This window comes from Eudoraea sp. (assembly GCF_049669105.1).
Taxonomy (GTDB): Bacteria; Bacteroidota; Bacteroidia; order Flavobacteriales; family Flavobacteriaceae; genus Eudoraea.
This window is the reverse complement of sequence record NZ_JBATKE010000053.1, coordinates 1-47,273: the sequence shown is the minus strand read 5'-3', so window position 1 is coordinate 47,273 and position 47,273 is coordinate 1. Positions and strand designations below refer to the sequence as shown.

At 39.5% G+C, this 47,273-nt stretch carries 38 protein-coding genes and 1 tRNA gene; 22 read left to right on the top strand and 17 right to left on the bottom strand.

Annotated elements, in window-relative coordinates; genetic code table 11:
- Window positions 1–568 precede the first annotated feature (568 nt).
- Together WBM60_RS04600 and WBM60_RS04595 are read right to left on the bottom strand one after the other, a co-directional pair.
- Entirely contained in the window at window positions 569–1,018 is a 450-nt protein-coding gene (locus WBM60_RS04600) for a JAB domain-containing protein (RefSeq protein WP_424282801.1), read from the bottom strand.
- An 85-nt stretch (window positions 1,019–1,103) separates the two neighbouring features.
- A complete protein-coding gene (locus WBM60_RS04595) occupies window positions 1,104–1,457 on the bottom strand; it encodes a single-stranded DNA-binding protein (RefSeq protein ID WP_424263294.1) in 354 nt (117 codons plus the stop codon).
- A gap of 230 nt (window positions 1,458–1,687) precedes the next feature.
- Between WBM60_RS04595 and WBM60_RS04590 the strand changes: the two genes are divergently transcribed.
- On the top strand, window positions 1,688–1,873 hold the full coding sequence (locus tag WBM60_RS04590; RefSeq protein WP_424276823.1) for a hypothetical protein: 186 nt from the start codon (window positions 1,688–1,690) through the stop codon (window positions 1,871–1,873).
- A 485-nt stretch (window positions 1,874–2,358) separates the two neighbouring features.
- On the opposite strand, the gene WBM60_RS04585 is transcribed toward WBM60_RS04590, so the two are convergent.
- The 9 genes from WBM60_RS04585 to mce all read right to left on the bottom strand — a co-directional run bounded on the left by WBM60_RS04585 (window position 2,359) and on the right by mce (window position 11,592).
- Window positions 2,359–2,432 (bottom strand) — tRNA-Ile (locus WBM60_RS04585).
- 289 nt (window positions 2,433–2,721) lie between these two features.
- On the bottom strand, window positions 2,722–3,846 hold the full coding sequence (locus WBM60_RS04580; RefSeq protein ID WP_424260898.1) for a Fic family protein: 1,125 nt from the start codon (window positions 3,844–3,846) through the stop codon (window positions 2,722–2,724).
- A gap of 279 nt (window positions 3,847–4,125) precedes the next feature.
- Window positions 4,126–4,887, bottom strand: coding sequence for a hypothetical protein (locus tag WBM60_RS04575; RefSeq protein WP_424260896.1), 762 nt, complete (start codon window positions 4,885–4,887; stop codon window positions 4,126–4,128).
- A gap of 129 nt (window positions 4,888–5,016) precedes the next feature.
- Window positions 5,017–5,778: a LytR/AlgR family response regulator transcription factor gene (locus WBM60_RS04570; protein ID WP_424260894.1), complete on the bottom strand. Its 762-nt coding sequence runs from the start codon at window positions 5,776–5,778 to the stop codon at window positions 5,017–5,019.
- Complete coding sequence (locus tag WBM60_RS04565; protein ID WP_424274962.1) at window positions 5,775–6,812, bottom strand: sensor histidine kinase; 1,038 nt, start codon at window positions 6,810–6,812, stop codon at window positions 5,775–5,777. Before WBM60_RS04565 ends, WBM60_RS04570 begins: the two co-directional genes overlap by 4 nt.
- A gap of 147 nt (window positions 6,813–6,959) precedes the next feature.
- Window positions 6,960–7,565, bottom strand: coding sequence for a hypothetical protein (locus tag WBM60_RS04560; RefSeq protein ID WP_424276824.1), 606 nt, complete (start codon window positions 7,563–7,565; stop codon window positions 6,960–6,962).
- A 691-nt stretch (window positions 7,566–8,256) separates the two neighbouring features.
- The gene (locus WBM60_RS04555; protein ID WP_424259201.1) at window positions 8,257–8,898 is read right to left on the bottom strand and encodes a hypothetical protein; all 642 of its coding nucleotides are present in this window, start codon (window positions 8,896–8,898) and stop codon (window positions 8,257–8,259) included.
- 391 nt (window positions 8,899–9,289) lie between these two features.
- A complete protein-coding gene (locus tag WBM60_RS04550; protein ID WP_424259202.1) occupies window positions 9,290–11,131 on the bottom strand; it encodes a pyruvate kinase in 1,842 nt (613 codons plus the stop codon).
- A 50-nt stretch (window positions 11,132–11,181) separates the two neighbouring features.
- Window positions 11,182–11,592, bottom strand: a complete 411-nt coding sequence (gene mce, locus WBM60_RS04545; RefSeq protein WP_424259203.1) for a methylmalonyl-CoA epimerase — start codon at window positions 11,590–11,592, stop codon at window positions 11,182–11,184.
- A gap of 60 nt (window positions 11,593–11,652) precedes the next feature.
- Here mce and rbfA point away from each other — a divergent pair, with 60 nt between their 5' ends.
- Entirely contained in the window at window positions 11,653–12,045 is a 393-nt protein-coding gene (gene rbfA, locus WBM60_RS04540) for a 30S ribosome-binding factor RbfA (RefSeq protein ID WP_424259204.1), read from the top strand.
- Between the two features lie 164 nt (window positions 12,046–12,209).
- Complete coding sequence (locus WBM60_RS04535) at window positions 12,210–13,415, top strand: ABC transporter permease (RefSeq protein ID WP_424276562.1); 1,206 nt, start codon at window positions 12,210–12,212, stop codon at window positions 13,413–13,415.
- Here the strand turns inward: WBM60_RS04535 and dusB are convergent, their stop codons facing one another.
- The 3 genes from dusB to WBM60_RS04520 all read right to left on the bottom strand — a co-directional run bounded on the left by dusB (window position 13,416) and on the right by WBM60_RS04520 (window position 18,282).
- Window positions 13,416–14,408: a tRNA dihydrouridine synthase DusB gene (dusB, locus tag WBM60_RS04530; protein ID WP_424259206.1), complete on the bottom strand. Its 993-nt coding sequence runs from the start codon at window positions 14,406–14,408 to the stop codon at window positions 13,416–13,418. It lies immediately after the preceding gene.
- A gap of 52 nt (window positions 14,409–14,460) precedes the next feature.
- On the bottom strand, window positions 14,461–16,872 hold the full coding sequence (locus tag WBM60_RS04525) for an outer membrane beta-barrel protein (RefSeq protein ID WP_424276560.1): 2,412 nt from the start codon (window positions 16,870–16,872) through the stop codon (window positions 14,461–14,463).
- A 186-nt stretch (window positions 16,873–17,058) separates the two neighbouring features.
- On the bottom strand, window positions 17,059–18,282 hold the full coding sequence (locus WBM60_RS04520; RefSeq protein WP_424259208.1) for a M28 family peptidase: 1,224 nt from the start codon (window positions 18,280–18,282) through the stop codon (window positions 17,059–17,061).
- A gap of 38 nt (window positions 18,283–18,320) precedes the next feature.
- Between WBM60_RS04520 and WBM60_RS04515 the strand changes: the two genes are divergently transcribed.
- From WBM60_RS04515 to WBM60_RS04500, 4 genes are all read left to right on the top strand, one after another.
- Window positions 18,321–19,427 (top strand): TolB family protein, encoded by a 1,107-nt coding sequence (locus tag WBM60_RS04515; RefSeq protein ID WP_424259209.1) that lies wholly within the window; start codon window positions 18,321–18,323, stop codon window positions 19,425–19,427.
- Between the two features lie 52 nt (window positions 19,428–19,479).
- Window positions 19,480–21,276 carry a translation elongation factor 4 gene (lepA, locus tag WBM60_RS04510; protein ID WP_424259210.1) on the top strand — a complete coding sequence of 599 codons (1,797 nt, stop codon included), beginning with the start codon at window positions 19,480–19,482 and terminating at the stop codon, window positions 21,274–21,276.
- Window positions 21,277–21,365: 89 nt separating this feature from the next.
- Entirely contained in the window at window positions 21,366–21,599 is a 234-nt protein-coding gene (locus tag WBM60_RS04505) for a GTP-binding protein LepA (protein ID WP_424259211.1), read from the top strand.
- A 104-nt stretch (window positions 21,600–21,703) separates the two neighbouring features.
- Window positions 21,704–23,347, top strand: coding sequence for a DUF4038 domain-containing protein (locus WBM60_RS04500; protein WP_424276559.1), 1,644 nt, complete (start codon window positions 21,704–21,706; stop codon window positions 23,345–23,347).
- Between the two features lie 26 nt (window positions 23,348–23,373).
- On the opposite strand, the gene WBM60_RS04495 is transcribed toward WBM60_RS04500, so the two are convergent.
- Window positions 23,374–25,209, bottom strand: a complete 1,836-nt coding sequence (locus tag WBM60_RS04495; protein ID WP_424259213.1) for a cation:proton antiporter — start codon at window positions 25,207–25,209, stop codon at window positions 23,374–23,376.
- 187 nt (window positions 25,210–25,396) lie between these two features.
- Here WBM60_RS04495 and WBM60_RS04490 point away from each other — a divergent pair, with 187 nt between their 5' ends.
- The 6 genes from WBM60_RS04490 (at window position 25,397) to WBM60_RS04465 (ending at window position 33,816) form a co-directional block, all read left to right on the top strand.
- The gene (locus WBM60_RS04490) at window positions 25,397–26,254 is read left to right on the top strand and encodes a universal stress protein (RefSeq protein WP_424259214.1); all 858 of its coding nucleotides are present in this window, start codon (window positions 25,397–25,399) and stop codon (window positions 26,252–26,254) included.
- 2 nt (window positions 26,255–26,256) lie between these two features.
- On the top strand, window positions 26,257–28,482 hold the full coding sequence (locus WBM60_RS04485; protein ID WP_424282800.1) for a SulP family inorganic anion transporter: 2,226 nt from the start codon (window positions 26,257–26,259) through the stop codon (window positions 28,480–28,482).
- 73 nt (window positions 28,483–28,555) lie between these two features.
- Window positions 28,556–29,416, top strand: coding sequence for an MBL fold metallo-hydrolase (locus WBM60_RS04480; RefSeq protein ID WP_424259216.1), 861 nt, complete (start codon window positions 28,556–28,558; stop codon window positions 29,414–29,416).
- Window positions 29,400–30,296 (top strand): SMP-30/gluconolactonase/LRE family protein, encoded by an 897-nt coding sequence (locus tag WBM60_RS04475; RefSeq protein WP_424259217.1) that lies wholly within the window; start codon window positions 29,400–29,402, stop codon window positions 30,294–30,296. Before WBM60_RS04480 ends, WBM60_RS04475 begins: the two co-directional genes overlap by 17 nt.
- A gap of 13 nt (window positions 30,297–30,309) precedes the next feature.
- On the top strand, window positions 30,310–31,938 hold the full coding sequence (locus WBM60_RS04470; RefSeq protein WP_424259218.1) for a S8 family peptidase: 1,629 nt from the start codon (window positions 30,310–30,312) through the stop codon (window positions 31,936–31,938).
- Window positions 31,939–31,950: 12 nt separating this feature from the next.
- Window positions 31,951–33,816, top strand: a complete 1,866-nt coding sequence (locus WBM60_RS04465; protein ID WP_424276558.1) for a M1 family metallopeptidase — start codon at window positions 31,951–31,953, stop codon at window positions 33,814–33,816.
- A gap of 40 nt (window positions 33,817–33,856) precedes the next feature.
- Here the strand turns inward: WBM60_RS04465 and WBM60_RS04460 are convergent, their stop codons facing one another.
- Window positions 33,857–35,062: a succinylglutamate desuccinylase/aspartoacylase family protein gene (locus WBM60_RS04460; RefSeq protein ID WP_424263367.1), complete on the bottom strand. Its 1,206-nt coding sequence runs from the start codon at window positions 35,060–35,062 to the stop codon at window positions 33,857–33,859.
- 3 nt (window positions 35,063–35,065) lie between these two features.
- Complete coding sequence (locus WBM60_RS04455) at window positions 35,066–37,003, bottom strand: CBS domain-containing protein (RefSeq protein WP_424279145.1); 1,938 nt, start codon at window positions 37,001–37,003, stop codon at window positions 35,066–35,068.
- A gap of 41 nt (window positions 37,004–37,044) precedes the next feature.
- Here WBM60_RS04455 and rnpA point away from each other — a divergent pair, with 41 nt between their 5' ends.
- The 9 genes from rnpA to WBM60_RS04410 all read left to right on the top strand — a co-directional run.
- Window positions 37,045–37,434 carry a ribonuclease P protein component gene (gene rnpA / locus WBM60_RS04450; protein ID WP_424263044.1) on the top strand — a complete coding sequence of 130 codons (390 nt, stop codon included), beginning with the start codon at window positions 37,045–37,047 and terminating at the stop codon, window positions 37,432–37,434.
- Window positions 37,415–39,043 (top strand): S41 family peptidase, encoded by a 1,629-nt coding sequence (locus WBM60_RS04445; RefSeq protein WP_424263042.1) that lies wholly within the window; start codon window positions 37,415–37,417, stop codon window positions 39,041–39,043. Before rnpA ends, WBM60_RS04445 begins: the two co-directional genes overlap by 20 nt.
- 241 nt (window positions 39,044–39,284) lie before the next feature.
- Entirely contained in the window at window positions 39,285–40,130 is an 846-nt protein-coding gene (locus tag WBM60_RS04440; RefSeq protein WP_424282799.1) for a fumarylacetoacetate hydrolase family protein, read from the top strand.
- Window positions 40,131–40,143: 13 nt separating this feature from the next.
- A complete protein-coding gene (locus WBM60_RS04435; protein ID WP_424263038.1) occupies window positions 40,144–41,025 on the top strand; it encodes an SMP-30/gluconolactonase/LRE family protein in 882 nt (293 codons plus the stop codon).
- Window positions 41,022–41,804: an SDR family NAD(P)-dependent oxidoreductase gene (locus WBM60_RS04430; RefSeq protein WP_424263036.1), complete on the top strand. Its 783-nt coding sequence runs from the start codon at window positions 41,022–41,024 to the stop codon at window positions 41,802–41,804. Before WBM60_RS04435 ends, WBM60_RS04430 begins: the two co-directional genes overlap by 4 nt.
- Window positions 41,805–41,892: 88 nt before the next feature.
- Window positions 41,893–43,536 carry an alpha-glucan family phosphorylase gene (gene glgP, locus WBM60_RS04425; RefSeq protein WP_424263034.1) on the top strand — a complete coding sequence of 548 codons (1,644 nt, stop codon included), beginning with the start codon at window positions 41,893–41,895 and terminating at the stop codon, window positions 43,534–43,536.
- 35 nt (window positions 43,537–43,571) lie between these two features.
- Entirely contained in the window at window positions 43,572–44,432 is an 861-nt protein-coding gene (locus WBM60_RS04420) for a fructosamine kinase family protein (protein WP_424263032.1), read from the top strand.
- A gap of 84 nt (window positions 44,433–44,516) precedes the next feature.
- Window positions 44,517–46,625: a PQQ-binding-like beta-propeller repeat protein gene (locus tag WBM60_RS04415; RefSeq protein ID WP_424282798.1), complete on the top strand. Its 2,109-nt coding sequence runs from the start codon at window positions 44,517–44,519 to the stop codon at window positions 46,623–46,625.
- A gap of 142 nt (window positions 46,626–46,767) precedes the next feature.
- On the top strand, window positions 46,768–47,273 hold a 506-nt coding region (locus tag WBM60_RS04410), incomplete at its 3' end, for a Gfo/Idh/MocA family protein (protein ID WP_424282797.1).

Genomic DNA, 47,273 nt, shown 5'->3' with positions numbered 1-47,273 from the left:
AAATCCCTTTAATCCGTTCATTTTCAATATTTTGAAAATGAAATCAAAAACTATAACATCGCTTTAGCGTGTTATCCTCTTGCTATTCCTTTTTTCCCCGCAGGGGCAAATTGAAATACCTTTCTCTCAAGGTAAAGGCGTTTCTTCCCAGTCCCTGAAATGTTATTGATTTTAGGATTTATTTCAATGGATTTTTAAGGATTGCGCAATGGATTTAGATAAATGCTATTGATATTCTGTTTAATAAATAATAAAAAAAGAGACTAAGGAAAATTTGCCAAAAGATAGGATGCGCCCTATTATTGTTTTTAATGACGTTTATCTTCCCGAATACTTTAAAAACAAAATAGGATCCATGCGCTGGTAAGTTATGGTAAGATTTGGGGAGGGAATTCCAATGTGGATTCACTATTTATTAATAGTAAAGCCCATTTTCTATAGCTTAGGCCTTGAGATCGTTTCCAAAATCCTGTTCGATTTCCTTTTTGGATTTGGACAATAAAAATTCTTGAGTCTGTTCGTTAGGGTTGTTATAATTCAGATGTACCATGATTTCGGATTTTAGTGATTATAGAATACCCTCATCCGCAAAACTGTAATACTCGCCATTGGGTGTAATGATCAAGTGATCCAATACTTTAATGTCCAAAAATTCTCCAGCTTTTTTTATTTTTTCGGTAATCTTCCTATCTGCTTCACTAGCTTTTAACGTTCCGCTAGGGTGGTTGTGGGTCAGGATAATTGCCACTGAAAGGGATTTTAGAACCACCGCGAAAAGTATGCGTAAATCGACGATTGTTCCTGTAATCCCACCTTTGGACAATTGGTAAATACCCTTTACTTTGTTACTGTTGTTCAATAGAACTACCTTAAAAGATTCTTGTACTTGGATAGTCCGCTTGTCCCAATGCTGAAAAAGAAGATCAGCTGCATCTTGGGAGGAATTTATTTTGCGCCAAAATGGGGCAGGTATGCGCTCTTTATAACTTATCGTGATTTCATTAACTTTGTCTTTCATTGCTTTTAATTTAATTGTTACTGGTAATGAAAAAGAGGGCAGAACTTTCGCCAGAGATGCCCTCTTTAATTTTCAAATATTCATTTTAGGCTGCCCTGTTTTCGTCCTTGGCTCCTAATAGTAAAACCTCGCTAACTATCACTTCTGTGATGTAGCGTTTTTCGCCTTCTGTGCTTTCATAGCTTCGGGTTGTCAATTTGCCCTCAATGGCAATTTTCTTGCCCTTGCTTGCATACTGTTCGATGATTTCAGCAGTCTTGCCCCAGGCAACCATATTGTGCCATTCCGTACTTTGTACTTTCTCGCCTTGGGCGTTTTTGTAGTTTTCATTGGTAGCCAATGAAAATCGGATTACTTTTTTACCGTTCTCCAAAACGGTCATTTCGGGATCGTTCCCTACGTTGCCAATTAATTGGACTTTGTTTCTTAGATTACTCATAATTAAAAAATTTAAAGGATTATTAAGCGCTGTCCGAACCTTTCGAGCAGCATTTGAAACTGATTTACTTATTATATCTTGAGTGTTTTCCCATTTTTTGATTTTTAACTTTTGTTCCGCTTTCTTTTTGTTGATTCTGTACGATTTCATAAGATTCGTTTTAGATTTACTTCCCATAGTGCCGTCGCGATTCCCTTTTTTTGATGCTGTTACACCTACAATATCCAGGCTTGGTAAGACGTATAAATAAGAGCGAGGCACGAGCCTGGTTTATGCCGTCGCCAAGAACGGATATTGTTATTTTGCTTACAAAAAAAAGGGATAGCGGCGATATGGGTGGTGGAACCAAAACCGATTTGGAAGAGTGCCGCCCCAACAGGGAGTGGAACAAAACGGAAAGTCGAATTACAGGTTAAGCGGACTTAACCCTAAAAATAATATGTCGCTCAATAAACTATTTATTAGATTGGAATAAATATTTCCTTATTGGTACAGAAGATCCATTTTTAGGGTTATGTACAAGAATCTTGAATGAAGCTTATTTTCCAAAATGGAGCTTGCGTAATGGAGTGGAAATAGGCTGGAATTCTGGATTAAGGGAATTCTTTCAAGTAGCCGGACCCTATTCCGCTTTTGTTCTAGGCTTATCTTCTCGAGCGCTACAAAAACAGAGCAGGAACCATGCATTGGTAATTTATGATAAGAGTTGGGGGAATGATACTAGGTATGCTATTGCACATATGTAATTGATATTAGTCCAATGAATACAAAAATGTAATTGATTTTGTATTGAATTAAACACAAATGAAACCAATAGAATTTTAACAGTTATTGCGTGCAAATTGCGTGCAAATAAAAAAGGCTTTCAAGAATGAATCCTTGAAAGCCTTGATTTTACTAGTGGTCCCACCTGGGCTCGAACCAGGGACCCCCTGATTATGAGTCAGGTGCTCTAACCAGCTGAGCTATAGGACCAATTTCGCAAATGCGCATTTCAAAAAACATTAACCAGCTGAGCCCCTCCTGCCGTGCCGTCAGGTGGACGCAGGTATAGGACCGGTTATGCCAAATTTTGGACTGCAATATTACTACTTATTTTCGGTTGCTGCAAATTCTTTAGACGAAGGAAAGTTACTTTAAATCCTTCCTGGTTAGCCAATGCCGGCGTATGTATCCTACTACTTTTAGGTGTTGCCGAAATAAAATGAAGGAGCTACCTGTCAGCCTGTGGCCGTCTACTTAGAGCAATTGTTGGCAAATGATTTTAGTTAAATATTTTTATATATTCAGGAAACCAATATTGCTTTCCGCGTTTTGCACCTGTTAATTCCTGAATTATTTCAAGTTGTTCCAACTCTGCGATTAGCTTGTAGACTGAAGGCATCGATAAATCAGTTATACTTTTAACTTTTTTAGCGTCAATTAAAGGGTGTTGATACATATGATTTATTACTGCTCTTCCGTTATTCATTCTGCTACCTAGTTTTTGTAATTTTTTATCTACATCTTTTTGTAGCTTTAATATTTTATCGAAAGTATCAATACTACTTTTGGCTGTTTCTGTAACGCCAACAAGAAAGAATTTAAACCATTGCTGAATATCATTTTTTTCTCTAACCCTTGTTAAATTATCGTAATACAAACTTCTATTTCTTTCGAAAAAATCTGATAAATAAAGTATAGGTTTTTTTAATATTTCTTTTTCAACCAGGTATAGTGTAATCATCAATCTGCCAATTCTACCATTACCATCTAAAAATGGATGTATCGTTTCAAATTGGTAATGAATTAGCGCTATTTTTAATAAATCCGGAAGTATTATTTCTTCATTGTGGGCAAATTTTTCCAGATCACTCATTAATTCTCCGATATCTGATTTATTTGGAGGAATAAAAACCGCATCTGATATGGACGCTCCACCTATCCAGTTTTGACTAGTCCTAAATTCTCCAGGGATTTTATGTTTCCCTCTTACTCCTTGCAATAGTATTTTATGAGTTTGTTTTATTAATCTGGATGAGAAAGGAATTTCGTTTAAGCTTTTTATTGCGGTGTTGAGTGCTTCAATATAATTTTGAACTTCTTCCCAATCATTTCTTTTCTCTTCTGATATATCAGATTTACTTTGTAATGCATCAGCGATATTGGTTTTAGTGCCTTCAATTTTACTTGATTGAGTCGCTTCTTTTAATACATGCATGCTAATAAACAAGTCGATATTAGGTATGTATTCAGAATACATGTCTAATCTTCCCAATTGTCTATCTGCTTTACTTAATAGATTAATGACTTCTATGTCATCCAATGACCATTGCCGATTAATTTTTTCAGGAGAAAAACTTTTAAATGTACCTTGACTTAAATATTCTCCTGAATTAAAATTCTTCATCTTTTTTTATCAAATCTACAGCTTATTTAAGAAAAGACCAAAAAACTTAATTAAGAAAATCTCTAATTTAAAATATTTATAAAAATATTAAATAAAGATGAGGTTATTTTAATGTTATCAACGGTTTGGTTATAAGTAGTAGCGTGTCCTCCGGAGTAAAACGAAGGGGTGAGTGGTACCACAAGATTACAAGTCCAGCTTATTTACTAAGCTGGACTTTTTCTTTTTAATCCAATGGTCATAGGGGTTTTGGAAGATTTAGTAAGGCTCCACGGCTGCTTAGTTATGAGTATACACATTTTTCATCACTTCTGTTTTACCTTCATCTTCAGCTACGGCAGAAGTTGTAAACATCATCACTCCGCTAGATTTGCCTGCCAGTCCACCCTTCAGAACAGTTTCAAATTCCTTATTGGAAATGATACCCGGGTTATTATATGCTTGGACTATAGGCCATACTTTTGGATAAGAATCCTTTCTGATATTTAGTCGATTGCTAAACCAGCGTATATTCTCTTTTACCCAAGCGGGCTCTCTTCCCATTCTCCTATGGTTTACCATAGGAGAAAATACATCGATGGTTTCTTTTAATAGATTATAGTCGAGTCCCAGTATGGAACGCCTTGCACTATTAAATTCCTGATCGTCCCATGGACAATGATAAAGTCCAAGGAGCGCCTCTGGTTTGATTTCCTTGATAATCCTTTTTATTTCATAGGTCCAATCATAAATCACCTCGCATCGCCAATTACGCCATGATTCATCATGGTTGTTCAGTATCCATAGTGCCTTCTTTGAGGTAATTCCGTCCGGTATTTCGATTCCTGAATCTTTTGAGAAATTATCAAGACAATGATCACAAAAACACGTTTCGGGCAAGATGGGCTCAGGTTCTTCAAACTGTGCATGCCAATGCACATAGTCCATCCAAACACCATCCAGATCATACTCCAAAAGTAAATCCCGTAGCTGGCCAAAACGATACTGACGGAAACCGGGTTCGGTAGGACAAACCCCCATAAACCACGATGCAGCTTGCACTTTTTCACCTTTTTCATTGATTGCCCAGGCTTCAGGGGTCAGGTTAGGGCCACAAACTTAAACAGCATATACCTGCACTAGAAGATGGTGCGGGTTTTTGCATTTCTGCATCCTAATCAACTAACTAGATTAAGAATTGATCCATTTTTTAAACGCTTTAGATTTAGCTTTGCTAACCACAATTTGTTCTTTAAAAACAGGCAATACATTTAGGATCAGCTTTCCGTTGAAATAATATTTGATATTTGCAATAGCATCTTTATGAACTATGAGTTGTCTGTTGACCCTGTAAAAGCATGATGGGTCTAGTTCATTTTCTATATCTTCTAATTTTTTATCAAGGGTATAACTTTTATTGTCTTTGGTAATCCCCTTAACGATACCGGAGTCTATATATAGATACGCAATACTTGAGGTTTTAATTGGGATCAATTGGTCTCTGTAACTCACCAAATACGTTGTTTTGTATGTTTTATTATTGGCTTTGATAAGATTTAACAGCCCTTCCATCTGAATATTAGAGGAGGCATCTGTCTGCGATTGAACTTCAAATTGAGTCAGCGCTTTTCCCAGTTCATCTTCATCAACGGGCTTTAATAAATAATCAATACTATTTACCTTAAAAGCCTTTAGTGCATACTGATCATAGGCTGTGGTGAAAATTACCGGTTTTGTTATTTTAACTTTATCGAATATTTCAAAAGAAAGCCCATCGGCCAAATGAATGTCCATAAACACTAATTCAGCATCGTTAGGTGCAGAAAAGTATTCAACTGAGGATCTTACAGAATCTAAAACGGCAAGGATCTCAATATTGGGATTCAGTTTCTTAAGTAAATAGGTCAGATTTTCACTTGCCGCTAGCTCGTCTTCAACAATAACTACTTTCATTCTCCTGATTTTAAAGGCAGCTTAACACTGAATGTATTATTGTCTTTCGCAATTACAATATTTTGCTTTTCAATTAAAAAATATCTTTTGTCCAGGTTTACCAGCCCATGTCCGGTGCCTTCAGACATTACGGTTCTGGGTTGTATCTTGTTTTCAACAAAGATAAACCCATCCTTGTAAAATATTTTCACAGTCAATGGATTGATTTCGGATATCTCATTATGCTTTACTGCATTCTCAACAAGTAATTGCAGTGCCAATGGCGGGATTTCTTTTTCAAGGTATTTTTCATCAATTTTAATATCAATAGTAAATCGATCTCTATATCGGGTTTTTGTTAAATAGCAATAACTATCCAAGAATTTAAGTTCTTCTTTTAAGGATACCATGTCCCTGTCTCCGCTCTGTAAAATATAACGGTACATGAACGACAGCTTTTTTACAAATTGGGTTGCTTTGTCATTATCCCTGATTAAACAGCTTAGTGAATTTAAGGAGTTGAAAAGGAAATGAGGGTCTATTTGATTTTTTAAGGCGGTTAATTCAGTTTGGAGATTTTGCTGTTTTAGCCGTTCATTTTCAATTAAACTTAGTTGTGATACCATCTGAAGTCTGAGTATTCTGGCTACGAAAAGCAGGATTATTACCAGCACAGTGAGCTCAACCAATAAGAAACCTTTTTCCACCTCAGGCAATGGGTGGCCAATAATAAAGGTAAAAATAAAATCAAGTATTGGCGTTCCTATCAAAAGGATGACGAGATTTAAAATAACCACGGCAATTACCCTTGTTGCTTTTTTATATTTTGTGAAAAAATACCCCCAGTTAGAATTTAGTTGTAAAATGAGCCATGAAAACAAAAAGAAAAAAACAAATTTTATAAAAAAATCAACCACCCAATCTATAGAAAAATCCATATCACCTTCGTGGAATTTGCTGTAGATATATATGGTCTTGGGTAGCGAAACCAATACGGCAAAAACTAAAGACACCTTTACTAATTGGGATCGTTTTACTTTTATTTGTCTTAACATGTTACTGCGTATTGATAAGGAATGGCACTTGTTTTACAAATTTACACGAATTTCTTTGGCCAATTGATTTTAGACTATCGCCCTAAAACCAAGCCCTATCTTGCAAAGACAGGGCTTAGGGAGCAACAACAAACTCAAGTCAATGTTTTATAAACTCAGGGCATTAAAATCCTGAGGAAGATACATGCTGGGGTCAAACCCTAGCTCAATCGCCTCTTCTTCTTCTTCTTCAATGTAAATGATCTCATCTAAATTGAGCTCTCCTACTGCATAGGGATTAAAATCTTCTGGCAGATATTGTTTTGTATCAAACCCCAAATCAATATCTTCATTCATTTCCAGATATTCAATGTCTGCTAATTTCAATCCTGCTTCGGCATAAGGATTAAAACCAAGTGGCAGGTAATCTTTAGTGTCGAATCCTAAGTCAATTTCTCCTTCTATTTCAACATAATCTATTTCACTGATATCAAAAGACATTCCTTTATAGGCATTGAACCCAAGAGGTAAATACAATGAGGTGTCAAAGCCCAAAACCATTTGCTCATTTTCTTCAATGTAAACGATGTCATCAAGCCAACAGAAATCAGTATTTGAAATTAAAGATGGATTATTAGAATAGGTATCAAAAGCGTTTGTAAACATTTTATTCTTATCGTTGGCTTCCAAGTCATTAGAGTAAAGACTTGTTCCATTAAAGGCCAGTAAGAGCGTCGTGCTTACTATTCCTACTATTAAAGTTGCTTTTCTCATGATCTATATTTTTAAGTTTTAATTGTTAATTCGTTATTGTTATTATACCACAAATGTAGGCAGGAGTTGGGTTGTAAATGAATTCAATTTTACTGAATCGTCATAATTAGGAGGTGAAATGACCTACGAGGCAAGTGAAATACTCTTTGATACTTTGAAATTGAAGATAATAGAACGAAAAAGCTTGTAAGGCAGTAAAGTTTTTTGGGATTAAAGTTGTCATTACTATGAAAAAGATGCGAAAAACGACAAGATTTTTTAGTTGTTATTAAAGCTTATATCAGGAAAACATTTTTGTCGAGGTTCTAAAAAAGTACAAAGGCTTAAAATTCGGATACCTATTAAGTTGGCAAGTTGACAAATAGTTATATAAGAGATAAATCCTGGCCCTATAATCAAAAATGTCTACCGGGCACTTGATTAATGCTCTGTCCGGTTCAAGAGCGGAGCGATCTAACCCAGGTGGGACCACGAAGTGGAACCAAAAACCTCAGTGTAAGCTGGGGTTTTTTTGTAAACAAACTTGGGCGGGAAGCCCAGCCTGCCCGCCGCAGGCGGGCGCGCCCGCCTCTGGTGGGCTTGTCCTCCGAAGTAAAACGAAGGGGTGGGTGGGACCACTTAAAGCGCAAAGCCCACATTCTCTTAGGAGTGTGGGCTTATTTTTTGTTTGACGTTTTACAAATTAATAATACTAGTAGGTAATCTCCCCCTGGAGTTCCCAGGTGGATAGTATATTACCATCAGGTCCAGGGCTAAAGACTGCGTCTTTAAAAAGCAATTCTCCCTCAGCTCCTTCGAACCTCCCTGTGCCTTCCAATATTTCTATTGGAATGATGTTGCCGTCAGTATCTCTGCTATTCTCAAAAGTGCCGACCTGGCCAAACGGGTCGGCCTCGAAATCAATGATTAAGGTTACATCTTCTACTGTGGTAATCATATCGCCATGAGCGCCAATATAATTGACGTAAAAAATAACCCGAACCGAATTTTCGCTGGTCAGAAAGCAGGTTCCTTCTTGTGGCCTTCCAAAACTTCCTGGCTGTATTTTTCCTAGATGGGTCATATTTCCAGAAATGATATTTGTGGTCAATAGGACTCCTGCCTCTTCTGGAATGCAAGCCACTATAGGTTGATTCTGGTCTGCCACGTTGCTAAACTTACCTCTCCAAGCCCTTGTTACCTTTTTACCCTTTTTAGACTTCGCATTAACCGCTTTTAGATTTTCTGGAGCATCCATATCCGCTTCCGGACTACAGGAAAAGGAAAATAAAAGGACAGCCACAATGGCTAACTGAAAAAAGGTTTTTGAAAATGATTGATCGATTGGTTTCATATAATAGTGGTTTAATGGATTACACATTATGAGCAAATACCCAAAAACACAAATAAACCGCTTAGATTATAAGAAGCGCAGTACCAGGAGGGAAGTTAGATTATGGGAGTTCTCTTAAAGATAAGAATTATTTTTGGTAATTAGTCCTTTATTTTATTCCAGGTTATGCAGGAGCCTAGGTGGAATTTAATTTTATCGTAAGTATTCTATTAACATCTGGTTATTAATGGAACTCAAGAATTACCAAATGACAAGTGCCAAATACCAAAGCATCTTTCATTTCGATTGGAATTTGGATTTTGAAATTTGGATTTTTTGATCCCTTGGAGCAAGAGCAAAGCTATCTAGCTTCGGCTGTTCTTCATTTCACACACAAGCACATTAAAACAACTCAATGGTTATCCGCCCTCTCCATGGCAGGCCAAAGGCGTGCGTTTTTTTCCTGGTAAAGCTCCATATCCTTAAAGATGGTGCTCAGCAATCTAATAGCCTGGAGAATATAGGGCCCTTTGTTAAGCATAACACAATCTGTGCGTTGCGCCATAGCGGCATCAGTCATTTCGGCCCGGGAAGGGATCCCCTCCTTTGAGAGGTTTTCCAGCACCTGTGTTGCCCAGATTTCAGGAATATGTGCCGCCCTGCACAGTGAAAGAATTTCCCTTTGAACCCTGCCAATATTATCCCAGCCGCACTCTATGGCCAGATCTCCCCTTGCAATCATTACCCCCACAGGGTAGGTCTTCATGGCCTCCAAAAGAATTTTAGACAGATTATTAAAACCGCTTTGTGTCTCAATCTTTAGAATGATCCCGAATCCTTTTGGAGGGTCTAATTTTTGCAACTCCGCAACGAGATCTTTTACATCCTGCTTTCGGTTTACAAAAGATACGTTTACGATATCCGCATTTTGAACCACAAATGCGAGATCTTTTTTGTCTTTGGCCGTTAAGCCTTTGAACTCCAATTTACTGCCGGGAAAATTTATTCCCTTGTCTGCTCTTAGTTTACTTCCTATTTTCCGGGTATTCACAATTTCTATCGTCATTTCGTCCGGGGCCAGCTGGCGAATAACGCCTTCAATCTTGCCATCATCAAAAAAGACAGGCTCCCCTTCCCTTAGCTGCTCAAATACTTCCACTGAGGTACAGGAAATGTGTGCCGGGCTTATTAAATTATTTTCCTCATCCTTTAGCGCAGGCTCGCCGGGAACAGCATCCTTGTGCAATCGTAAAAAATCTCCGGTGTGTAGCCTTATGTACCCTTCTACCCTGGGGATTTCCCCTACCACGATTGGAGGAGAAGAATACGCTGAATCGGTATATAATTGCATCCCCGTTTCCAGAAAAGTGGTTTTAGCACATTGGGCAATGCAGCCATTTTTTGTCGTTTTTGTAATTGTAAATTCCCTTTTCTTGTTTCGGGTATCCCTGAAGAACAAGATGTCTCCTGATTTGAGCTTTTCCAAACTCGCTAATGCCACAGGCAGATGCGACAGCTCCGCCTTGGGATATGGCACCGGGCCCATCCAGAGCTCACAATCCTTAATAAAATTGCCCCGCACATCCTTTGTGGGTCGGAATTTTTTGACTTTTGGTCCGGCTGTCAAAGTCCCTGTCCGCACTTTCGGGCCTCCTAAATCCATGGAGATCTTACATTTCTTTTTCAACTTTTCAGACGCTGTCCTAATGTGCCCAATCATCAGGCTCCATTCTTTTTCACTGTCATGCGCACAATTTATACGCGCACAATTCATTCCGCTGGCAATCATATCATGGGCCAACTGGTAGTCATAGGCAACTGCTGTAGGTAAGGTCACCATTATACGGGTTCGCCTTCCCTTAGAACGGTATCCCAACAAGGATTTTGCATTAGATTTACCCATCCGATTACTTTTTTTAAAAGTTAATTCGGCCTTGTGCCTTTTAATGGGTTCATTGTTCAGAAAGCCCTCCAGGATAGCCTTACTGGCCAACAAACTTGCCATAACATGGCTTTCTGGTTTGTCGAGTCGGGAAAGCCCCAGGTTCGCAAGTTTTTTCTGGATTGGCCTTATATCTTCTTTGCGAAGCGCACGGTAATGGATAAGGTTACGGGCACTTTTCAAAAATTTAGGATGTACCTCGGAAAGTTCGGCTGAAGCTTTGGCTTCGAAATGCTCCAAACGTGCTAAGATTGCAGAAATCTCACTAATAAGCCATTGTATATTTTTTTCTTTTTTGCCAATTTCTGCCATCGCATCTTCCTTTAACAGCCGGGAGCAGGTATAAAAATAAACAAGGAGTACTACTTCTGCCCCTTTATCTCCTGGCAGAGTTCTACCAAAACGCCATTGCTGCTTTTAGGATGGAGAAATGCCACCAGCTTGTTGTCTGCCCCCTTTTTGGGGGTTTCATTCAACACTACAAAGCCTTCGCCCTTCAGGCGTTCAATTTCTTTTACAATATCATCTACTTCAAAAGCAATGTGGTGTATCCCTTCCCCTTTTCGTTCAATATATTTGGCAATGGGGCTGTCTTCCCTGGTGGCTTCCAGTAACTCAATCTTATTGGGGCCCACCTTAAAAAAAGAAGTTTTTACCCCTTCTGAGGCCACTTCCTCTACTTTGTATTGCTCCGTACCAAATAGTTTTTCAAACACCAGCTTAGACCCCTCAAGATCCTTTACCGCAATGCCTATATGCTCTATTTTATTCATGGATGACCAACTTGTTCGGGATTGTTTTTTAGTAACCTCTAAAGTACGTATTTTTGCCCTATGGAAACACAACGACAGAAAAAAATTGCCGGGGTCATTCAAAAAGATCTTGCCGAAATCTTACAGCGCGCAGCAACCGATGGCGGTCTGCATGGCACCCTCATTTCTGTCTCTAAAGTGTATGTAACTACAGACCTCTCAATTGCCAAGGTGTATGTGAGCATCTTCCCTACAAAAAAAGCGGCTGAACTGCTCGAAGGGATCCAATCTAATCAACCCCTGATAAAACATCAGCTGGCACAACTAACCAAACACCAACTTAGGCGCATGCCCGAATTGTCTTTCTTTCTGGATGATTCTTTGGATTATATAGAGAATATTGATAAATCGCTGAAAGGGGATGAAAACCCCATTACCAATCCTGATCTGCTGCCAAGAAGAAAAAAATCCTAGTGATTGTTTGGAGTTTTGTTGTTGGAGTTTTTATAGATTACTTTTGATGGATTACCAGGCAAAATTTTTAAGGATAGCGGGGCTATGGTTTAAAATTTTAACAACGTAGTACGCAAAAGGAATCACAAAAAAGCAATGAATTAAATTTCAAATAATCACTTAACTTGAACTTCCCTTTCTATATCGCAAAAAGATACGTTCGCTCTAAAAGTAGCCAGAATGCGGTGAACATTATTAATTTTATAACCTTCCTGGTCATCGTTATAGGGTCTGCAGCCCTTTTTATGGTATTATCGGGTTTTTCCGGACTTAAAACGTTTAGTCTTTCCTTTAGTAACATCTTTGATCCTGACCTAAAGGCTACTGCCCAAAACGGGAAATTTTTTACCCTTGGCCCTGAAGAAGAACAAAAACTTTTAGAGATCGCTGGGGTGGTTTCCTATTCCAAAGAATTGGAAGAGCAGGTATATCTTACGCACAGGCAAAAAAGTTGCGTGGCTTATATAAAAGGCGTCGATACCGCCTATAGAGTTGCCACACAAGTAGATAGCGCTATTTACTGGGGCAATTGGGCCCTAAAGAACCAGCAGACCGTTGTGGGCCTGGGTATTGCGAGTTTGCTTGGCCTGACCATAAACGATTATCAGAACCCTTTACAGATACTGGCGCCGAAACCGGGAAAAGGATCGCTCAATCAACAGAACTTTGGCGCAAAACCCTATAACGAAATGCCTGTGGTGGTAAGCGGCGTTTATGCTCTTGAAGAAAACCTGGATAAAAAATACGTCTTTACAGAACTCGCCCTGGCGCAGGTAATCCTGGAAAAAGACAATACCCAAATCTCCGGAATTAATTTCGGCCTGGATCCGCTGGCAGATGTAGCCGAAGTACGAAACCAAATTACCGCAGTGCTTGGCGATAAAATAGTCCTAAAAAACAGGCGGCAGCTCAACAATGCCCTGTATCGGATGCTGAATACCGAAAACCTGGCTACCTATTTAATTTTTACGCTGGTTTTAATCATTGCCCTGTTTAATGTAGTGGGGGCCATTATCATGATGATCCTGGACAAACAACAGAATTCCAAAACGTTGTACAATCTTGGTGCTACTATACGGGAATTACGTCGTATCTATTTTGTTCAGGGAATACTGGTAACCAGTTTTGGTGGAATTATTGGCTTGCTTCTTGCCTCCCTGCTTATTTGGTCGCAGTTGGCTTTTGGGTGGTTAAAAATAACCCCCTCTTTGGCCTATCCTGTAGAATACAAACTAATGAATGTATTAATTGTACTGGCAACAATTGTAGTATTGGGGATTATTGCTTCGAGAATTGCCAGCAGCAGGGTTACCAAAAAACTATTGGCCTGATTACACAAACTGATAGTTTCCAAATTTCTCCTGCACTTCATCAAATGCCGCAAAAACATCCGCAGCATCATCACTGGTCACCATTTTCATCCGATATGCCTTAAAGTCCGGGATTCCCTTAAAATAATTGGTGTAATGCCTTCGGGTTTCAAAAACTCCCAGCTTCTCCCCTTTCCAGTCAATGGCCATCTGCAAATGCCTTCGGGCAGCCTGTACGCGTTCTTCCATCGTGGGAGGCGAAAGCTGTGACCCAGTTTTCAGGTAGTGTTTTACTTCCTTAAAGAACCAGGGGTAGCCAATACTTGCTCGGCCAATCATAGCACCATCCAGGCCGTATTCATCGCGCATGATCCTGGCTGCTTCCGGCGTATCCACATCCCCGTTGCCAAAGACAGGAATATGCATTCTTGGGTTGTTTTTTACCTCCGCAATAGGCTTCCAGTCTGCACTGCCTTTATACATCTGTGCCCGGGTTCTCCCGTGAATAGATATGGCCTTGCAGCCCACATCCTGCAGCCGCTCTGCTACCTCAACAATTTTTATAGAATCGTGGTCCCATCCCAGCCTGGTTTTAACGGTAACAGGTAAGTGGGTATGCTTAACCATGGCCTCGGTAAGAGAAACCATTAAATCTATATCCTTTAAAATGCCCGCACCTGCGCCTTTACTAACCACTTTTTTTACAGGACAACCAAAGTTTATGTCAATGATATCGGGTTTAGATTTCTCTACGATCTCAACGGAACGCAACATGGAATCCAGGTTGGCGCCAAAAATTTGAATCCCTACAGGCCGCTCTTTTTCATAAATATCCAACTTCATTACGCTTTTGGCCGCATCGCGTATAAGGCCTTCCGAAGAGATAAACTCGGTATATACCAGGTCTGCCCCCTGCTCCTTACATAGGGCGCGAAAAGGAGGGTCACTTACGTCCTCCATAGGGGCAAGCAACAAGGGGAAAGTGGGTAAAACGATATCGCCTATTGTTGGCATCTTTTAAATCTTTGCGGTGCAAAATTAAAAATAATACAGCAACTGACAGCATTTATTCGTTTTCAAGTCGTTGTAACTCGCTTTTCCGGAGGTTGCGGTTGATGTTGTTCAGACGGTAATTGCCAAATTTATAGGTAAAGCCCAGGCGTACAAATCTGGTTTCAGGTCGCTCTCTAAGGGAGTTGTCCTGATTGGCATAACGCGAGGTTAACCTGCCCCTGGCCATCCCCAGGAGGTCTTCGCCCACAAGGGAAATTACCCCACGGTTATTCCATAGGGTTTTGCGCAAACCCACATTAAGTATGACGATTTCAGATACTTTATACGAACCAAATAGAAATTGGCTCAAATAGGAAAAAGAGAGGTCTCCGGTAAAGGTGCCGTCTTTAGATAAGCTCAAAGTATTATTCAGATACCCGTAATACCCGGTCACCTTGTTGGTATAGGTTTCAATAGTACTTTCCTCGGCCAATAAGGTTTCATCTTCATAAAAAACGGAGTTGTAAAAATACAGGGACCAAAAGTCGTTAATAGCAGTTGAAATCGTAAAATCCAGGCCATAGGAAGTACTTTTCTGCACATTTTGTTTGCTCTCCCTCAGCACCTGGTTCTCGTTGTCCTGAAAAGTTAATGTACTGATATACCTGCCATTATCGCGGTAATAAACATCAAAAAAATAGGTATCCTTGATGGAGTAATTCAAATTGAAATTATGGCTGAAATTGGGAACGAGGTTGGGGTTCCCTTCCAGGTAATTATTTTCATTCAGAAAATAGCGAAACGGGTTCAGGTCTGAATATTTAGGCCGGTTAATCTTCCTGCTGTAATCAAAGGTCAGGCTATTCTCCTCGCCCAGCTTACGGCTCAGGTAGAAGGATGGAAAAAGTTCAAAGTAGTTTTGCTTATTGATTTGCAGCAGCGTTACCGAGAGGGCTTCCACATTGGTTTGTTCTGCCCTTAGCCCCAACTTCAGGGCCCATTTCTCCCAATCCTGCGAATAACTTCCGTAAAGAGCATATACCCCTTCACGGTATTCAAAATTGTCTGACAGGGCAATGTCAAAAGGAGGCAGGTTGGTGTTCACATCAAAATAATCAATGCCACTATCCGTGTTTATCCATGATCCCCGAATCCCGGTTTCAAAACTCCCGGATTCTAAGGGCAGGTAGTAATCAACCCTTGCTGTAAAAATATTAATGTCCTGCATGGCATCTGTGGCAAAAGTAAAATTCCTCAAAAAAGTGTCTGCAGGATCAAAATAATCTGAGGAACCCCGTTGCAGGCGTGCCAGGTCATAATAGGTATAATGTACATTGGCCTTAAGGTTCTCTCCATCTTTCTTTAGTTTCCGTTCGTAATTAAGATCAAAACTAAGGTTTACCAGGTCCTCATCAATGGGACTCAGGGTCTGCATGGTAGAATCGAGCACACCGGCCCCGTTGCGCATTTCGGTACGTAGCTCATTTACGATTTCCTTGTTTGGGGAAAAGCTGAGGTTGGAAGTAAAATTTATAAGATCGCGCTCGGAAGGTTTATAATCGAACATTAAATTAAACTGCTGATCCTGGGATCGGATAGTTTCCCCAATGTCTGTATTCCAGCGGGCAAACACCTCATTCTGATCATTTATAAAGTTAACCCCGCCGTCCGTGCTTTTAAATTCTTTTCTGGGGTTGATGGTATAGTTCAGGAAAATACCCACTTTGTCGTTCTTGAAATAATGACTGGTACCAAAGCTGTATTTTGGAAATACGCCCTGGGTATATTGCCCCCTGACGTTGCCTTTATAACCTGGTGTTAGGTTTTCTTTGGTGCGGATATTAAGGATGGAGCCGTCCCCTGCTTCAAAACTGGCGGGCGGATTTGGAATGACCTCCACAGAGGAGATCATATCCCCGGAGAGCCCTTTTAAAAATTCCTGTACTTCCCGTGCGGATAATTGCACTTTGCGATCGTTGAGATAAACCGTGGCTGTTTGTCCCCTGATTTCCAGGTTATCCTGCATAACAATCACCCCGGGGGCATTTCGCAGAATATCCCAGGAGCTACCTTCCCCCAAAACGGTATTTTCAACATTAAAAACGATGCGATCTGCCTTTCGCTCTATGGTAGGCTTCTGACCTGTAACTACCACCTCATTCAGTAATTCGCTATCGGGCTCCAGTATAAGAGCGCCTATTTGTATGTTTCTTTTTATTTCCAGTGCCACCAGGGTAGACTTATATCCGAAGTATTTTGCCTGCAAATAGTATACGTCTTCAGGGATGCCTTGCAGGATAAAGTGGCCCGATTCATCCGCTAAAGTTCCCTTTACCTGGGTATTATCCAAAGCCTTCAGGAGTATCACGTTTGCAAATGGAAGTGGTTTCCCGTCTGTATCTTTTACAGATCCAACTACATCATAGGTCTGGCTGGCCAAAACTAAAGGAAATATTGCCAAAAATACTAGTAAGGGGATTCTCACAGTTTGGTAGGTTATTCGTCAAAGCTATAAAATAATTTACTTTATACATGAAAAAAGGGGGTGATTGTTTCTAATTATCATATTGGCTTGCCCTGCACCTTTCCACATAATTCTTTACGCCATTTACGAGATATGGGCTAGTTGCCCAACCAGCGGGCTCTGTTAATTAGTGCATTTCTGCGGTAATCAGAATGTAATGGGCGCCTTAAGGGTCTGGTCATTGCGCAATACCTGCACTGTGGTGGTGTCACCCGGCTCAAAAGCAGACAGGGCACGCATATAACTCATCATGTCCACCACGGTACTGTCTCCAAGTTGAACCACAATATCTCCTTTTTGTAACCCTGCTTTTTGTGCCGGTTTATCTTCACTTATCCCATCAATACGCATCCCTTTCCCTTCAAACAGATAATCGGGGATTACCCCTAGCGCTACCTTGAATCTCGGTACTTCTTCGCTCTCATTTTTGGTTTTCCTGAATGTTAGTTTTTTATCATCATCCAATTCCTGAACAAGGCTTAACAAATAGGAGCTTATCAGTCGCATCCCCTCATAATTCAATTTCTCTGCATCATCGGAGGGCTTGTGATAGTCTTCATGTTGTCCTGTAAAAAAATGTAAGACCGGGATGTCCTGCAGATAGAAAGAGGTATGGTCAGAAGGGCCTACACCAGATTCTTTTAACACCAGTTTAAACCCCGGATTTGAGGCATTCAATACCTGGGGCCAGATGGGAGAAGTTCCGGTACCGCTAACTGAAAGCGTTTTGTCTTCCCTCAGCCTGCCCACCATATCCAGGTTAAGCATATAGGAAACCCCGCTAAGATCAAGAGTAGGGTTTTTTGTAAAAAAATTGGAGCCTAAGAGTCCCATTTCCTCACCGGAAAAAGCGATAAACAGATAGTTTTTGGAAAGTTTTGTGCCCCTGATTTTATTTGCCAGATCCAGGAGTACTGCCACACCGCTGGCGTTATCATCTGCGCCATTATGAACCGCTGGTTCGCCTCTGTATAACGAGCCTTCACCTCCATAGCCCAAATGGTCATAATGGGCGCCAATGACTACGGTGGTTGAAGATTTATTATCGATAAAACCAATAACATTAGTACCGGTTATTGTGCTGTCGCCGGCCTCTTGAAAACCTACTTGCTGATGCGGATCGGTCTTTGGTTTAAAAGTAAAGGTCTGGTAATAGGTTCCTGCATGTCCTTTAGGCTCCAGTCCCATTTCAGTCATCAGTCCCATGATATATTCCGCAGCCTTGATTTCTTCTTCAGTTCCGGTTTCCCTTCCTTTAAATTCATCACTAGCGAGGACCTTAACCTCTTCTTCCATGGAGGCTATTTTGGGTTGCTCTGTTTTACATCCGAAGGCAAGTATAAAAAATACTCCAAGAATTATTTTTTTCATCAATTTTGCGTCTAATTTTGTTCAAAATTAAACATCCTATGAAAACTTTAGTGTACTTCTTTCTTTTATTAGTGTTTTTTGGTTGCAAAACCGACTCCAAAAAACAGCTTCCGAAAAAGGAAAATCCCAGCTCCGTAATGGCAGGTGCAGATACGCTAATCTATGAAGAGGAAAGGCATTTTAAGTCTATCCGTCAGGTCACTTTTGGCGGGGACAATGCAGAAGCCTATTGGAGTTTTGACGACAGCAAACTTGTTTTTCAGTCGAACAATCCCGGATGGGGCATGCAGTGCGATCAGATGTTTCTTATGAATGTTGAGGAGACTTTCAAAGATAGTCAACCTCCCATGATAAGTACAGGAATGGGGCGTACCACCTGTGCTTATTTTCTGCCTGATAACGAGCAGTTTGTATATGCGTCCACACATTTAGTCAACAAGGAATGCCCTGAAGTTCCCTTGCGCAAAAACGGGAAATACGTTTGGCCGGTATATGATTCCTTCGACATATTTGTAGCAGATCTCAAGGGCAATATAGTTTCACAACTTACCAACGAGCCGGGCTATGATGCCGAAGCTACTGTTTCTCCTCAGGGAAATAAAATAGTGTTTACTTCTACCAGAAATGGTGATCTAGAATTGTATACCATGAATTTAGATGGTACAGGCGTTTTACAAATAACAGACGAGTTGGGTTATGACGGGGGAGCCTTTTTCTCTCCTGACGGCACAAAAATCATTTTCAGGGCTTCAAGGCCAAAAACGGAGGAAGCCATAAAAGAATATAAAGAATTACTGGCCCAGGGATTGGTACAACCTACAGAGATGGAACTTTTTATCTGCAATGCGGATGGCAGTGATTTAAAGCAACTGACTTTTCTTGGAAATGCCAACTGGAGTCCCTTCTTTCACCCTTCCGGGGAAAAGATTCTATTTTCAAGTAATTTTGAAGCCGAAAAAGGTTTCCCTTTTAATCTCTATCTTATTGATACAGACGGGAAGAATCTGGAACGGGTTACCCATGGAAAAACTTTTGATGCCTTCCCGGTATTTTCAAATAATGGGAAATTCCTGGCTTTTTCAAGTAACCGCAACAATGGCGGAACACGGGACACCAATTTGTTTATTGCCGAGTGGCAGGATTAAGAAGTAGAAAAATGTATCTTTGCAGCCAATTTGAAATAGCCAGAGTAAGAAAATGAAACACATTCGTAATTTCTGTATTATCGCCCATATAGACCATGGCAAGAGTACTTTGGCAGACCGGCTGTTAGATTTTACAGGTTCTGTAACGGAACGCGAAAAAAAAGAACAGCTTTTAGATAATATGGATCTGGAGCGCGAGCGTGGCATTACCATTAAGAGTCATGCTATTCAGATGGAATACGAACATGAAGGCGAGGCGTATATTCTTAATTTAATAGATACGCCCGGCCACGTGGATTTCTCCTATGAAGTGTCTCGCTCAATAGCGGCATGTGAGGGAGCCCTTTTAGTGGTAGATGCAGCCCAGAGCATACAGGCGCAAACCATTTCGAATTTATACCTGGCTCTGGAAAATGATCTTGAAATTATTCCGGTTTTAAATAAGGTCGATTTGCCTAGTGCCAGTCCTGAAGAAGTAACAGATGATATTGTAGAATTATTAGGGTGTAAACCCGAAGATGTAATCCCGGCCAGCGCTAAAACAGGTATTGGTATTCATGAAATTTTAACGGCTATTATAGATCGTATTCCTCCTCCGAAAGGGAATGTAGATGAGCCATTACAGGCTTTGGTTTTTGATTCCGTTTATAATTCTTTCAGGGGGGTGGAAACGTATTTTAAAGTCATAAACGGGGTTATCAAAAAAGGTCAGAAAATAAAGTTTGTTGCCACAGGCAAAACCTATTTTGCTGACGAAGTAGGCACTCTAAAACTTACACAGCAACCTAAGCCCAGTATTAAAGCCGGAGATGTAGGCTATGTGATTACCGGAATAAAGGATGCCAGGGAAGTAAAAGTTGGGGATACCATTACTGATGCAGTCAACCCTACGAAAAACGCTATTGCTGGTTTTGAAGATGTAAAACCTATGGTCTTTGCCGGTATTTACCCTGTAGATACGGAAGATTACGAAGAATTGCGTTCCTCCATGGAAAAGTTGCAGCTCAATGATGCTTCTTTGGTGTTTACTCCGGAAAGCAGTGCGGCCCTCGGTTTTGGTTTTCGCTGTGGTTTTCTTGGAATGCTGCACATGGAGATTATACAGGAGCGTTTAGAGCGTGAATTTGATATGACGGTGATCACTACGGTGCCAAACGTTAGTTATCATGCCTTTACTACAAAAAACCCGGATGTTCCATTGATTGTTAATAACCCGAGTGACCTTCCGGATCCTTCTACCCTGGCAAGGGTTGAAGAACCTTATATAAAAGCCACAATAATCACCAAATCAGATTTTGTAGGAAATGTAATGTCCCTTTGTATAGATAAGCGGGGGCAGATTACGAATCAGACCTATCTTACTCCGGAGCGGGTTGAACTAAATTTTGACATGCCCCTTGCAGAGATCGTATTTGATTTTTATGACAGGCTTAAAACTGTTTCTAAAGGCTATGCCTCCTTTGATTATTCCCCTATTGGTATGCGGGTGTCCAAACTGGTTCGGGTCGATATTTTGCTGAATGCGCAACCCGTTGATGCTTTGTCTGCTCTTATCCATTTTGATAATGCCCACTACATAGGCAAAAGAATGTGTGAGAAATTAAAGGAATTAATTCCAAGGCAACAGTTTGATATTCCAATACAGGCGGCCATAGGCGCTAAAATTATTTCCCGGGAAACCATAAAAGCATTGCGAAAAGATGTAACCGCCAAATGTTATGGCGGAGACATTTCAAGGAAAAGAAAGCTTTTGGAAAAACAAAAGAAAGGTAAAAAACGCATGCGCCAGGTGGGTAATGTTGAAATTCCACAACAGGCATTCATGGCGGTACTTAAATTGAACGACTAATTTTCTTCTTTTAACTTACAATATTTGTAGGTAAATACAATATTTTTGACTTGACTTAGTTAATAGTTAAAGTTTAAAATTCCCTGTCAATGACTACATATATTGCCGAATTTCGTGCTGCGCATAAGTTGATACAGATAATACAACATTCTGTTTTTACCTGGAAACAGGAAGGTGGCGAAATTGATTCGGACCTGCTGCAGGGTAAGATAAAAAGAGAATCAGCGGTTCATTTTTATAAATTAATGGCCGGAGAACACTTTGAAGTTTCTTTGGATGACATCTCAGTGGAAATTACCAAAACTGCCCCATTTAATGGTTAGTCCATACCATGACTAAAATATTGATTTATCCATAGTTTAAGGTTCAAATAGGCATTCTCGACAAATATTTCTAAATTGAGTGTGTTTTAGATTGTACTTTAAAAATGAGAATACTCCGGCAGTGTATACTTTTTTTCTTCTTATCATCAGTGCTGTTAGCGCAGGAAAGTATGCTTTCCACAGAGCAATGGACCACCCTTGAAATTACGCTTACCAGCAAAACAGACTACGAAAATCCTTATAAAGACGTTGCGGTTTGGGCAGATTTTACAAACCAAAAAGACGATACTATAAAAAGGCCTGCTTTTTGGGACGGGGATAATATTTGGAAAATAAGATTTACCTCTCCGGATACAATTAGTACCTGGAAATGGCTGTCCTATGCGTCCAATGAACAAGACCTGGGGCTTCACGGGGCAACAGGTGCTGTTAGTGCCAAACCATACAGAGGAGATAACCAATTGCTGGCCAATGGGTTGCTAAAAATGGCAGAAGGTAACCGAAATGTAATACAGCACTCCGGGAAATCATTTTTAGTTGTAGGAGATACCCCCTGGGCAATTCCTTTCAGAGCAACGGCAGAGCAGGTTGCTACCTATGCCCGCGACAGGCAGAAAAAGGGGTTTAATGCTGCATTGCTTATGAGCTTACAACCAGATATGAATGCCGTGGGACCCAATGAAAGGAATACTTCGCAAGGTTTCAAAAGAGCTTTTGAGGATTTGTCTGATGGACATATCAATATATTGAATCCTTCATATTTTCAAAGGTTAGATCAGCTAATAGGTGTACTCATTAAGCATGAGATTGTACCTGTTTATCAGCCGGTATTTCACGGTTTTGGATGGAAGGGTCTGAAAGTACTGGGCAATACGATAAACCCTGAAGAATATGTGCGTTATTGCAAATATCTCCTTGCGCGCTACGGCAGCAAACCTGCAATTTGGCTTATTGCAGGAGACCATGACGGTAATGATCCCGGTGTAAAAGAAAGTGGCGAAATGTTTCAGGAATGGGACAGTTATGGCCAGCCTACCGGACTGCATTATAATCCATGTGATGATTATGTGGCTGAGTGGGCGGTAAATGATCCCAGTAAACATTGTATGCACTTTAATAAGACACATCAGGATAAAGAGTGGCTGGATTTTCAATGGGCACAAACAGGGCATGATGGAGCGCACCTATATCACAAAGTAGAGAAAATGTACGATAATCTTCCCCCTAAAGGTGTGGCTAATGGTGAGCCTACCTATGAAGGAATGAATGACGGTAAAAATGGCCTGGGCTGGTGGCAGGGCGAGGAGGCCTGGATGCAATTAATGCATGGGGGTACTATGGGAATTGTATATGGTGCGGCCAGTCTTTGGCAATGGAAGATAACTGCAGATGAAGAGGGCTGGACTGCCTGGTCTTCTCAACCTAAATCCTGGGAGGAAGCTTTATACATGGAAGGCTCTGTTTATGCAGGAATGGTGGGTAAAATTTTAGCTTCTTTAGATATGACTAATATAGAAAAACGTTGGGATTTGGCAGGTGGAAAACCATTACTGGCTAAACCCGGATCTTTATATATTTCATTTTTAAAAGAAGGTGGCGAAATTGAAATTAAATCCTTCCCCAAAGGAAAGGGCCTGCAATTTAATTGGACAAACCCTAAAAATGGCGAGGTCGTTGATTCTGGCAGTGCTGACTCCGGCAAATTTAGCGCTCCGGATAATAATCCCTGGGTTTTGATAATTAATTAGGCTGTAAAGATTACTAACTACTTGGTTTAGTGTATTTTATCCAAATCAAACATTTTGCCTAAATAGACCAGCTTGTAGCCATCAGAAATAGTGTTGAAGCTTTCATTGAATGAAGTAATGATGTGTATCTCCCCGTCAGGAGCTTTTATGAAAATTGGAATTATCTCATCATCTTCATTCGTAATGTCTATTAACTGTTGGTAATGTTTGCCATTTTTAAGTTCAATTTCATGAACCGCCGGGTAACTCCTTATGGCTTCCATCAATTTTATGAAATCATCGGTATGGGAGAAGAGGCCTTCCTCAGGATTATTCTCAGGATCGTTCATCTCTTCTGCGCTTACCAACCTGAAGGATCCATTTTCTCCAAATTGATGATTAAACCTTTCTATGACGTATTCATTGATTTCCGCACTGCCTGTTAGTGCCATCAAATACCCCATATCATTAAGTTCAATATTATCTCCTAAGGTATCAGAGTAAACATCTGCTACCATAGCCTCTAATCCAAGTTTTTTTGCCTGGTCAATATTTGCATGGTTATTATCTATCAAAACCACATGTCTGTTGTTTTGTTTGAGGTAACTGGCTATAAGTCTTGACATTTTTGAAGCGCCTATTATAAGAATTCCTTCAGAGTGTTTTAAAAATACTCCTAACATTCTGGCTACATAGCGTGCGGTAGTAGCATTTAATAGTACGGTCCCTAATACAATCATAAAGACCAGCGGCGTAATATATTCAGCTCCAGGTTCGCCCTTTTGAAGCAATTTGGAACCAAAAAGTGAAGCAATACCGGCAGCTACAATCCCCCTGGGGCCCACCCAGCTAATAAAGAGTTTTTCCTTAAATTTTAAGGAAGAGCCTTTTGTGCTTAAGAACACCCCTATTGGTCGTATAATAAAAACAATAGCAATAAATAAAATGGCGGTGTTCCAATTATAGATCAACTCCATATCACTGATGTTAATATTAGCCGCCAGCAAAATAAAAAGGATAGAAATAAGCAACACGCTTAAGGATTCCTTGAAATACAGCAGCTCTTTAAGGTTTGGCAGGTCCAGATTACCCAAAACCATTCCCATAACCACCACCGCAAGAAGACCGGATTCGTGCGCCAAAATATCAGATTCCACATATACCAGCAGTACGACAGACAAGGAAACCACATTTAATAAATAGTGAGGCACATAATTCTTTTTAATAACAAATGCCAAACCATGGGCAAAGGTGAAACCAAAAGTGAAGCCAAAAAGTAAAATCTTGCCAAAATCAATTAAGGCCGTTTTCGTATATTCCTGCCCTTCCCCTACACTGATAAATTCAAAAACAAGTACTGCCACCAAAGCGCCAATAGGGTCTATTAAAATTCCTTCCCATTTTAAAACCGCGGAAATATCCTTTTTCAAAGGAATATTTCTCAGGATTGGCGTAATAACCGTTGGACCGGTAACAATAATTAAGGATGAAAACAAAAATGATATCTGCCAGCTAAGGTCAAAAAGAAAATGTGCTGCAAACCCGGCACCAAAAAAAGTAACCAGGGTACCAACCGTAATTAATTTAGAGATTACCGGCCCCACATTTCTAACTTCTGAACGTTTAAGCGTTAAGCCTCCTTCAAATAATATAATGCTAATTGCAAGTGAAAGGAAATAGTATAGGCCCTCTCCGGGGAAAAGTCCTTTTTCCCCATTCCAGACCGGTTCAATCAGTTTAGAACCATCCGCGGTATACAAAGTGGATATAGGCCCTACAAGAAGGCCAATTAGAATTAGAGGCAAGATAGCCGGCAGTTTTAAACGCCATGCAAACCACTGTGCAATGATCCCTAAAATTATTATCCCGGCTAATTCCAGCATCTTTTCCCTTTTGAGCTAAAAATAGTGATTATAATGAAGATCTTTTGGTAATAGATCTGGAAAAAGACTAATAAATGTTATTACCACACATGTCATAATGATTTTCACCAATCGGGCCCGGGCTTTGGAATGTGCCTTCCCAATCAAGTTATGTATTTATGTGTTATATTGAGCTAAAATACCAGTTATGGAAATGCAACCCCATCCTTTTAAGAGAATTCTGTTCGGTTTTGCTTTTTCACCTACACTGGAAATAAATATTCAGGAAACTACCCGTCTTGCGCATTTTTTTAACGCCAAATTAATTTTACTTCATGTTGGTAAAAAAACCGAAGAAAAATTAGGCATTGTGAGTGCGCTTCTGGATAAAATTGATTACCGCGACGATGCCATAGAAATTCACTGGGAACAAGGAAAACCAGTCTCAGTAATTTTGGAGGCCTGTACCAAATTTAATATTGATTTATTGGTACTTGGCGCCCTTCAGCATGAAAATGTGTATCAATTCTATGTGGGAAGTATAGCCAGAAATCTGACCCGAAAAGTAAACTGTTCGGTTTTATTGCTTATAAAACCCTCCGCAGAACGTATGCCCTGTAAACATATTGTAGTAAATGGCCTTGATGCGCCCGAAACTCCCGTTGCTATTTTGGATGCGTTCTATGCAGCTAATGCGCTTGGCGCACAACAGATTACCATCGTAGAAGAGATTAGGCAACAAGAAATACACGTCACTGTTGAAGATGACCGATCCTTAAAGAAAGCAAATATCATAAAGGAAAGATTAAAGAACAGGGAAGACTACAGGGTGCGTAAAATTGTGAAAAGTTTGCCAGAGGCTTTTTTAAAAAACATAAAGATAAAAACGCAAAGTATTTTTGGAAAAAGAGGGTATTCCATAGGTCATTACGCTGAGGTAGTAAGGGCAGACCTGTTAGTAATGAATGCCCCTAAAAAAACTGGCCTTTTAGATCGTATTTTTCGACATGATCTGGAATATATTTTGTCTGATTTACCCACTGATTTATTGATTATTCGAAAATAAATTTGAGCGCAAAAACCACCAATACCGGCATTTTTATTAAATCCCTGCCCAAAAACATTTTTTCGGGTTTTGTGGTGTCTCTAATTGCGCTTCCGCTCGGACTGGGCCTGGCTTTGGCAAGTGAAGCACCTCCTATTTCAGGGATAATAGCAGCAGTAGTCGGCGGTATTGTAGTTGCTCTGCTGGGAGGCTCTAAGGTTACCATTACCGGGCCCGGTAATGGCCTGGTCATTGTATTATTAGGGGCAATTACCGTCCTCGGCGAGGGTGATATGTACCAGGGTTACCTATTCACATTAGCTGCCATAGTGTTCTCGGGAATATTGATGCTTCTTCTGGGGTTTTTAAAAATGGGGCGTTTGGCCGATTTCTTTCCGGCCTCAGCCATACAGGGTATGCTCGCAGCAATTGGAATAGGTATTCTGGCAAAGCAATTTCATATTATGATGGGCCATAACAATGCGAGAGGTACAATCGTAGAGTTATTGCTAACAATCCCAAATGATCTATTGATTTTAGTAAATACTGCAAACCTTAATATGCTGTTTGTGGCAATAATAGGAATCGTCAGCCTGTTTATCATGGTCTTCTATTCAAAAATCAGGAATCAATATTTTCAGTTAATCCCGGCACCCATGTGGATATTAATCCTCTCCGTTGGTTTGAGCTACTGCTATACTTTTTTTGGTATACCATATCCGGTGGGGGTAGATTTTTTAGTATCCATTCCAGATGATGTGCTGTCTAATCTGGCTTTTCCTGATTTTGCGAGGATAATGGATAAAGAATTTATCATTGCCGTCTTTGCAATTACCCTAATTTCGAGCATAGAATCCCTCTTAAGTATAAAGGCTGTAGATAAGCTTGATCCGTTAGTCCGAAGATCTAATGTCAATAAAGATCTGAAAGCACTTGGTTTGGCCACAACCATTAGTGGATTATTGGGAGGTCTGAACGTAGTAACCGTAATTGCCAGAAGTTCGGTTAACGTAAATAGCGGTGCAACCAACAGATCTGCAAATTTCTTCCATGCGCTTTTTTTGGTGGGCTTTGTACTCATTTTTCAAGAGCAGCTTAAGCGGATACCTCTGGCTGCTTTAGCCGCTATATTGGTGTATACAGGTTATAAATTGGCCAATCCTGAATCATTTAAAAAAGTTGCCCGGATAGGGAAGGAACAAGTACTAATCTTTTTAACCACTTTACTCACCACTTTGTTTACAAACCTGATTACAGGAATAGCAGCAGGGATTCTGGTTACTTTTATTATTCACGTGGTCATAAATAAAAGTATTTCCTTGTTCATTAAACATTTGTTTAAGCCCAATATTCTTCTTTTTAAAGAAGAGGGTGAAGGGAATTATTATATAAGCGTAAAATATTTTTGCAGCTTCCTTAATTTTCATAAATTAAAGAATAAACTGGATGCTGTGCCAGAAAGCGAAGATGTTGTTGTAGATTTTTCGATGTGCAGTTTTGTTGATCACACGGCACTGGAAGGTCTGGAGAACTATAATTCTGCTTTTAATAGAAAAGGGGGGAGTATAGAACTAATTGGATTGGATAAACATGAGGCCGATTCGTTTCACCCCTTTGCAATTCGTAAAATACTACCCATTGCAGCTCTAAAACCAATTGAACGGTATTTTACAAAAAGACAAAAAGACCTCGAAGAAACGGCCAAGGATTATGACTGGAAGTATATGGCTAAAAAAAACACCAATACTTCTTTTTTGGAGAATTTTGTCTTCTTTCATACCCGCGAAATTGGTTATTTCTATAATCTTTTAAAGGATGCTAAAAATGGTTGTAGTGTCTTTGATCTCGAGTGGACTGAAGGTGCTTTTATCGCAAAAGAAGTCGTTAAAACCACCATGATGCATATTAAATTAGATGTTGATATCCCGGTATTTACCTTGGATAAGGAAGGTTTGCTGCAATTAATTTATTCACTCGCAGGATTTAAAGCTATAACCATAGAAAACCATCCGGATTTTAACAGGCGTTTTAACCTAAGTGGAGAAAATGAAAATGCCATTCAAGAACTCTTCACAGATGAAATGGTCTTGTTCCTTGAAAGCCATCCATATTATCATATTGAATCTAATGGTTCTTCTTTGCTCATATTAAAAAAAGAGCGACTGCTGGGTGTTCAGGAAATTAAAAGAATGATTTATTTTGGGCAACAGCTGCATAATCTGGTACAGCATAAAAAGATATCTCATTGATTGTTAAAAACTACTAATATTGAGGATTTTCTTTAGAGCTTTCGTTATTTTGCAGCCGACTCAGAATTCATGAATGATCTTATATCCCATTGAAACCGGAAATTTTAAATTGGATGGAGGTGCAATGTTTGGCGTAGTGCCCAAATCCATATGGAACAAATCGAATCCGGCAGATAACAATAATATGATTGATATTGCGGCCAGAAGCCTTCTTATACAAGATGGAAGCCGGCTCATTCTTGTTGATACCGGCTTAGGGAATAAACAATCCGATAAATTTTTTAGCTATTACTACAGATGGGGAAACCATTCTTTGGATGCTTCTCTGAAGAAGGCGGGATTCGTCCGGGATGATATTACTGATGTGTTTATGACGCACCTTCATTTTGATCATTGTGGTGGGAGCGTTCAATGGAATAAGGATCACACAGGATATGAACCAGCCTTTAAAAATGCCCGTTACTGGACCAACAAAGATCATTGGAATTGGGCCACCCATCCCAATCCCCGGGAAAAAGCTTCTTTTCTTAAAGAAAATCTGTTCCCAATGGAAGAAAGCGGCCAGCTAAATTTTATAGATCGTACAGCGGATGCATTTGTTAAAAACTCGGAGATGGGGTTTGGCATTCTATTCGTAGACGGGCATACAGATAAACAAATGCTGCCTCAAATCTCCTATAAAGGCAAGACCCTGGTTTTTATGGCAGATTTATTACCTACGGCAGGTCATATTCCCGTGCCATATATTATGGGATATGATACCAGACCCCTTTTAACTCTTACGGAAAAGGCAGTTTTTTTAAACACAGCAGCAGACAATAATTTTTATTTGTTCATGGAGCACGATGCACATAATGAAGTATGCACCGTAACACATACCGAAAAAGGTGTTAGACTTAATAAAAGCTATACATTTAATGAGATTTTTGATTAATATCCTAATTGGTCTATTTTTTATTTTTACACTTTACAGCTGTAAAAACCAATCGCTGCGAAGCGAAGATTTTACGGCAGAATTTGCTTTCACAGCAGGTATTGAGGGGCCGGCCGTAAACGGAAATGGAGAACTTTTTGCCGTAAATTTTGCCAAGGAGGGCACAATTGGTAAAGTAAATAACGCTGGTGAGGGTGAAGTTTTTATCAGCTTACCGGAAGGCAGTATAGGCAATGGCATACGTTTTGATCTTGATGGCAATATGTTTATCGCAGATTATTTGGGTCATAAAGTTTACAGAATTAAAAAAGACACAAAAACACCTGAGGTATGGGCGCAGGATTCAACTATGAATCAGCCCAATGACCTCGCCATAGGCCGGGGCGGTGTAATATACCTCAGTGATCCCAATTGGGCTGAAAGCACCGGTAAGCTTTGGATGGTTACCCCTGAAAGAGAAATTTTGTTATTGGAAGAAGGAATGGGCACGACCAATGGCATAGAAGTTAGTCCTGATAATAAAACCCTTTATGTGAATGAATCTGTACAAAGGATGGTGTGGAAATATGATATTCAGGAGAATGGAACGCTAAACAACAAAAGGAAATTTATAAACTTTACGGATTTTGGACTGGATGGAATGCGGTGTGATATGCAAGGAAATCTTTATCTCACTCGTTATGACAAAGGTACTATAGCTATTGTTTCTCCGGAAGGTAAGATTTTAAAAGAGGTAATTTTAAAAGGCAAGAAGCCTTCTAATATTGCCTTTGGTGGGGAAAACGGACTTAATTGCTATGTTACAATGGCAGACAGAGGTTGTCTGGAAACATTTGTAGCTTTGTCGCCCGGAAGTTATTATTCTAAAATACATCACTAAACATAAATTTAATATGACTCTTAAACATTTAAAATCGGCTTTTTATACAAGCCTCGTTATGGTTTTTCTTGCCGGATGCGGCAGTACGGCTTTGGTATTGACCCCCCTTGAAAATATTGATACCATGCCGCTTAAAATATCTGAACTCACAGATGCAGAGAATAAAACCTGGGGGCACGCAGATTTAATTTCGGATACCATCCCCGGGATCAGCCTAAACAAGGCTTATGATGATATTATTAAAAATAAAAAAGGCAAAAAAGTTATCGTAGCTGTACTGGATTCTGGAATTGACCTGACTCATGAAGATCTTGATGATGTTATCTGGATCAATAAGGGTGAACGCCCCGGTAACGGTGTGGACGATGACAATAATGGTTACATTGACGACATACACGGATATAATTTTTTAGGTGAAGCTTATAATGAACAATTAGAATATGTAAGAATCATTAAGTTTAAGATGGGCGATAATGCGATTCAGGAAAAAGCAAAAGCCGAACTACAGGCGGAGTTATCAAAAAACAAGCAAAACAAGGAGCGCTATGAAGAGATTCTAAGTTCTGTAAAAGATGCAGATGCCGCTGTAAAAAAACATTTGGGGAAAAATGACTATTCCAAAAAAGATGTTATTGCTATTAAAACAGAAGATCAGGCCTTGCTTCAATCGGTTGCGGCAATTAAGCAGATGTATAATTTTGCTGATAGTATCCCTGATGTTTTTAAACAACTAAACGAAGGGATTACCTATTTTTCAGAACGTTTGAATTACCATTTGAATGTGGATTTTGATGGCAGGAAAATAGTAGGTGACAATCCTTATGACCTTATGGATTTGGGTTATGGCAACGGAAATCCTAAAAACATGGTAAAAGATGAAAGTCATGGAACGCATGTGGCCGGGATTATTGCTGCCGAACGCGATAACGGGCTGGGGGTAAACGGAGTTGCGAACAATGTGGAAATAATGAGTATCCGGGCTGTGCCCAACGGTGATGAATATGATAAAGATATCGCCCTGGGAATCCGATATGCCGTTGATAATGGTGCGCAAATTATTAATGCAAGTTTTGGTAAATCCTATTCCCTGAATTCAGAATGGGTTTATGATGCAATTAAATACGCAGCAGCTAATGATGTGCTGATCGTGCACGCAGCTGGAAACGATGGCTTGGATTTGGATGACCCTAAGAATACTAATTTTCCAAATGACCAAGCCGATAATAAAGGCACTGAAATGGCAGACAACCTTATCACAATTGGTGCCTTAAATGGTAAATACGGTTCAGAAATGGTTGCTTCATTTTCTAACTACGGGAAAATGAATGTTGATGTCTTCGCACCCGGCGGAAATATCTATTCAACAATGCCGGAAAACAATTATGAGTTTCAGGGCGGGACATCAATGGCTGCGCCAATGGTTTCAGGAATCGCAGCACTAATTCGCTCCTATTACCCAAAACTTACGGCTTCCGAAGTAAAGCGTGTCTTAATTGAATCCGGGTTAAGCACCAGCGCTTCAGTTATTTTGGCCGGGGATACTGAAAAAACCAAACCTTTTGATCAGGTTTCTAAATCAGGGAAGATGGTCAACGCTTATAATGCCTTAATAATGGCGAGTAATATGTCTAAAAGCCTATAATTTATATATTAAATGGTTATAAAGAATAAATTTCCAAAATTCATTTTTGTCTTATTGGTTTGTGTAATGGGCCTCCAGGCGCAGACAAATCATTCCTACTGGCAACAGAGTGTCGATTACAAAATGGAGGTTCTTTTCAATGTTGAAAATTACCAATATACGGGTACTCAAAGTCTTGTTTATACAAACAATTCCCCGGATGATTTAAATCGTGTGTATTTTCATATGTACTACAACGCATTTCAGCCAGGGAGCGAAATGGATATTAGATTACAAAATATTCAGGATCCGGATGGGAGAATGTATGTAAACGGCCAAAGCCGGATTGCCAAGCTCAATCCTGATGAGATTGGTTATCTAAGGGCTTCCTCACTTACTCAGGATGGTGAAAGTGTTTCTTTCAGTCTTGAGGGTACAGTGCTTGAAGTACAATTGGTAAAACCAATCCCTTCAGGAGGTAAAAGCACATTTAATATGAAATTTGAGGGGCAGGTTCCATTACAAATAAGACGTTCTGGCAGAAATAATTCTGAAGGTGTTGCGCTCTCTATGAGCCAATGGTATCCTAAATTGGCTGAGTATGATTTTGAAGGGTGGCATGCAGACCCTTATATAGGCAGGGAATTTCACGGAGTCTGGGGTGATTTTGATGTTAAACTTACGATAGATAAAAATTACGTTGTAGGAGGAAGTGGCTATTTACAAAACCCTCAGGAAATCGGTCATGGCTACGAAGCGCCGGGAAGTAAAACCAAAAAATCCAGGGGCAAAACCCTTACCTGGCACTTTAAAGCGCCTATGGTGCATGATTTTATGTGGGCTGCAGACCCCGAATATATTCATGATTCACTAAAGATGGAAAATGGGCCTACCTTACATTTCTTTTATAAGAACAAACCGGAGCTTCTTGAAAACTGGAAAAATTTACAACCAAAGACTGCAGAAGCCATGGCCTTTTTTAATGAAAATATTGGCACGTATCCCTATGATCAATATTCAGTGATACAGGGTGGAGATGGTGGTATGGAATATGCCATGAGTACGCTTATTACCGGGGAGCGAAAATTTGAAAGCCTTGTAGGTGTTATGATTCATGAATTAGCACACTCCTGGTTTCAACATGTATTGGCTACCAATGAATTAAAACATGCATGGATGGACGAAGGCTTTACTCAATTTATTTCGAATTTATGCATGAATGAAGTGATGAATCAGGGGAAAGACAATCCGTTTGAAAGTACGTATAGTAGCTATTTGTCCCTGGTACAGTCAGGGAAAGAGCAACCCCAGACAACTCATTCCGACAGATATAAGCTCAATACGGCCTATGGTATTTCTGCTTATAATAAAGGATCCATATTTTTATCGCAATTAGGATATGTCATAGGCCAGGATAAGTTAATGGAATCACTTAGGTCTTATTATGATAATTTCAAGTTTAAACATCCTATCCCAAATGATATCAAAAGAACGGCTGAAAAGGTATCCGGGATAGAGTTAGACTGGTATCTTTTGGATTGGACAGAAACCACAAATACCATTGATTATGGAGTTAAAGAAGTTCAAGCTGAAGGCAATAAAACCAAAATTATTCTGGAAAGAGTAGGTCTTATGCCAATGCCCATTGATATTCTGCTGGTTTATGAAGATGGAACTAGAGAAACTTTTTATACTCCCTTGCGCATTATGAGAGGGCAGAAAGATAACCCCTATCCAACTATAGAGAGAACAATTTTACCAGATTGGCCATGGGCTTATCCTGTATTTGAATTTGTTATTGATAAACCTGTCAGTTCCATCAAAGCGGTAGTAATTGACCCGTCACAGCTAATGGCCGATATTAACCTTGAAAATAATATTTGGCAAGCTTCTGAGTAATTGTGGGTACCGGGCAGAGGAGAATGCTTAAAAAAAGTATTTAGTTTTTATACCAAAAGGTGTCTTTGTACATTTCATTTTTCGCGGTCCGCTCCCGATTATTTAAAAGTAAATGTGTTTGATCAACCATTCTGTTCCTATACCCCAGAAGGTGAAAAAAGGGTTTACTAAAGAACCTGGCTATTTTTAAATTTACCTTAAGCTTATCGCGAGCCTCATTTGACCATGAAACTCCCGGAAGTAATGCCAGAAAAGAATCAAATTTTATTCTGCGCAAAAATGCCGAAAATGATAATATCCATCCGGGTATTCTGCGAATAAGAAAAAAACCCTCTTCGCCCTGAACCTGATAAAGAGGCATGAAAACTATAGTGTCTTTATACGCGATAATCTCTTCTCCATTATAATTGGCCATTGCCCTGCCCTTCCGCAATTTATCAAAACTGTGGAAGCCGGGTAACATCTCAAAGTTATCAGACTCAGTAATGCAATGTCTGTGAATTACTTCATAAAAAATAGTATTTCCCTTTGCCGCCAAACTAAGTTGGTCGTGATATTTTTTATAGTGTGGCAATTGTTCTTTAGCAAGCACTCCACTATAAATCATGGTCAACCAGATAAAGGAAATTGAATTTGTTACTGCCTCTGTTGTAAAGTGTTGCCCGGATTCAAAACCTAAGGATACATATCCTTTTTGATTGATATAACTTAATAACGGTCCTTCCAGATATTCTTCTATCCCAAGGATTACCGGAACAGGAAATAAGCAAGCAAATTCCCGGTTTATTAAAGCGTCATTTATTGTGATAAATGGCAATGTAGGGCTGGAAGTGGTATGAAAATCAATAAAGTAGAAAGGAGGAGATTGAGTCTCAAATATATCTGAAATCAGCTGATAAATTTCAGACAATTCATTTTCTTCAACTGAACGCTCTAATTCGCTTCTGCGTTTAATCTCGTCTATTCTGGAATGTGTCCAAATTCGATTTAGATCGTGCTCTAAAAAACGTTTCTTTTCAAGTAGTGCCGGCAAATTGCCCTTAATTCCAAAAATCGATCCTTTTATTTGCAGTTCACCGACTTTCAATTGCCTAAAAACTTGCTCAAGAGCTTCAATCCCTGAGGGTTCATTTCCATGTATTCCTCCAAACAAAACCAGGGTAGGGCCCGTTTCCTTACCGGAAATTTGACCTATTATTCTTTCGGTTTTCAGTTTTACTATGGATTTAGTTTGGATTTGATCCATGAATCATAAATCATTGGTCGTGATAATTCCAATTAATTTTTTTCCTTCTACTACGGGTAAACAATTAATGTTATTAGATCTCATAAGTTCCTTGGCCTCCTTTAATGGTGTTTCCGGGCCTGCAGTAATCAAATCCCTGGTCATTAGTGTGCTAATATTTTCTTTAAGCTTCGCAGGATTTTCCATATAATTTTTTACATCTGTCCAGCTCAGTAATCCGCTAAGGTCAAGATTCTGATCTAATATTGGAGCATGGTGAATATTTTTCCAAAGCATCATTTTTAAAACCAATTCTGCACTGTCATTCTCCTGTGCGCTCAATGTTTTTCTATTCATTCGGTCTTTCACCTTAAGATGATCTTTAGAAATCACATATTCATCTCCTCTTGGTAATTGCCAAATATCTACGGTATAACGCTTTTCCTGTCTCTCATACATTGTGGCTACCAAAATCTTAAGTGAATCCGTTACGCTATAACTTTCTTTGAGTTTTCGGAATGATTTAATCATCCACCTGGAGCCATTATTTGAACGAATTCTATTTTCAATAATAGATAAATAATGTTCTGCGTCTCTTGGTGCAACACCCATGCTATATAGTCCTCTAAAAGCCATGGGTAAAAAGTGATCAAGTAGTAATTCCTGACTGCTAATCAGTTTTCCGTCCCAATAAAACTGTGCTGCCATACCATATCTTGCAGCGTTGAAGAAATTGCCTTTTATATCTTTAAAATTCATTTTATTATGAATTTCATTAAAGGCTTTCGGCCTTCCCATCATCACCCCTACCCATAACATCATATTTGCAATTTCATCATCTGTGGTAGGTCCGGATGGTATATATCTATTCTCAATTCTCACGTGGGGTACATTGTCTGTTACCCCATAACAAACCCTGTTCCATTTATAAATAGTCCCATTATGAAGCGCTAATGCCCTTAATTTTGGCGTTTGACCACTTTTAAGCAACGTCATGCTGTCGGTATCAAAGTCGGTAGTTAACAAGCTCCTAAATCTGATTATAGCATCTTTATAAAAATCCGCTACAGATCCTGAAACCCAATCATTTCCAAAGCCTACTCTGGATTCCTTTTCATTGAGAATGAAGGTGCTTGCCCTGGTGTCCACACTTTGAGTAAATAAAGCAATTCGTGTCTCTTCCCATAATTCCTGCCCCAACAACAAAGGAGAATTAGCAGATATAGAAAGTATTGGTCCTGCAATGGCTTGTGCCCAGTTATAGGTGTCCGCAAAATTATCCGCGTCAATTTGAAGATGTGATTGGAAGCTTGTATTACAGCCTTCATAAAGTATTGTGTTGTGATGAAGGTTAACCTCATCTACCCCTTTTATGTGCAACTCTATGTCATCTTTCCTGATATCTTTAATAGCTTCGTTTAAAACCCGATATCGGGTTAAGGGGGTCATATATGACGTTTCTAAATACTTCGTGTCTACAGTAGGCAATATTCCGGTTAGAATAACTTTGGTGCCGTGTTTTGCTGCACTTGATTTGGCTTTATCGATTAATTCTCTTAATTGTTTGTGCAACTCAGAAAAACATTCATCATTTAATACAAGAGGGTCCAGGTTGATTTCTAAATTATAAAGTGTCAACTCAGAAGTAAAGTGAGGGTCATTTATATCCTCGAGGATTTTATCTGCTATATTTGTGGGCTCCCAGTTTTCATTGGTAAGACAGAATTCCTGTTCTGCTCCAATGCGCACCGGGGTCTTTTTAAACATTTTATTTTCCAGCATATATTCAAGTGCTTCAATATCAGTAAGCAATTGATCAATATAACCAACTTTTTCTTCGTTCTGCGTAAGCTTTTTTACATTCAATTCCCCCATAATGCGTGGTATTTTGGTGTATAGCCTTGAAATATAATCCAATGCAAGATAAAATCCTAGTTCACGGATAAATATGATAATTATCATGCTGCCGGGGCATGGTTTTTATTGTTTAATTTAGCGGCGTTATGTCTTCAAAATTTCCAAAAAAAGAAAAGTTAAAAAGCGAAATCCTTATTCGTGGTATTTTTGAAGAAGGAAAATCGATTACCAGCTATCCATTAAAGCTGATCTATTTGGAAATAAAAGATCCGGCCAGAGCAAAAATTCAATGTGGGGTTACGGTACCCAAAAGAAATTTTAAAAGTGCGGTAAAAAGAAATCGCATTAAGAGATTGTTAAGGGAAAGCTACAGGTTAAACAAAGAACAAATTTTTAACAACATCGAGGGAAGCTTTGCGTTTCTATTTTTATATATTGGAAAGGAAATACCCGGATACGAAGAAGTAGAAAAGCACATGCGGGTAATTTTACAGAAATTTTTAAAAAAAGTAAGTAATGAAAACTCTATTGAGTAAAAAAGTCCTGATACCTTTACTGGCGTTGGTTATGCTAGCCGTTGGAAGTAGTTTTAAAAGTGATTTTTTTGAAATTGCTAAACAGATAGAAATTTTTACCACCTTGTTCAAGGAGCTAAACATGAATTATGTAGACGAGACCAATCCTGCAGAGCTTATGGATACCGCCATAAAGAATATGTTGGATGATCTTGACCCATACACTAAATTCCTAAATGAGCAGGATGTTGAGGCTTATAAAATAAACAACGCAGGGGAATATTCCGGCATCGGATCTTTGGTTCGTTCATATGACAGCAAACTGGTGATTATTGAACCATATAAAGGTTATCCTGCTGATAAAGCAGGCTTAAAAGCGGGAGATGAAATCATTAAAATTGGAGACATCTCCATTGCAGATTTTAAAGACGATGCCAGTGAATTATTAAAAGGAGCCAACAATACCAAAGTTGAAGTAACGTACCAAAGACAAGGTAAAATAAATACTACTGTAATTGAAAGAGAGGCTATCGAAGTTGATGCCGTCCCCTTTTACAATATGGTAAATGAAAATACAGGCTATATAGTGCTTTCCAAATTTAATGCAAAGGCCTCTTCCCAAACAAAGGCTGCTCTTCTCGATTTAAAGGGGAAAGGTGCTGAACAAATTATTTTAGATCTAAGAGGAAATCCCGGTGGGCTCTTATCTGAAGCAATTAATGTTACAAATCTCTTTGTGCCTAAAGGCGAGCTGATTGTAACGACCAAATCCAAAGTAAAAAAATTCAACAGTGAATACAAAACAAAAAATCAACCCGTGGAGGAAGACATCCCATTGGTTGTCTTAATAAATGGCGGAAGTGCATCGGCCAGTGAAATTGTTTCAGGAAGTCTCCAGGATTTGGATCGTGCTGTAATCATTGGGGCGCGTAGTTTTGGCAAGGGATTAGTTCAACGGCCTCTGCGGCTTACCTATGGAACTCAATTAAAAGTTACTATCTCCAGATATTATACCCCTTCCGGACGTTGTATACAATCGTTGGATTATTGGAATAGAGATGAAAATGGCAATGCTGTAAAAACCACAAAATTTAATGAATTTAGGACAAGAAATGGCAGAAAAGTTGAAGATGGTGGAGGGGTTATGCCAGATATTGAAATAGCAGCTCTAAAAACTAACGCCCTAACTAAGGCGCTCATAAACAATAGTGTTGTTTTTGATTTCGCCACCAACTATTACTATCAAAATACGATTACAAATGTTGCCGACTTTGACTTTAGTTCTTCAGATTTTGAAGAATTCAGAAACTATGTATCTCAAAGCAATTTCAATTTTGAAACCAAAACGGAAAAGGCTCTAAAAGAGGCAATTACAGGTGATGACAAGGCCATATATGGCGCAGATATACAGGATAGCTACAAAAGCCTGTTAGCAGAAATTAGTAAACGCAAACTCAACGCCCTGGAAACGTATCAAAAGGAAATTCAGATAAATCTTCAGGACGAAATTATAAAGCGCTATTTCTACAGAGAAGGCCTTTATCAGTATTATTTAAAAAATGATGAGGCCATACTAACGGCTGTCGATCTGATGGAAGATAAAGCAAAATATCAGTCTGTCTTGAAGTAGGTATTTAAAACAGCTTTAGATACCCTGTTTTACCACTTTCTTATGCCCTGGAGAATATTAATCTCCGGGATTTTATTACCTTGTTTTTAAAACGCGCACTAATCCCCGATGATTGTGCTTTTTTCTCAACTCTATTTTTAAGTTGGGGCTAATAAAACGATGTTTACTTTTTAAGATTTAATCTCATATAAAATTGGTATAAATTGATTGACGTTTGACCAAAATTTAAATACAACCAACTATGAAACTTATACGCTTTGGCGAAAAAGAAAATGAAAAGCCCGGTGTTCTTCATCTAGGCAAAAGATTAGACTGCTCCGAAGAATTCAGCGATTGGGACAGAAACTTTTTTCAAAATAATGGCTTACAAAGACTAGACAAGTACTTAGTATCCAATGCCGCTGAGTTGCAGGAAATTCCTGATTCTGTAAGACATGCCCCCTGTATTAGCAGGCCTGGAATGATTATGTGTATAGGGCTTAATTATTCTGAACACGCTGCGGAATCTAATATGGCCATTCCCGAAGAACCTATTATTTTTGGCAAAGCTACCAACACCTTAAGCGGCCCCTATGATGACGTATCTATTCCAAAAAATTCTATCAAAACAGATTATGAAGTAGAACTTGGGGTGGTTCTGAATAAAGATGTTCTCTACCTCAAAAATGAGGCGGAGGCCGCAGAAGCTATCGCTGGATATTGCGTTATAAATGATTTGTCTGAAAGGTCATTTCAATTAGAAAAAGGAGGGCAGTGGATTAAAGGTAAATCATGCCCGGGCTTTAGTCCTGTTGGCCCATACCTGGCCACTCCGGATGAATTAGGGGATCTTAATAATTTAAAAATGACTTTATCTGTAAATACGGATTTAAGGCAAAATGGCAATACTTCAAATATGATTTTCAGGCCGGCCTTTATTATCTATTACCTGTCCCAATTTATGCTTCTTGAGGCGGGTGATTTAATTTCTACCGGTACACCTGCCGGCGTTGGTATAGGCTTAGATCCACCCTCTTACCTTTCTAAAGGAGATTTGGTTGAGTTAAGCATTGAAGGGCTTGGAACTCAAAAACAAAAAATGATTTAAATACATTTACAGGGTGCAGAAAGCAAATCTTGTTTATGATGCAAAAGCAACGCTTGGAGAAGGTCCTTTTTGGGATCATGAGTCTGAGCAGCTATTTTGGGTAGATATAGAAGCTGGTATCATTCATGGACACTGCTTGAAAACCAATAAGAATTCTGAATGGTGTTTTGATGAAATGATAGGGGCGGTAATCCCAATTAGTACGGGTAAGTTGCTTTTGGCGATGGAGAGCGGTATTACCTCCTTTAATTATCAGACTAATGAGCTCAAACGCCTTCACATCCTGGAAAACTCCGATCAAAATTTGAGGTTTAACGATGGTAAATGTGATTCCTCTGGCAACTTCTGGATAGGAACCATGCATAAAAATCTTAAGCCTGGCTATGGTAATCTTTTCAAGCTGGATAAAGATTTAAAGGCGACCTTACAAATTAGAAATACCTCCATTTCAAATGGGATGTCCTGGTCTCCTGATAATACTAAATTTTATTATATTGATACTGCTGTTTATGAGGTTTGGGAATATGATTTCGAGCTTTCAGCCGGTGAAATTTCTAACCGGAGAACCTTATTCAAAATCCCTCAATCCTATGGCGGAGCGGATGGAATGACAATTGACCAGGAAGGGATGTTATGGATTGCTCATTGGGGTGGTGGCTGTGTGAGACGTTGGAACCCGAAAACAGCTGAAGTTGAAGAGAAAATTGTTGTCGATGCGCCTCATGTCACTTCTTGCTGCTTTGGAGGCAAAGAAATGACAACATTATATATTACAACTGCCCGGAGCGGCATGTCGGAAGAAAGTCTTAGGCATTACCCACAAAGTGGAGGGCTCTTTAGTTATAAAACAAAAATTGGTGGTTTTAAGGTTAATTGTTTTAAAGGCAATCTATGATCTACACAGGAATAAAGGGAAAAGTGGCAATAATAACCGGGGCAGGCATGGGAATAGGTTATGCCATTGCTGAATTATTGCTGAAAAATGGTGCAAGAGTAGTTCTAAATGAGGTAGATGAAAAGGTGGCAGAGAACACATTGATACGTCTGAAGAAAAAATTTCCTGATAGTTGTTCCCTTTTTATTGGTGATGCAGGGGACGTTGCGGTAATTGATAGCCTTGTTCATTTTACGTTGGAACAATATGGCAGAATAGATTTTGTTATTCCGAATGCCGGGATTACCTTATTTGGTGATTTCTTCAAATTTAAACCGCAGGAATTCGACAAAGTAATAGGTCTTAATTTGAAAGGTGCTTTTTTTCTGGTGCAAAAAACCGGAGAAATTATGAAAAAACAAGGTGATGGGGGGCGTGTCATTCTGATGTCTTCCATTACCGGAATCAGGGGATACCCCGATTTAACGGCCTATTCCATGACTAAAGCAGCCTTGCAAATGATGGCCAAAAGCCTGGTTCTTGCCCTGGCGCCCCATGAAATAACTGTAAATGCCATTGCTCCCGGGGCAACGCTTACAGAGCGTACAAAAGAGGAAGAGCCAGATTATGCAGGAACCTGGGGTAAACTTATCCCAAGAGGTATTGTTGGAAAGCCAAATGACGTGGCCGAAGCCTGTCTTTTTCTGCTTTCTGAGGGGGCGGCGCATATCAATGGCCAAACCTTGGTGGTAGATGGTGGCTGGACAGCAATTGGCCGCTATCCCGAAGATCTGGAGTAGTTTATGCTATAATTGCAAAAAAAAGTTTCTTTCACTTCTGATTCATTTCTATTATTTTAAATTAGTGGCTTCTTAAAAACACCTTTTTATGTCAAGTAAATACAATACATGGTATCATCCCTATAAAACCGATACAAAATATAAAAAAAGAGCCGCTTATTTTAGTATGGAATTTGGTATTCATCAGGCGCTTAAAATTTATTCCGGAGGCCTCGGCTATCTTGCAGGATCTCATATGATTTCAGCAATGGAATTGAAGCAGAATATGATAGGAATAGGAATGCTTTGGAAATATGGGTATTATGACCAGGGCCGAAACACCGATCAGACCTTACAAACCAGTTTTATTGAAAAGCACTATAATTTCCTTGAAGATTCCGGAATAGAAGTAGAGGTGAAAATTCACGATAACCCATCCGTTAAAGTCCGGGCCTACGTTCTTAAACCGGAAGTGTTTGGCTCTGTGCCAATCTATCTGCTTACCACAGATGTTCCGGGTAATGATCATTTGTCTAAAACCATTACAGACCATTTATATGACAATAATACATTAACACGTATCTCCCAAAATATTGTGCTTGGCATTGGAGGTGCCAAGGTTGTTCAGGAATTGGGTGGGGCAGACGTATATCATTTAAATGAAGGGCATGCATTACCCGCTTTTTATTACCTGCGTAATATTGGAATTACCAAAAATCAAATGTTCTTTACTACACATACTCCTGAAAAGGCTGGTAACATGGAGCGAAATGGGCATCTGCTGAATAGTTGTGGTTTCTTTGGAAAAACACTTACCGACGAAGAGTTGCAAAAAGAAGTGGTTAATGATGATATGCTAAACTACACTGTGGCCGCGCTTAGAATGGCCAAAAGAACTAATGCTGTTTCCAAGCTCCATGCTGTTGTTGCCAACAATATGTGGAATAGTTTTAAAGGGACAAGTAAAATTATCCCGATAACCAATTCCCAAAACCAGCATTTTTGGCAGGATAGTATTCTTGCTAAGGCCTGGAAAGGTCTTAATGCAAAGGCGTTTAAAAAGCGAAAACTGGAATTAAAATCTCAGCTTTTTGATGTTGTATTAGATCAGACCGGGAAACTTTTTGATCCCAACATCCTTACTATTGTCTGGGCAAGAAGATTTGCTCAATATAAACGGGCCGACCTGTTATTATATGATCTTGAGCGTTTTGAAAAACTTGTTTCTTCAGTGAACTATCCGGTTCAGATTATTTGGGCAGGGAAACCATATCCTACCGATTATTATTCTATAGACATGTTTAATCACCTTGTAAAGTATACAAAATTTAAACCGAATATGGCGGTCCTTATTGGATATGAAATGGAGCTTTCCCGTAAACTTAAAAAAGGTTCTGATGTATGGCTGAATACCCCAAGAATTACCCGGGAAGCTTCTGGTACAAGTGGAATGACTGCTGCTATGAATGGCTCTATAAACTTAACAATTAACGATGGCTGGATCCCGGAGTTTGCTGTAAATGGTGTGAATTCGTTTGTTCTTCCCGAAGCAGATTATAGATCCCCTGCCTGGGAACAGGATAAATTTGACAGTGATAATCTCTATAATACCCTGGAAAAGCGTGTTCTTCCGACGTTTTATGAGGATCCAAAGAAATGGCAGGAAATGGTTTTTAAAGGAATTGACGGGGTTGTGCCGGCCTTTACAAGCCGCAGAATGGCTGATGAGTATTATAATGTTCTTTATAAATAGGAGAAAATGCCTGTGAGTCTTTTTAATTAAGAAAAATGAACGCTGAGCTTAAAGATTTTATAGGCACGCTCATTGGAACCAAAATTAAAAACTGTGTGCCTGTTTCCGGTGGAGATATTTCCAGGGCATATGTGCTATATACAGATTCTGATCGCATTTTTTGCAAATTAAATAGTTCTTCCACAGCGAAGTCTATGTTTGAAGCAGAAGAAGAAGGTTTGAAGGCTATTGACAAAACTAAAACTGTAAAAACCCCCATTGTTTACGCTGTTAATGCTTTGGAAGAAGGGGCTTGTTTGTTAATGGAGTACGTGGCCTCCAAAAACCCGGAATCAAAGGATTTGGAAATGTTTGGTGTTCAACTCGCAGCAATGCATCAAACAAGTTCCGATTTTTATGGGTGGGATAACCCAAATTTTATTGGAAATTTACCTCAGCCCAACCACAAACATCCCAATTGGGTTTCATTTTATATAAAAGAACGTTTAGACCCTCAATTTCAAACCGCTGTTAGTCGCGGGTTTTTAACAAAAGAAGAGGTTCCGGGCATTGATAAACTTCAATCTGTTCTTAGCTCCTATTGTACAAGTGTTAGACCCTCTTTGCTGCATGGTGATTTATGGAGCGGTAATTACTTAATCTCCGAAAATGGCGAGCCTTATCTTATAGATCCGGCTGTATATTTTGGCCATAGTGAAATAGACTTATCCATGTCCCGGCTTTTCGGTGGTTTTAGCTCTTCTTTTTACGCTGCTTATTTTGAAATTAATCCGTCAAAACCTGGTAAGTCTAATCGTATAGCAATCTATCAACTTTATTATTTACTGGTTCACCTCAACATCTTTGGAAAATCCTATTACCAATCTGTAAAAGAAATCCTGCGAGCACATTTCTGATATAATCTGTATTGCTTATGTAAAAATATCGCTAGCTAAATTTAGATTCTTTTAATACTTTTAAAAACAGCAAAGTTTAGCAGAATGTTTTTAAGGAATTACTATTGTATTGTCTTTTTTATAGCCCTCTTTGTTTCTGGTTGTCAAAATTCAGAAGAGCCTGTTAAGGAGAAATCAACATACACTACCTGGTCTTCTTATTTAGGTGGTCCTGACAGAAATCACTTTTCCACCCTTTCCCAAATAACGAAAGAAAATGTAGGTCGCCTGAAAATTGCCTGGCAATACGAGGCCCCGGATTATGGACAAATGCAAATGAATCCTATAGTTGTAGACACCTTTTTATATGGCGTTACGGCGGCTCTAAGGGTAGTTGCCCTCCAGGCTGAAACCGGTAAAGAAATCTGGCGATATGGAGATTCTTTGCAAGTATGGCATTCAACCAGCAGGGGAGTTTCCTATTGGGAGGAGGGAGAAGATAAACGAATTCTGTTCACAAAAGGTCCTGAATTATTTGCGCTGAATGCCATTACCGGAAAACCCATTACCTCGTTTGGAGTTAATGGTAAGGTTGATATGCATATAGGCATGTCAGAAACAGCAAAAGATAAGTTTGTTATATCAAATACCCCCGGGACTATTTTTGAAGACCTTATTATTATGCCACTAAGGGTTTCCGAGGATGTGGGCGCTGCGCCCGGGAACATTATGGCTTTTAATATTAAAACAGGAAAGCTTGAATGGGTTTTTCATACCATTCCTCCCCCGGGGGAGGCGGGCAACGAAACCTGGGAGGATAAAAACCCCTTGGTTGGAGCGGCAAACAATTGGGCCGGGATGGCGGTTGATGAAGCCAGAGGTATTATTTACGTACCTACAGGTTCTGCGGCTCCGGATTTTTATGGAGGCATCCGAAAAGGAAGTAATTTATTTGCAAATTGCCTACTCGCATTAGATGCAAAAACGGGCAGGCGACTATGGCATTTTCAATTCACACATCACGATATTTGGGATCGGGACCCGCCGGCGCCTCCTAATTTAATTACCATTAACAGAAAAGGCAAAAAAATCCCTGCTGTGGCGCAGGTTACAAAACAGGGCTATGTATATGTTTTCCACAGAGAAACTGGTGTTCCCTTATTTGATATAAATGAAGTGCCTGTCCCCTCCTCCTCCCTAAAAGGTGAAAAAGCCTGGGAATCGCAACCATTTCCGGTTTCTCCAAAGCCCTTTGCGCGTCAGTCTTCAGAATTGACCGAAAATGATATCAACCCGTATGCCAAAAACCAGGATTCACTTAAAGCTATCCTAAATAACGCGGATAAACGCATTTATGCCCCGCCCGGCCTCAAGCAGGTTTTGCTTTTTCCGGGATATGATGGTGCGGCCGAATGGGGTGGTGCTTCAGCAGATCCGGAAGATGGTATTTTATATGTTAATTCCAATGAAATGCCCTGGATAATGGAAATGGAAGAAAACAAACCCGCTCCCGAAGGTCTTTCCTATGGAGAAAGTGTTTATCAAAAATACTGTGCTGTTTGTCACCAAAAAGACAGGAGTGGAATGGCTGCAAGCGGATTTCCCTCTTTGATAAATATTAGTAATAAATTAAGCAAAGAAGAAGTGCTTAGTCAAATTAAACTTGGAAAAGGTATGATGGTCGGTTTTCCGCAGCTAACATCAATCGAAAAAGAAGGTCTTATCAGTTTCCTGATGGACGAGGATGATAAAAAAGAAGTAGGGTCTAACCTTCCTGCATCGGAAGACATTCCATATAAACATAAGGGGTACAATAAGTTTTTGACAAGTGATGGCCTTCCTGCTATTTCGCCTCCATGGGGAACCCTCCATGCTATTGATCTCAATTCAGGGGAATTTATCTGGTCTGTGCCTTTCGGAGAAATTCCCAAATTAAAAGAACAGGGATACCCAACAACCGGAACAGAAAATTATGGCGGTGCCGTGGTTACAGAAAATGGCCTGCTGTTTATAGGAGCTACAAAAGATGGTTACTTCAGGGTATTCGATAAACACAACGGAAAGGTTCTTTGGGAATTTAAATTACCTGCCGCAGCCTTTGCAACACCGGCAATGTATGAGGTTAATGGAAAACAGTATATTGCTATTGCCTGTGGAGGAGAAAAATTGGGAACAGAGAAAGGGAATCAGATAGTGGCATTTTCTTTAGATTAGTATGGCCGTTTTTAAAAAGAGACCATTAATATCGCTTAAATTAAATTTAAGTGGCTTGGCTTATAAATATATAAGAAGTGTGCTATTTTTAAACCTCGGGAATTATAGCTTTCTTTAATTCTTTGTATAAAACGAACTGAATATGGAAAAAATTAAAATCCTTGTTGTGGGTTGTGGAAATATGGGTACCAGCCATGCTCGTGCATACTACAAATTACCGGGTTTTGAAATTGCAGGATTGGTTAGCAGAAAACCCCAAAGCCGGGAGCGACTTTCTGATGAATTGGGTGGCTTGCCTAAATTTGGTGATTTTAAAAAGGCTTTGGCCACTACCAAACCCGATGCTGTGGCCATAAGTACCTATCCAGATACCCACGCAGCCTATGTTAGAGAAAGTCTGATGGCGGGGGCTCATGTATTTGTTGAAAAACCCATAGCCTTAACCGTTGAGGAGGCAGAAGAACTTGTTGAATTGGCTAAAACAAAAAAGAAAAAATTAGTTGTTGGTTATATTTTAAGGGTTCACCCTGCCTGGACAAAATTTGTGGAAACTGCTCAAACCCTTGGTAAACCACTTGTAATGAGAATGAACCTTAATCAACAAAGTTCTGAAGAGCAATGGTATACGCATAAACAACTAATGCAGTC

Bases quoted from the DNA above. Each gene is read 5' to 3' on its own strand.
- WBM60_RS04600 (WP_424282801.1), bottom strand. From the start codon at position 1,018: ATGAAAGACAAAGTTAATGAAATCACGATAAGTTATAAAGAGCGCATA.
- WBM60_RS04595 (WP_424263294.1), bottom strand. From the start codon at position 1,457: ATGAGTAATCTAAGAAACAAAGTCCAATTAATTGGCAACGTAGGGAAC.
- WBM60_RS04580 (WP_424260898.1), bottom strand. From the start codon at position 3,846: ATGAAGAATTTTAATTCAGGAGAATATTTAAGTCAAGGTACATTTAAA.
- WBM60_RS04570 (WP_424260894.1), bottom strand. From the start codon at position 5,778: ATGAAAGTAGTTATTGTTGAAGACGAGCTAGCGGCAAGTGAAAATCTG.
- WBM60_RS04565 (WP_424274962.1), bottom strand. From the start codon at position 6,812: ATGTTAAGACAAATAAAAGTAAAACGATCCCAATTAGTAAAGGTGTCT.
- WBM60_RS04560 (WP_424276824.1), bottom strand. From the start codon at position 7,565: ATGAGAAAAGCAACTTTAATAGTAGGAATAGTAAGCACGACGCTCTTA.
- WBM60_RS04555 (WP_424259201.1), bottom strand. From the start codon at position 8,898: ATGAAACCAATCGATCAATCATTTTCAAAAACCTTTTTTCAGTTAGCC.
- WBM60_RS04550 (WP_424259202.1), bottom strand. From the start codon at position 11,131: ATGGCAGAAATTGGCAAAAAAGAAAAAAATATACAATGGCTTATTAGT.
- mce (WP_424259203.1), bottom strand. From the start codon at position 11,592: ATGAATAAAATAGAGCATATAGGCATTGCGGTAAAGGATCTTGAGGGG.
- rbfA (WP_424259204.1), top strand. From the start codon at position 11,653: ATGGAAACACAACGACAGAAAAAAATTGCCGGGGTCATTCAAAAAGAT.
- dusB (WP_424259206.1), bottom strand. From the start codon at position 14,408: ATGCCAACAATAGGCGATATCGTTTTACCCACTTTCCCCTTGTTGCTT.
- WBM60_RS04520 (WP_424259208.1), bottom strand. From the start codon at position 18,282: ATGAAAAAAATAATTCTTGGAGTATTTTTTATACTTGCCTTCGGATGT.
- WBM60_RS04515 (WP_424259209.1), top strand. From the start codon at position 18,321: ATGAAAACTTTAGTGTACTTCTTTCTTTTATTAGTGTTTTTTGGTTGC.
- lepA (WP_424259210.1), top strand. From the start codon at position 19,480: ATGAAACACATTCGTAATTTCTGTATTATCGCCCATATAGACCATGGC.
- WBM60_RS04505 (WP_424259211.1), top strand. From the start codon at position 21,366: ATGACTACATATATTGCCGAATTTCGTGCTGCGCATAAGTTGATACAG.
- WBM60_RS04500 (WP_424276559.1), top strand. From the start codon at position 21,704: ATGAGAATACTCCGGCAGTGTATACTTTTTTTCTTCTTATCATCAGTG.
- WBM60_RS04495 (WP_424259213.1), bottom strand. From the start codon at position 25,209: ATGCTGGAATTAGCCGGGATAATAATTTTAGGGATCATTGCACAGTGG.
- WBM60_RS04490 (WP_424259214.1), top strand. From the start codon at position 25,397: ATGGAAATGCAACCCCATCCTTTTAAGAGAATTCTGTTCGGTTTTGCT.
- WBM60_RS04480 (WP_424259216.1), top strand. From the start codon at position 28,556: ATGATCTTATATCCCATTGAAACCGGAAATTTTAAATTGGATGGAGGT.
- WBM60_RS04475 (WP_424259217.1), top strand. From the start codon at position 29,400: ATGAGATTTTTGATTAATATCCTAATTGGTCTATTTTTTATTTTTACA.
- WBM60_RS04470 (WP_424259218.1), top strand. From the start codon at position 30,310: ATGACTCTTAAACATTTAAAATCGGCTTTTTATACAAGCCTCGTTATG.
- WBM60_RS04465 (WP_424276558.1), top strand. From the start codon at position 31,951: ATGGTTATAAAGAATAAATTTCCAAAATTCATTTTTGTCTTATTGGTT.
- WBM60_RS04460 (WP_424263367.1), bottom strand. From the start codon at position 35,062: ATGGATCAAATCCAAACTAAATCCATAGTAAAACTGAAAACCGAAAGA.
- WBM60_RS04455 (WP_424279145.1), bottom strand. From the start codon at position 37,003: ATGATAATTATCATATTTATCCGTGAACTAGGATTTTATCTTGCATTG.
- rnpA (WP_424263044.1), top strand. From the start codon at position 37,045: ATGTCTTCAAAATTTCCAAAAAAAGAAAAGTTAAAAAGCGAAATCCTT.
- WBM60_RS04445 (WP_424263042.1), top strand. From the start codon at position 37,415: ATGAAAACTCTATTGAGTAAAAAAGTCCTGATACCTTTACTGGCGTTG.
- WBM60_RS04440 (WP_424282799.1), top strand. From the start codon at position 39,285: ATGAAACTTATACGCTTTGGCGAAAAAGAAAATGAAAAGCCCGGTGTT.
- WBM60_RS04430 (WP_424263036.1), top strand. From the start codon at position 41,022: ATGATCTACACAGGAATAAAGGGAAAAGTGGCAATAATAACCGGGGCA.
- glgP (WP_424263034.1), top strand. From the start codon at position 41,893: ATGTCAAGTAAATACAATACATGGTATCATCCCTATAAAACCGATACA.
- WBM60_RS04420 (WP_424263032.1), top strand. From the start codon at position 43,572: ATGAACGCTGAGCTTAAAGATTTTATAGGCACGCTCATTGGAACCAAA.
- WBM60_RS04415 (WP_424282798.1), top strand. From the start codon at position 44,517: ATGTTTTTAAGGAATTACTATTGTATTGTCTTTTTTATAGCCCTCTTT.